The organism is Mycobacterium sp. (assembly GCF_052143115.1).
Classification (GTDB): domain Bacteria; phylum Actinomycetota; class Actinomycetes; order Mycobacteriales; family Mycobacteriaceae; genus Mycobacterium.
Genome location: NZ_JBKQTQ010000006.1, coordinates 1 through 57,671 on the forward strand (window position 1 = coordinate 1; position 57,671 = coordinate 57,671).

General features: G+C 64.9%; 42 protein-coding genes and 3 pseudogenes. 22 read left to right on the forward strand and 23 right to left on the reverse strand.

All coding sequences use genetic code 11. The features are described from left to right. Positions 1-480 precede the first annotated feature (480 nt). The 3 genes from ACLQI9_RS00375 to ACLQI9_RS00385 all read left to right on the forward strand — a co-directional run bounded on the left by ACLQI9_RS00375 (position 481) and on the right by ACLQI9_RS00385 (position 3,491). Positions 481-1,320 carry a slipin family protein gene (locus ACLQI9_RS00375; protein ID WP_442377996.1) on the forward strand — a complete coding sequence of 280 codons (840 nt, stop codon included), beginning with the start codon at positions 481-483 and terminating at the stop codon, positions 1,318-1,320. Positions 1,321-1,366: 46 nt separating this feature from the next. Beyond that, positions 1,367-2,857, forward strand: coding sequence for a bifunctional lysylphosphatidylglycerol flippase/synthetase MprF (locus ACLQI9_RS00380; protein WP_442377998.1), 1,491 nt, complete (start codon positions 1,367-1,369; stop codon positions 2,855-2,857). Between the two features lie 187 nt (positions 2,858-3,044). After that, on the forward strand, positions 3,045-3,491 hold the full coding sequence (locus ACLQI9_RS00385) for an SRPBCC family protein (RefSeq protein WP_442378000.1): 447 nt from the start codon (positions 3,045-3,047) through the stop codon (positions 3,489-3,491). 3 nt (positions 3,492-3,494) lie between these two features. On the opposite strand, the gene ACLQI9_RS00390 is transcribed toward ACLQI9_RS00385, so the two are convergent. The 3 genes from ACLQI9_RS00390 to ACLQI9_RS00400 all read right to left on the reverse strand — a co-directional run bounded on the left by ACLQI9_RS00390 (position 3,495) and on the right by ACLQI9_RS00400 (position 7,164). Beyond that, positions 3,495-4,199: an SRPBCC family protein gene (locus tag ACLQI9_RS00390; RefSeq protein WP_442378001.1), complete on the reverse strand. Its 705-nt coding sequence runs from the start codon at positions 4,197-4,199 to the stop codon at positions 3,495-3,497. Between the two features lie 23 nt (positions 4,200-4,222). After that, positions 4,223-5,071 (reverse strand): universal stress protein, encoded by an 849-nt coding sequence (locus ACLQI9_RS00395; protein ID WP_442378003.1) that lies wholly within the window; start codon positions 5,069-5,071, stop codon positions 4,223-4,225. Between the two features lie 275 nt (positions 5,072-5,346). Continuing rightward, the gene (locus ACLQI9_RS00400; protein WP_442378005.1) at positions 5,347-7,164 is read right to left on the reverse strand and encodes an AMP-dependent synthetase/ligase; all 1,818 of its coding nucleotides are present in this window, start codon (positions 7,162-7,164) and stop codon (positions 5,347-5,349) included. Positions 7,165-7,611: 447 nt separating this feature from the next. Between ACLQI9_RS00400 and ACLQI9_RS00405 the strand changes: the two genes are divergently transcribed. The 3 genes and pseudogenes from ACLQI9_RS00405 to ACLQI9_RS00415 all read left to right on the forward strand — a co-directional run bounded on the left by ACLQI9_RS00405 (position 7,612) and on the right by ACLQI9_RS00415 (position 11,979). Beyond that, on the forward strand, positions 7,612-9,261 hold the full coding sequence (locus ACLQI9_RS00405; RefSeq protein WP_442390734.1) for a GAF domain-containing protein: 1,650 nt from the start codon (positions 7,612-7,614) through the stop codon (positions 9,259-9,261). A gap of 624 nt (positions 9,262-9,885) precedes the next feature. Then, positions 9,886-10,767, forward strand: coding sequence for a universal stress protein (locus ACLQI9_RS00410; RefSeq protein WP_442378007.1), 882 nt, complete (start codon positions 9,886-9,888; stop codon positions 10,765-10,767). Between the two features lie 65 nt (positions 10,768-10,832). After that, a pseudogene (locus tag ACLQI9_RS00415) lies at positions 10,833-11,979 on the forward strand (site-2 protease family protein). Between the two features lie 77 nt (positions 11,980-12,056). Here the strand turns inward: ACLQI9_RS00415 and ACLQI9_RS00420 are convergent. Together ACLQI9_RS00420 and ACLQI9_RS00425 are read right to left on the reverse strand one after the other, a co-directional pair. Continuing rightward, positions 12,057-14,414 (reverse strand): CaiB/BaiF CoA transferase family protein, encoded by a 2,358-nt coding sequence (locus ACLQI9_RS00420; RefSeq protein ID WP_442390715.1) that lies wholly within the window; start codon positions 14,412-14,414, stop codon positions 12,057-12,059. A 164-nt stretch (positions 14,415-14,578) separates the two neighbouring features. Continuing rightward, positions 14,579-16,042 (reverse strand): aldehyde dehydrogenase family protein, encoded by a 1,464-nt coding sequence (locus ACLQI9_RS00425; protein ID WP_442378011.1) that lies wholly within the window; start codon positions 16,040-16,042, stop codon positions 14,579-14,581. Positions 16,043-16,271: 229 nt separating this feature from the next. On the opposite strand from ACLQI9_RS00425, the gene ACLQI9_RS00430 reads away from it, so the two are divergent. The 9 genes from ACLQI9_RS00430 (at position 16,272) to ACLQI9_RS00470 (ending at position 23,420) form a co-directional block, all read left to right on the forward strand. Next, positions 16,272-17,429 carry a cytochrome P450 gene (locus tag ACLQI9_RS00430; RefSeq protein WP_442378040.1) on the forward strand — a complete coding sequence of 386 codons (1,158 nt, stop codon included), beginning with the start codon at positions 16,272-16,274 and terminating at the stop codon, positions 17,427-17,429. Between the two features lie 3 nt (positions 17,430-17,432). Next, on the forward strand, positions 17,433-18,650 hold the full coding sequence (locus ACLQI9_RS00435) for an acyl-CoA dehydrogenase family protein (RefSeq protein WP_442390717.1): 1,218 nt from the start codon (positions 17,433-17,435) through the stop codon (positions 18,648-18,650). Beyond that, positions 18,647-19,195, forward strand: coding sequence for an FAS1-like dehydratase domain-containing protein (locus ACLQI9_RS00440; protein ID WP_442378015.1), 549 nt, complete (start codon positions 18,647-18,649; stop codon positions 19,193-19,195). Before ACLQI9_RS00435 ends, ACLQI9_RS00440 begins: the two co-directional genes overlap by 4 nt. Then, positions 19,195-19,596 (forward strand): Zn-ribbon domain-containing OB-fold protein, encoded by a 402-nt coding sequence (locus tag ACLQI9_RS00445; RefSeq protein WP_442378017.1) that lies wholly within the window; start codon positions 19,195-19,197, stop codon positions 19,594-19,596. Before ACLQI9_RS00440 ends, ACLQI9_RS00445 begins: the two co-directional genes overlap by 1 nt. A gap of 13 nt (positions 19,597-19,609) precedes the next feature. Next, positions 19,610-20,734 carry an acyl-CoA dehydrogenase family protein gene (locus tag ACLQI9_RS00450; RefSeq protein ID WP_442378019.1) on the forward strand — a complete coding sequence of 375 codons (1,125 nt, stop codon included), beginning with the start codon at positions 19,610-19,612 and terminating at the stop codon, positions 20,732-20,734. Then, on the forward strand, positions 20,731-21,198 hold the full coding sequence (locus tag ACLQI9_RS00455) for a MaoC family dehydratase (protein ID WP_442378021.1): 468 nt from the start codon (positions 20,731-20,733) through the stop codon (positions 21,196-21,198). Before ACLQI9_RS00450 ends, ACLQI9_RS00455 begins: the two co-directional genes overlap by 4 nt. Beyond that, complete coding sequence (locus tag ACLQI9_RS00460) at positions 21,195-22,364, forward strand: lipid-transfer protein (protein WP_442378023.1); 1,170 nt, start codon at positions 21,195-21,197, stop codon at positions 22,362-22,364. The genes ACLQI9_RS00455 and ACLQI9_RS00460 overlap by 4 nt, the downstream gene beginning before the upstream one ends. Before the next feature lie 15 nt (positions 22,365-22,379). After that, positions 22,380-22,997, forward strand: coding sequence for a TetR/AcrR family transcriptional regulator (locus ACLQI9_RS00465; protein WP_442378025.1), 618 nt, complete (start codon positions 22,380-22,382; stop codon positions 22,995-22,997). A gap of 189 nt (positions 22,998-23,186) precedes the next feature. Beyond that, a complete protein-coding gene (locus ACLQI9_RS00470) occupies positions 23,187-23,420 on the forward strand; it encodes a hypothetical protein (RefSeq protein ID WP_442378026.1) in 234 nt (77 codons plus the stop codon). 23 nt (positions 23,421-23,443) lie between these two features. On the opposite strand, the gene ACLQI9_RS00475 is transcribed toward ACLQI9_RS00470, so the two are convergent. Beyond that, positions 23,444-24,412 (reverse strand): proline dehydrogenase family protein, encoded by a 969-nt coding sequence (locus ACLQI9_RS00475; protein ID WP_442378028.1) that lies wholly within the window; start codon positions 24,410-24,412, stop codon positions 23,444-23,446. Then, positions 24,412-26,043: an L-glutamate gamma-semialdehyde dehydrogenase gene (gene pruA / locus ACLQI9_RS00480; protein WP_442390719.1), complete on the reverse strand. Its 1,632-nt coding sequence runs from the start codon at positions 26,041-26,043 to the stop codon at positions 24,412-24,414. The genes ACLQI9_RS00475 and pruA overlap by 1 nt, the downstream gene beginning before the upstream one ends. 83 nt (positions 26,044-26,126) lie before the next feature. On the opposite strand from pruA, the gene ACLQI9_RS00485 reads away from it, so the two are divergent. Beyond that, a complete protein-coding gene (locus ACLQI9_RS00485; protein WP_442390721.1) occupies positions 26,127-27,725 on the forward strand; it encodes a PucR family transcriptional regulator in 1,599 nt (532 codons plus the stop codon). A gap of 47 nt (positions 27,726-27,772) precedes the next feature. Here ACLQI9_RS00485 and ACLQI9_RS00490 read toward each other — a convergent pair whose 3' ends face one another. Then, positions 27,773-29,020, reverse strand: a complete 1,248-nt coding sequence (locus ACLQI9_RS00490; protein ID WP_442378034.1) for an alpha/beta hydrolase fold domain-containing protein — start codon at positions 29,018-29,020, stop codon at positions 27,773-27,775. Between the two features lie 156 nt (positions 29,021-29,176). Between ACLQI9_RS00490 and ACLQI9_RS00495 the strand changes: the two genes are divergently transcribed. Both ACLQI9_RS00495 and ACLQI9_RS00500 read left to right on the forward strand, forming a co-directional pair. Continuing rightward, positions 29,177-30,541 (forward strand): HNH endonuclease signature motif containing protein, encoded by a 1,365-nt coding sequence (locus ACLQI9_RS00495; RefSeq protein WP_442390723.1) that lies wholly within the window; start codon positions 29,177-29,179, stop codon positions 30,539-30,541. A 67-nt stretch (positions 30,542-30,608) separates the two neighbouring features. Continuing rightward, the gene (locus ACLQI9_RS00500; protein ID WP_442390736.1) at positions 30,609-32,063 is read left to right on the forward strand and encodes a flavin-containing monooxygenase; all 1,455 of its coding nucleotides are present in this window, start codon (positions 30,609-30,611) and stop codon (positions 32,061-32,063) included. Here ACLQI9_RS00500 and ACLQI9_RS00505 read toward each other — a convergent pair. The 7 genes and pseudogenes from ACLQI9_RS00505 to fdxA all read right to left on the reverse strand — a co-directional run bounded on the left by ACLQI9_RS00505 (position 32,053) and on the right by fdxA (position 43,087). Beyond that, on the reverse strand, positions 32,053-32,952 hold the full coding sequence (locus ACLQI9_RS00505) for a pseudouridine-5'-phosphate glycosidase (RefSeq protein ID WP_442375834.1): 900 nt from the start codon (positions 32,950-32,952) through the stop codon (positions 32,053-32,055). The genes ACLQI9_RS00500 and ACLQI9_RS00505 overlap by 11 nt on opposite strands. 84 nt (positions 32,953-33,036) lie before the next feature. Then, positions 33,037-35,359: pseudogene (locus ACLQI9_RS00510) on the reverse strand (amino acid permease). 113 nt (positions 35,360-35,472) lie between these two features. Then, positions 35,473-37,467, reverse strand: a complete 1,995-nt coding sequence (locus ACLQI9_RS00515) for an APC family permease (protein WP_442375833.1) — start codon at positions 37,465-37,467, stop codon at positions 35,473-35,475. 131 nt (positions 37,468-37,598) lie between these two features. Next, positions 37,599-39,527: pseudogene (locus tag ACLQI9_RS00520) on the reverse strand (APC family permease); the annotation flags it as partial. Between the two features lie 240 nt (positions 39,528-39,767). Continuing rightward, on the reverse strand, positions 39,768-41,552 hold the full coding sequence (locus tag ACLQI9_RS00525) for an acyl-CoA dehydrogenase family protein (RefSeq protein ID WP_442382415.1): 1,785 nt from the start codon (positions 41,550-41,552) through the stop codon (positions 39,768-39,770). Positions 41,553-41,624: 72 nt separating this feature from the next. After that, entirely contained in the window at positions 41,625-42,713 is a 1,089-nt protein-coding gene (gene dapC, locus ACLQI9_RS00530) for a succinyldiaminopimelate transaminase (protein WP_442390738.1), read from the reverse strand. A gap of 47 nt (positions 42,714-42,760) precedes the next feature. Continuing rightward, on the reverse strand, positions 42,761-43,087 hold the full coding sequence (gene fdxA, locus ACLQI9_RS00535; RefSeq protein WP_325675794.1) for a ferredoxin: 327 nt from the start codon (positions 43,085-43,087) through the stop codon (positions 42,761-42,763). A 274-nt stretch (positions 43,088-43,361) separates the two neighbouring features. On the opposite strand from fdxA, the gene ACLQI9_RS00540 reads away from it, so the two are divergent. Further along, positions 43,362-43,928 (forward strand): PadR family transcriptional regulator, encoded by a 567-nt coding sequence (locus ACLQI9_RS00540; protein WP_442390726.1) that lies wholly within the window; start codon positions 43,362-43,364, stop codon positions 43,926-43,928. After that, a complete protein-coding gene (locus ACLQI9_RS00545; protein ID WP_442390728.1) occupies positions 43,928-45,955 on the forward strand; it encodes an FAD-dependent oxidoreductase in 2,028 nt (675 codons plus the stop codon). The genes ACLQI9_RS00540 and ACLQI9_RS00545 overlap by 1 nt, the downstream gene beginning before the upstream one ends. Positions 45,956-45,966: 11 nt before the next feature. Here the strand turns inward: ACLQI9_RS00545 and ACLQI9_RS00550 are convergent, their stop codons facing one another. From ACLQI9_RS00550 to mshB, 4 genes are all read right to left on the reverse strand, one after another. Next, positions 45,967-46,731: a maleylpyruvate isomerase N-terminal domain-containing protein gene (locus ACLQI9_RS00550; RefSeq protein ID WP_442390730.1), complete on the reverse strand. Its 765-nt coding sequence runs from the start codon at positions 46,729-46,731 to the stop codon at positions 45,967-45,969. A 30-nt stretch (positions 46,732-46,761) separates the two neighbouring features. Next, positions 46,762-49,332: a bifunctional FO biosynthesis protein CofGH gene (locus tag ACLQI9_RS00555; RefSeq protein WP_442380909.1), complete on the reverse strand. Its 2,571-nt coding sequence runs from the start codon at positions 49,330-49,332 to the stop codon at positions 46,762-46,764. 147 nt (positions 49,333-49,479) lie between these two features. Continuing rightward, complete coding sequence (locus ACLQI9_RS00560; protein WP_442380907.1) at positions 49,480-49,896, reverse strand: hypothetical protein; 417 nt, start codon at positions 49,894-49,896, stop codon at positions 49,480-49,482. Positions 49,897-50,043: 147 nt separating this feature from the next. Next, entirely contained in the window at positions 50,044-50,958 is a 915-nt protein-coding gene (mshB, locus tag ACLQI9_RS00565; protein WP_442390732.1) for an N-acetyl-1-D-myo-inositol-2-amino-2-deoxy-alpha-D-glucopyranoside deacetylase, read from the reverse strand. A gap of 136 nt (positions 50,959-51,094) precedes the next feature. On the opposite strand from mshB, the gene ACLQI9_RS00570 reads away from it, so the two are divergent. Further along, the gene (locus ACLQI9_RS00570; RefSeq protein WP_442380891.1) at positions 51,095-51,706 is read left to right on the forward strand and encodes a TetR/AcrR family transcriptional regulator; all 612 of its coding nucleotides are present in this window, start codon (positions 51,095-51,097) and stop codon (positions 51,704-51,706) included. Positions 51,707-51,708: 2 nt separating this feature from the next. Here the strand turns inward: ACLQI9_RS00570 and ACLQI9_RS00575 are convergent, their stop codons facing one another. The 4 genes from ACLQI9_RS00575 to ACLQI9_RS00590 all read right to left on the reverse strand — a co-directional run bounded on the left by ACLQI9_RS00575 (position 51,709) and on the right by ACLQI9_RS00590 (position 57,102). After that, entirely contained in the window at positions 51,709-52,446 is a 738-nt protein-coding gene (locus ACLQI9_RS00575; protein WP_442380889.1) for a class I SAM-dependent methyltransferase, read from the reverse strand. A gap of 378 nt (positions 52,447-52,824) precedes the next feature. After that, a complete protein-coding gene (locus ACLQI9_RS00580) occupies positions 52,825-54,723 on the reverse strand; it encodes an ABC transporter family substrate-binding protein (RefSeq protein WP_442380887.1) in 1,899 nt (632 codons plus the stop codon). Between the two features lie 52 nt (positions 54,724-54,775). Next, entirely contained in the window at positions 54,776-56,662 is a 1,887-nt protein-coding gene (gene typA / locus ACLQI9_RS00585) for a translational GTPase TypA (RefSeq protein WP_442380885.1), read from the reverse strand. A 47-nt stretch (positions 56,663-56,709) separates the two neighbouring features. Further along, entirely contained in the window at positions 56,710-57,102 is a 393-nt protein-coding gene (locus ACLQI9_RS00590; RefSeq protein WP_442380883.1) for a (deoxy)nucleoside triphosphate pyrophosphohydrolase, read from the reverse strand. Positions 57,103-57,127: 25 nt separating this feature from the next. On the opposite strand from ACLQI9_RS00590, the gene ACLQI9_RS00595 reads away from it, so the two are divergent. Further along, positions 57,128-57,412 carry a 4a-hydroxytetrahydrobiopterin dehydratase gene (locus tag ACLQI9_RS00595; RefSeq protein ID WP_442380881.1) on the forward strand — a complete coding sequence of 95 codons (285 nt, stop codon included), beginning with the start codon at positions 57,128-57,130 and terminating at the stop codon, positions 57,410-57,412. Positions 57,413-57,671 lie beyond the last annotated feature (259 nt).

Here is a 57,671-nt window from a genome sequence, read left to right on the forward strand (position 1 = left end):
AGGACGAACGACACTGCTCATGGGCGCGCTCACAGCGGACAGTGGCGCAATGGAGCATTGACAGTGAGTGATGGCCGCCGTGGCATCAAAGCCGGATCCGACGGGCTGTTTACCGACCTTTACGAGGTCCTATCTGGCGGACGATTCGGGCCGACTTCAGAATTCCACAGCGACTCACGTTGAGAAATGGGTTGATACTGCCGGCAAGCCGCCTCCGTTCTGAAGTAGCGAGTGCTCCAGACCTAGCGCTGACCGCGACGTGCGGCTTCGACAAATGCATCGCCGCAGGGCGCCCGGCGACTACCGGTCGTGAAGGATGGGGTGCGCGCGATTTATAGAAAGGGCCTTTCGGCCAGGCGGGCGGGGACTTCTTGCCGCTGACCCACAGCGGTAGAACTTCTAGCGTCATTGACGTACCCGGTTGCCGACGTTGCTACTGCAACGGTTCGGCAGCCGGACGAGGAGATTGGAGTGGTCGTGATGGGCCAAAGCGCAACAGTTCTAGCGGCTTTCGTGGGGATCCTGGTGGTGCTGTTGATGACCGCCTCGATTCGGGTGGTGCAGCAATATCAGCGTGGTGTGCACTTTCGCCTCGGCAGGGTCATCGCGGTTCGTGAACCCGGGCTGCGGTTGATCATTCCGGTCATCGACCGCCTGTGGCGGGTATCGATGCGCATCGTGACCATGCCGATTCAGTCGCAGGGCATCATCACCCGCGACAACGTCAGCGTGGACATCGCCGCCGTCGCCTACTTCCGCGTCATCGATGCCCGCAAATCGGTCGTCGTCATCGAAAACGTCCATGCCGCCATTGATCAAATTGCACAAACCACTTTGCGCAACGTCGTCGGGCAACATTCCCTCGACGACGTGCTCGCCAAGACAGAAGTGATCAACGCCAGCATCCGGCAGATCCTCGACACCACCACCGTGGAATGGGGTGTGGAGGTCACCCTGGTAGAGCTCAAGGACATCCAACTTCCGGACAGCATGAAACGCGCGATGGCCCGCGAGGCCGAAGCCGAGCGCGAGAAGCGAGCCAAAATCATTGCCGCCGAGGGCGAAGCACGCGCCGCCGCGGCGCTCGGCGATGCATCCGACACCATGATGAAGCACCCGCTGGCCTTGCAGCTGCGAAATCTACAGACCCTAGCCGAACTCGGCGTGGAGAAAAACACGACTGTCGTCTTTCCTGCCCCAATAATGAGCGCGATCGGAGAACTCACCAGTTTCCTGACGCGCAAGTCGACCGCATCCAGGTCCACCCCGCCCAACGGTCGGCCCGACGAGGCGCTCAGCCATGCCGCGACGGCGCACTGAACGAGGCCCTGGAAACACGCCTTCACCTACGCGAGTGGGAGTTGCGATGGAGGCAGCGAGCCTAGCTAAGGTCGGCGTGCGCGATCGCGTGATGGTCAGCGTTGAGCCGCGACAGGTCCGCTGGATCGGCAGGCTGGCGATAGCCGGCACGTTGGGGTGGCTGATCCTGTTGGTGGCCCGCGACCATCACGCTGCCGATTGGCACACCCCGGGCCGGCTGACATGGTCGCTATCACTGTTGATAGCGGTGATACTGGCTGCGCGCGGCAGCCTGCTGGGTCGGCCCGTGACTGTTTCTCACGCCGCCATCGCAGTGGTGATGTTTTTGACCGGCCTGGGTGCGCACTCGGTTTCGCTCGACCTGCTCGGCGACGGGCTGGTCGCGGGCGCCGGCGCAGTACTGATGTGGCCGACGGCGTCGCGGCGGGACCCCAGTGCGCTGCAGCGAGTGTGGGCACTCATCGAGGCGACCCACGGCGATCCTCTTGCCCCGTTCGCGATGCAATCAACAAAGAGCTACTACTTTGAAGCCGATGGCACCGCGGCGATCGCCTATCGCACGCGGCTGGGCTTTGCGGTAGTCAGCGGCGACCCCATCGGTCAATGTGACCGGTTCCCGAAGTTAGTGGGCGAGTTCGCCGTGATGTGTCACAGCCGCGGCTGGCGCATCATCGTCCTCGGCTGCGGTGAGCAGTGGCTTGGACTATGGCGTAATGCCGATGTGATCGGTCAATCGCTGCGCCCCATACCGATTGGGCGCGACGTGGTAATCGATGTGTGTCGCTTCAACATGGCTGGGCGGAAATACCGTAACCTGCGCCAGGCAGTACAGCGCACGCATAACGTCGGGATCACCACTGAGGTAGTGGCCGAACAGGAACTCGACGATGCGCTGACGGGCGAATTGGCAAAGGTGCTGCATGCGTCACACCGTGGGGCCCATGTCGAGCGCGGATTTTCGATGATTCTCAACCATGTGCTCGAGGGCCGCTACCCAGGTATCAAGCTGATTGTCGGGCGGGACCGGTCTGGCCGGGTTCAAGGATTCCACCGGTACGCAACGTCGGGCGAGGGCAGCGACGTGACTCTTGACGTGCCGTGGCGCCGTCCCGGGGCACCAAACGGGATCGACGAGCGACTGAGCGTCGACATGATCAATGACTGCAGACAGCAGGGCGGCCAACGGCTTTCATTGGCGTTCGCCGCGTTTCCTGAACTCTTCGACAACAAAAACCGCGGACTGATTGAAAGCACCTACTACATGCTTGTTCACCTGGGTGATTCACTGATCAGACTTGAGTCTCTATACCGCTATCTCCGCAAGTTCCACTCATTCGGCCAACACCGCTACGTGCTCCTGTCGATGCGACACATACCGGCCGCGTTAGTAATTCTGCTGTCGCTGGAATTCATGCCGCACCGACGTGCTTTGCGGCCGGAAGGTCGAGCCGACACAGGGCGGGCCGGCCCGGTCGCTGACGGTGGTCCGCTGAAAGGTTCAGACCGAGGTATTACGTCTGACCGTCCCCCTCGGTGACTTCCGGCCCTATCCGCAAACTATGCATCGCCGAATGATGACATCACGGCAAAATCTCTCGGACGCAAAGGAACCGTTATGGCAACTAGCGGCGGCGATCCACCGTTGTTGTCTCCCTGGCGACTTTGCTCTGCGCTGCAGCGATTTTTCCTTGCTCGTCGTCAGGTGATCTTGGCGAAGTCGCGGCATGGCTGTCACCCAGACTCGTGAGGTCCTCATCGAGGCAACGCCCGACGAGATCATGGATGTATTGCTCGACCTTGAGTCGTTGACCGAGTGGTCCTCGGCCCATAAGAAGGTCGAAATCCTCGAGCGGGACGACCAAGGCCGCCCAAGCAGATCTCGGCAGGTCGTCAAAGTTGTTGGCGTCAGCGATGAGCAGGTGCTCGCCTACTCTGTGCACGACGACGGCGTGAGCTGGACTCTAGTCAGCGCCAAACAACAACGCGCGCAGGAAGCCCGCTACAGGTTGACTCCCGAGGACGATTGCACCAGGGTCCGCTTCGAGCTCACCGTTGACCCTCTGGTGCCGCTTCCGGGATTTCTGATCAAAAAAGGGGCCAAAGGTCTAATGGAAACGGCCACCGAAAGCCTGCGCAAGCGCGTGCTCGAAGTCAAGAACACTCCGAAGTAAGTTCTACCTCGGGCTTGGGGTTCGCCGCGAAAGCGCATGGCCACGCCGCACGCGGCGCTTGATACCAAGCAACACACTCCGCGTGATCAGGGCGATCGCCGGTCTCGCGAGCTCCATGGCAAACACTTCACCGGGGTGCCGCAAGCCAACCCGTGCCCGTGCAATTAGCCGGCTACGGTCGTCCCAATGCGGCTGAAGATGGAATGACCACACCGCCCGCGGCAGATTCGGTGACGTGGCTCGCAGCACGATGCTCCTTTCGGGCGTGATCGCGTCAACGCTCAACGTCAGCCCATTGCGCAGCCCCATCCAGCCTTGCGGGGCCAGTCGCACGACATCACCCACTGCGAGTTGCTGCCATCCCGGATCCACTCGATCGGCGTTGTGGAAGCGGAGGCCGATCAGGTTCGCCAGCGCCTCAGAGTAGAGACTGCCGCGGTCCTGGCCCATCTGTAGTAGCCATGGCCAGACGGCGGACGGCGAAGCGTCGATCCACACCGCCTCAGTCGCCTGGATGACAGGGTCGCCAACCAACTGGTCGCCTGGCAACCGCATCTGGCACTCCTCCTTGGTAGCGCCCCAATTCCGGTAGTACCGTCGCGCCGCGTAGAGCGCTGCAATGCCAGCTGCGATCTGGGCGATTCGTTTCGCGGGAGGTGCCAGGAACTGAAGTCCCGCCCCGTTGAGGACGTTGGTCGTGAATCCCATGTCACGGCAATGGTTCTCTGTGCTCACGGGTGTTGACCACGGACGACGAGCACCGAAGGATTCGCATCGAGCGGCGCCCTCGACCTGGTTAGTTCAACCAATTGCGCGACTTCCTCGTGGTGCTCGGCGCCTAAAACCACCGATCGAATAGACGTTTCGTGCGCTGCCACATACCGGAGGAGCTGGTCGGTGTGCTCGACGCGCATGTCGATGCCGGGATAGCGTCGAGCCCAGTTGACAAGTGACTCGTCGACCGCGGAATCCGTCTGAACATCTCCGGCGTCTGCGTGGCTACCCCGCAGATCGGTCGCGTTGGGGTGGCTCGTCCTCACCACACGCAGGGGAAGCTCGCGTAGCTGCGCTTCTTCCATGGATTGCTGAAGGACGTCGTAGTCGGCAGTCGACGAGTTCAGAAAAGCGGCCACCCAACCGGTTCGCGTCATCGCCGGGTACTGCGCGGCGGGGACGACAGCCACCGAGCAGTGCGCCGCGGCAGCCATGTTGGCGGCCAATGAATCACATGGCCCGTGGGGAACCGCCTTCGGGGCACCGACGCACAGGAGTGCCGCTGACCGTGACTCCTCAATTAGAGTTGTACCCGGATCCCCACTGACGGTTTCCAATTCGAGTTTGACTGGCTTCTGCGTTGCTTCGACCGCGGCGTGCGCGTCCTGCAAGGCGGCCTCCGCCACGAAGTGCTGGGCTTTGACAACGCCCGGTGTGAAGGCCCGATTACGGTCAATCACGTGGAGCAACTTCAAGACGACATCGCGGTGGAGCGCCTCGCCAGCGCCCCACACGGCCGCTGCTACTGCCGCCTGGGAGCCATCAATACCCACTACAACCGACTTTGCAGAGTACTCAGCAATCACGTTGTCTCCCTTGAATTCTTTCGCTTAGTTCTCGCGCATCGCCACAACCGCCGCGGCGAACGACCGTCCAGTTCTTGGCCTTAGGCGTCGACTTGTCCTGTTCCATCTATCGACCTCCGGTCTGGATCGGCCTCGCCGATTCACTTTCCAATGATCCGTTCCCCGGTCGCGGCCGGTCAGGGGAGCAAGTCACCGCGGATATGGCCCAAAGTCACAACATCGCTGAAAGCGCGGATGGCCAGGCTCGCTTGGAACCGTGCGATCGCATCAAGTCGTCACACATAGAAGGAGTCGAGGAGTTCCTTATTCCGCTCGGCCACCACCGCCCGCTTGACCTTCAGCGACGGTGTGAGTTCGCCGCCCTCGACGGTCAGGTCGCGCTCCAGCAAGGCCCACTTCTTGATCGTTTCCCACCGGTTGAGTTCGGTATTGAGTCTGCCGACATACTCAGCGATCATGTCACGCACTGCCTGCAACTCGACCAATTCCTCGTACGTCGCGCCGGTCAAGCCCTGATCGGCGGCCCAACTGGCCGTCACGTCGGCGTCTAGCGCGATCAGCGCGACACAGAAGTTACGAGCCTCCCCGAAGACCAGGAACTGGCTGGCGTATGGGCACAAAGCGATGAACTTCTCCTCGATCGCCGGCGGCACGATGTATTTGCCACCCGAGGTTTTGAACATGTCCTTGATGCGGCCGATGATGCTGAGGAAGCCCTCGTCATCCAAACGGCCCTCGTCTCCAGTGCGCAGCCACCCATCTTCGGTGAAGGCTGCTGCGGTGGCTTCGGCCATGTTGTGGTAGCCCGCCATGACGTCGGGGCCGCGAATCTGGACTTCCCCGTCGGCGCCGATGCGTACCTCGGTCCCTTCGAATGGGAGACCGACGGTGCCGAGCTTGTAGTGATCCGGGCGGTTGATGAACCCCGCTCCCGCGGTTTCAGTGAGCCCGTAACCCTCCAGGATTAGCAGCCCTGCGGCGTGAAACCACTCGGCGATCTCGCGGTTCAACGGCGCTGAGCCGGACACAAAGAAGCGGATACGTCCACCGAAAACCTGACGTACCTTGCTGAACACCAGGCGGTCGAACAGCTTGTGCTGAAGGCTCTTTGCGAGTCCGACCTGTTGACCGGATCGGCGGCTCCTGTCTACGTCGAGTCCCACGGCGACGGCCTTTTCGAACAGCTTGGCCCTAGGTCCGCCCTGTCGCTGTGCAGCGGTGACGATACGTGCGTGCGCCTTTTCGAAGATTCGCGGCGCGGCAGCCATGAAAGTCGGCTTAACCGCCGCGGTGTTCTCCACGATCTTGTCCACCCGGCCGTCCACCGCGCTAACGAAACCGCAGGCCAGCTGGGCAGCTAGTAACACCTTTCCGAACGCATGCGCCAATGGCAACCACAGCAGCTGCAGATCGTCTTCGCCGACCACATCAAGTGCGGCCACGGCCAGCCCTTGATACACCCAAGCCTGATGGCTTAGCCGGACGCCTTTCGGTCGGCCGGTGGTTCCCGACGTATAGATCAACGTCGCCAACCGATCCGGCGTGATAGCTGCGACGGCGTCGCGCACGCACTCTGGATGTTCGGCCAGATACTTGGCACCGAGATCGGTCAAATCCTCCAGTGTTATTACCCAATCCTCGTCGGCCGAGCCATCGAACAACACCACCTTGTCAAGGGTGGGTAACCTGCCGCGACTCTCGGTCAGCTTCGCCACCTGGTCGGCGTTTTCGGCAAAGACGACGCGGGATTCTGAGTCGCCGAGGATGTAGCCGGTGTCCGCCGCATTGGTGTTCGCGTAGACGGTTGTGGTGGCCGCCCCGGCGGACATGATCGCCAGGTCGGCCAAGATCCACTCATATCTCGTGTTGGAGGAGATCCCTACCCGCTGTTCCGGCTCGATGCCCAGTGCGAGCAGCCCGGCCGCCAACGACTCCACCCGGGCGGCAGAGTCTCGCCAGGTCACCGAGACCCACCGTCCGTGATCCAGGTACCGAAATGCTTCCTTATCCGGTGTGGCCTCGACCCGGTCGAGGAAAAGTGCAGCCAGGCTCGGCGCACCAGCTAGAAGGCGAGAATTGTTGGTGGAGGTCATTGGCATCTCACCTAGCCCGATTTAAAGCTTCTCGCGGGTAATCATCGATACCGGCTAGCCGGCCCTGCGTCGTCACCTCGACCGCGGGAGCAGCCAGCAAATCAGGTCTGGGTCGCATAATGTTGGTGTTACGCCGCTGCTGACTCCAACCGTAGGGCCGAAGGTTACCGCGAACGCGGCCGACGGTCAAAACCCGTTTAAACCGCGGGTGTACCCGACCGCCGAATGCCGCATCGTTCCGTTGGGCCAGGTCGCGGCCAGCGAAGGCGGCGTGGGCTGCTCGAATGCAGTACAGCGGTCAAAATTCACTCATGGTTAGCAATGTTCGCTTCGTTCGGGCGTACGCTTGCACCGGGCAACGGCGGTTGCGGAGGTTTCGCGCCTTTGACTAGCGATGACAGCGAATCGACATTTGCGGAATTGGGCCAGCGGGCACCGATCGGCCAGATGCACGAAGGGCTCGACAAAATGCTGGCGGCTCGCGACCAGATGGAACGATTGTTGCGCGCCATCGTCAAGATCGGCTCCGATCTCGACCTGGACGAGACGCTGCATCACGTCGTCACCGCAGCGCTGGAATTGACCGGGAGCCGCTACGGCGCGTTGGCCACCTGCGACCCGGACGGCAACTTGACCTCGTTCGTGCACGCCGGAATGGATGCTGACACGGTGCAGCGGATCGGCAGTTCGCCGGTGGGCAAAGGCATCCTCGGCGTGGTGTTGGACCAGGCATCCGCGCTACGCCTCGATGATCTCACCGCGCACCCGGCGGCGGTTGGGTTTCCCGAGAACTACCCTGCGATGCGAGCCTTCCTGGGCGTGCCGATCATGGTCCGGGGGAGCATGTTTGGCGGCCTCTATCTGACCGACGACCGCCAAGCATGGACATTCGCCGAATCCGATGAGGTCGCCGTTCAGGCGTTGGCGTCTGCTGCGGCGGTGGCCATCGACAAATCACAACTGTTCGAACGCAGTGAGCGGCGGGCAAACTGGATGAAAGCCAGCCGCGAGATCATCACCGAACTGGTGACGGGTATCGACTCGCCGCTGCGGCCCCTGCAGTTGATCGCCGAGCAGGTACAGAAGCTGACGGACGCCGAGCAGGCGATCGTCCTCACTCCTACTGATGCGGACTTGCCGGCCGAGGAAATCGACACGCTGATCGTGTCCGCCGCGGTTGGCGTGCACGCCAACGAGGTAGTCGGGCAAGAGGTTCCCGTCGAAGGTTCGACGACGGGCCATGTCTTTCGCTCCGGGGCACCGCTGATCACCGAATCGTTCCGATACCCGATCCAGGCATTCACCGATGCAGGTGAGCGCTCCGCGATCGCGATGCCGCTGCGCTACGAGCGCACAGTTATCGGAGTGATTGCCGTCGCCCGCAGCAGGGACCAGACACCATTCGATGCCGGCTATCTCGAGCTGGTAGGTGACTTCGCCAGCCAGGCCGCTCTTTCGCTAGCCCTCGCCGCAAACCGTGAAAACGCCCGCGAGCTCTCGGTCCTGGCCGACCGTGAACGCATCGCGCACGACCTCCATGACTACGTCATCCAACGGCTATTCGCCATCGGCATGGATCTACAGGGGACCATCGCGCGCGCACGTTCACCGGAAGTCGCCGACCGGCTCAACCGCACAATCGATGATCTGCAGACCACGATCGAGGACATCCGCACGACGATCTTCGAACTGCAGTCCCCGACCGCTCGTGGTGGCGGGTTCCGTCGGCGGATACAGAAGGTGGTCGCCGATCTCACGGAGAACCGAGGCATTATCACGACGCTGCACATGTCCGGTCCGATGACCGCTGTGGGTTCCGATCTGGCTCAGAACGCCGAAGCTGCCGTCGTGGAGGCGGTCAGTAACGCTGTCCGGCACTCCGGCGCGGCCCACTTGAGCATCGACGTGACGGTCGCCGACGCGCTCAGCATCGACATCATCGATGACGGCTGCGGCATTCCCGCCGACAACCAGCGGCGAAGCGGTCTGGCCAATCTGCGTCGACGTGCCGAGCAGGTGGGCGGCACCTGCGGCATCGCTTCACCGCCAGCGGGCGGAACCCTGGTTCACTGGACGGCACCGCTGGTGGATTTCTGAGTCAGATCAACGGCAATCACTGGCACGTTGCCGACCCCATCTCCACTAGGATCAGTTCGGTATTCCCTTGCGCTCAAGGGTATCTCATTCATTAACCATCTCGTCGCCCACATAATTACCCACCTGCTGACCCCAATAGCTATGCCGAGCCTCGGTCATCCTGGCTATCCCGACGAACCGAGATCACGGATCCATCGAAAAGTTCGACGGCAGTGCCTCACTCACCCAATCATTGCCACACCACACTGCTCGCGAACAATGAGCACGGAACGGCCGACGTCTGCTTGATGATCATCTTGCGGGCCACCAGGTTTGTTGTGACGAATGACCCTTAAAACGGGGGCTTGAGTCCCTAGCACGGGCACCCGCCAAATTGTCAGACGCCATTCGTAAGGTCCGCGGTCACCCGACGAGCCGGGGTCCTGACCCCGCCCCCCGCCGACGTTGTGCTCAGCGACGGCTGTGCGGCCCATACGGTCGACTTCCGACCGACGTGAAAGGCCGTAAGGCCACCTGCGCTAGGGACCAATGCCTCCTTCCCGACGGCCGCTTCCCCTCCTAGCGTCAAAAGCTAACGGGCGCCACATCGTGTCCGGGACTTGGTCGTTAAGGAGGGACAGCCAAATGGCCGACTTGGAAAAGCATTTCGGCATCGTAGTCGGGGTCGACGGGTCCGGGTATTCCGATGAGGCGGTGCGGTGGGCTGCACGTGAGGCCGCAATGCGCGAGCTGCCGCTCACGCTCGTGCAGGCTGTCGCCATTCCGGCCCCCGCCTGGCCCGCGGCGCCCATATCCGCGGAGTTGCACGACCTTTACGAAGCCGATGCGCAGGCCATCCTCGACGATGCGGTCGAGATCGTCGAAGACACCATCAAGGAGGGCGGACCGGCTGACATCAAGCGCCAATTGTTCTTTTCCGGGCCGGTACCGACGTTGGTCGACATGTCGAAAGACGCAGACATGGTCGTCGTCGGCGCTCGCGGGCTGGGAACCGTGCGCCGGGTGTTGCTGGGATCAGTCAGCACCGGGCTGATCCATCATGCCCACTGCCCTGTAGCGGTGATACATGACGAGGCTTCCCTACCGTCGCGGACCGGCCGGGCACCGGTGCTCCTCGGCATCGACGGATCACCGGCATCAGAGCTGGCCACCGCGATCGCGTTCGAAGAAGCGTCGTTGCGAGGCACGGGATTGGTGGCCCTACACGCCGTCAGCGACACCGAAGTGGCGCATATCCCGAGCAAGGGAGCGAGGCTATCTCTTGCCGGAGAAATCCTGGTCGAGCGCTTGGCTGGCTGGCAGAAGCATTATCCCGACGTCAGCGTCCACCGCGTCGTGGTGGACGACCGGCCAGCCGCTCAACTTCTCGACCACGCCGAGGCAGCCCAGCTGGTTGTCGTCGGCAGCCACGGCCGGGGCGGGTTCGCCGGAATGGTGCTCGGATCGGTCAGCAGCGCGGTAGCGCACGCATCCCGCACACCGGTGATTGTTGGCCGCAGTCACTAGCGCCGAAAGGATTCCAGCGCTGCGGCGCGAATTTTACTGGGTTGCACAAGATCTGGAGGTTGATTGTGAGCGAGCACATACGTCTCGGGACGGTGGCGGGTTTCCGCCTAGGTGTCCACTGGAGCGTTTTGGTGATCCTGTGGTTGTTCACCTGGAGTCTAGCCAGCACCCTACCCAGCAGTGCGCCCGGTCGTTCGGCACTGACGTATTGGGTGGCCGGGGCTATCGGCGCGGTGGTGCTGCTGGCGTCCCTATTGGCACACGAGCTGATGCATGCCGTCGTCGCCCGCCGCGCCGGCATACCGGTGTCGGATGTGACGCTGTGGCTGTTCGGGGGCGTGACTCGCTTGGGCGGCGAAGCACAAACCGCAGGAACGGAGTTTCGCATCGCGATATCCGGTCCGGTGACAAGCCTGGCACTGGCGGGAGTCTTTACGGCGCTGGGTGCGGTACTCCGGAACTTGGGCGCGGCGAATGTCGCTGTGGGCGTGGCATGGTGGCTGTCAGGCATCAACCTGCTACTGGGTCTGTTCAACCTGTTGCCCGGCGCGCCGTTGGACGGCGGCCGCGTTCTCAGCGCTTACTTGTGGCGCCGCCATGGAGACAAGGTCCGCGGCGAAGTCGGTGCAACGCACGGCGGGCGCATCGTCGGATACGTGCTCATCGCGCTGGGCCTGTTCGAGTTCATGGTTGCATCGATCGTGACGGGGCGTGTGGACCGTGTTCATCGGTTGGTTCCTGCTCACCGCCGCGCATGGCGAGGAACGCAGGATTCTGACCCGCCAGTCTCTTGCCGGGGTACGCGTCGCAGATGCAATGACCGCTCAGCCGCGTACGGCTCCCGGCTGGATCACCGTGGAGGACTTCATCCACTCCTATGTGCTCGGCGACCGACACTCGGCCTATCCCGTAGAAGGCCCGGGCGGCACCATCGTGGGACTGATCACGCTGGCACAATTGCGGCTGGTAGCCCCCGAGGAACGCGGAACCACCCTGGTGCGCGATGCCGCAATGCCAATGGATCGAGTCGTCACTGCCGCCCCACACGAGCCGCTTACCGTTTTGCTTGAGCGGCTGGCTTCAAGCGACGGCAATCGAGCGCTTGTGGTGCACCACGGTGGGGTGGTGGGCATCGTCACCGCATGCGACATCAGCAGATTGATCGACGTCCGCGCGCTCGACGTACCGAGACGTGCTGATCGGGTGTTGTGATACGCAATCGATTTCTCGGCCGGCCTCACAGCGCCATCCGACACCCCGACTCGCGGCGCCGACACAGCGCATCAGCGCTACACGCCGGCCACTCGTTCGCCGATGACGCGGTCACGGCGCAGGGCATCCAGCTCATCGCGGGACAGTCCCAGGCCACTCAGGATCTCGTCGTTGTGTTGGCCGAGCGTCGGCGGGGCGAAGCGGTGGTGGCGAACAGGACCGGGGGTGATGCGGAACGGCCAGCCGGGATAGCGGTGCCGGCCGGTGATGGCATGCTCGAAATCCTCGTAGTATCCGCGCGCATCGAGCTGCGGCACGTCATACATCCGCTCAGGCGCGATCACCTCCGCGACCGGGATATCGCGATCCTGAAGAACCGCAACGATATTGGCGGGCGACTGTGTCCGCGTCCAGGCGGCGACGACATGATCGAATACGTCATGGTGGGCCGCGCGGCGATCGGCCGTCGCCAAGCGATCATCCTCGAGCTGCCCCGGCCGACCCATCGCGTCGACCAGCCGAGACCAGTCGTCGTCGTCGCGTACCGACAGCGCCACCCACGCGTCGTCGCTGTCGGTCGGGTAGACACCTTGGCAGAATCCGCGCTGCCGGTTACCCTCGCGCGGCCGGACGATCCCGTTCATCGAATACTCGATCACCGGTTCGGCAGTGACGGCGGCGCCGACTTCGATCTGCGCGACCTCGATCAGCTGGCCCTCGCCGGTGCGGCGGCGGTGCTCGAGCGCGGCGAGCAGTGCCACGCCCGCGTGCACGCCGACGATGGGATCGGCTGGACCCTGCACGTTGCACGGCGGACCGTCGGCGTAGCCGGTGACCGCCGACATACCGGAAACCTGTTCGATGTTCAACGCCCAGCCCACGTAGTCCCGCCACGGGCCGTCGAGGCCGAATCCCGGCATGCGGACCATGATTACGTCTGGGCGCAGCGCTGCTAGCGACTGGTAATCCAGCCCGAATTGCTCTACCACCCGCGGCGAGAAGTTCTCCACGACGACATCGGCCTGCGCGGCAAGCCGGCGTGCGAGTTCGCGGCCGGCCTGTGAGGTCAAGTCCAGGGTGATATCTCGCTTGTTGAGATTGGTGGCCTGCCACAGTGCACTGCGCTCGTACCAGTCATCGCCCTCGTGCGGAAACGCGGCTGTATAGCGAAAACCGTCGGGCCGTTGGATCGACTCGACTTTGACCACGTCGGCACCGAAGGCGCCGAGGTAACAGGTGAGGTATCCGCCCGCCCAGAAGGTAGTCAGGTCAAGGACTTTCGTTCCGGCGAAAGGCATAGATGGATCCGCGATCTCGCCGACCGGCCGGGGTCCGCGGGATCGTTCACTGCACGTCCCGGGTCGCGACGTCGCCGGTGTCCTCGAGAAGCGAAACGGCGGCCCCGGACGCCGAAAAGGCCAACCCTGTCCCCCGGCGTCGACGAAGGATCCCCGCTTGACGTACTGAGGACATTCCAGCGCGGTGGCGCCGTCTGCCACCGGCGCCGCCGGAATACGCAGTGCCTGACCCAGTTCGACGATTTCGGCGACGGTTCGCTCGCTCAACCAGGGCTGGGCCGCCGCGAAGAATTCGGCACGTTCCGGACCGCCAATTTGGATGGCGAACTGGTGCTCACCGAACTCCGGCAGTTCGAGCATGGCGCACACGTCGAGCCAGTGCTGCCCGGTCAGGCAGTTGATCCCGACCCAGCCGTCACCCGCCCGGACGACACCCAGCATGGGGGCCGAGCGCGTATTGGATGGCAGGCCAAGTGTGCGCATCCGTTCGGCCATCAGCATCGGGTAGGGCAGCGTGGACAGCAGTGCCTGGAACACCGAGACGTCGACCTCGGTGACCCGACTTCTGGATGCGATCCGCAGCGCCGTCAACGCGCCCAGGGCGGCGTAGCCGCTCGCGACGTATTCGGCGATCCGGGCGCCTGCCTGGACGGGAGGGCGGTCGGGATCGCGTGCTGTGATCCAGCCTGATGCCGCCTGCAGCGTCAGCGACGTGGCCACAGCAGCGCGAAACGGGCCGTGCTGTCCGAAGTTTGAGATGCGCACCGCGACAAGGCCTGGATTGATGTCTTGCAATACGTCGACTCCGAGTCCGGACTTGTCCAGGATTCCGGGAGCCAGCGCGTCGATGAGGACGTCGGCGTCGCCGATGAGCTGACGAGCGACGGCTGCGTCGCTTTCACACGTAAGGTCCAGAACCGTGTCGTGCTTGCCGGCGTTGAGGTACTCGAACAGACCGCAGCGATCGGGGTCAGGCTCGCCACCGGGAAACGGGCCCCATCGGCGCAGCGAATCACCAGATGGCGCTTCGATTTTCGTGACGTCGGCACCGAGATCGACCAACAGTTTGCCGCAGTAAGGACCTGAGATCTCATTGGCGATCTCGACCACGCGAAGCCCGTGGAGGGCCCCTGTCACGTGCGCCACTCCTCGATCCCGGCTGCGCCGGCATCTTCGTCATCGGCTCCGCTCATGTGCGCCACTCCTCGATCCCGGCTGCACCGGCATCTTCGTCGTCGGCTCCGCTCATGTGCGCCACTCCTCGATCCCGGCTGCACCGGCATCTTCGTCGTCGGCGCGCGTCACGCGGGCAGTCCCATGGCCTTCGGCTCCATGTACTGACGAATTCCCATGATTCCGCCGCTTTCCCGGCCGAACCCGCTCTGGTTGAAGCCGCCGAACGGTGCCCCGCCGGGACCGAAGCCGTTGACCGCGATCTGCCCGGTGCGAACCCGTCGAGCGACGGCGACCGCGCGGGCCACGTCGGCGCCCCACACCGCACCGGAAAGCCCGTACTGGGAGTTGTTTGCGATCCTTACCGCGTCGTCGTCGTCGCCATAGCGCAGCACCGACAGCACCGGACCGAACACTTCTTCCTGGGCGATGGTCGCATCCGGCGTCACCTCGGTCAGGATCGTCGGTTCGAAGTAAAAACCGGTATCCAGGCCGGCCGGCCGACCGCCGCCGGTCACCAACTTGGCGCCGTCGTCGAGAGCCTGGTTGACGTGTGCCTGAACACGTTTCAGCTGTGCGGCACTGATCAACGGGCCCATCTGAACCTCGGGATCGGTGGGGTCGCCGACCTTCACACCGCGGGCCGCCTCGACCAGCCGATCGACGACGTCGTCGTGGATCGAGTCGGGAAGCAGCAGCCGGCTGTGCAAAATGCAGGCCTGTCCGGCGTGGAACGAGCAGGACTCGAACAGCATCCGCTCCAAGATCTCGTCGCTGAGCGCAATGTCGTCGAGCACGATGCTGGCCGACTTGCCTCCGCACTCGAGCAGCAACCGCTTCATCGTGCCGCCGGCCGCGGCCATCACCTCCCGGCCGACCGCCGAGCTCCCGGTGAAGCTGACCATGTCGATCCGCGGGTCGACGGTCAGCATCTTGCTGGATTCGATGCCGGAGGGGGTGACCACGTTGACCACACCCGGCGGAATGTCGGTGTGCTCGTCAATGATTCGGGCCAGCGCCAGACCCGCGAGCGGGGCCAGTGGCGAAGGCTTGAGCACGACGGTGTTGCCGGCGGCCAGCGCGGCGCACAGTTTCATGACATTGAGCGTGTGCGGAAAGTTCCATGGCGTCAGAATCGACACCACACCGAGTGGCTCGTAGCACAGCAGGGTTTTACCCGCGGCCCCGTAGGCGTCGATCTGCTCCGCGACCGGATGGGTGGCGAGTTCTGCGGTGTTCAACGCCGCGAATGCCGGTCCTTCGACGTGGATAACTCGCTCGTTGCCGGTGCAGCCCCATTCGAGCTGCGCCAGCGCGAAAAACTCGTCGGCATGCTCGAGCAACGCCGCCCCGAGCTGGTTGAGCCAACCCGCCCGCTGCTGGGGTCCGGCGTCGGCCCCCGGTCCCGCGTCGAACGCGGCGCGGGCGGCCGCGATCGCACTGTCGACTTGAGCGGGACTCGGGTCGGGCGCCGAGGCGATCACCGCCTCGGTGGCGGGACTGATGTCGTCGTAGCGGCCGTTCTCGGGTTCGACCCACTGCCCGTCGATGTAGACCGCGTAGGTGTCGATGAGCGAGCGTGGGTCAGCCATGTTCATTCCTTTGGACGGTCCGGCGGCTCAACGTTTGGTGTACACCTGCCGGAGCACTGTCGTCAATGCTCAGCGTGGCCGAGCGCGTATTTCACCTTGACAGCACGCATATTGACATTGGCGGTATCGCCAGAGTAAACAGGGTGCACCGGACAGATCGTATCGAAATGTACGATCACCGTGGTGTCGAGGGAGGCCAGTGGTCGCTAAGTTCTGTTCGGCGGTCCCTCTGCATTCTCCCGACTTCTACGCCGGCGATCCCTATCCGGCATACCGCGAGCTGCGCGCGACGGCGCCGGTGTGCTGGAACGATGTCACCAAGTTCTGGGCGCTGCTCCGATACGATGACATCCGCTTCGTGTCGAGCAGCCCGGCGACGTTCACCTCGACCAAGGGCATCACTATCCCGGACCCGGCGATGCCGAGCCCGGTGCAACCGGGAAACCTCATCTTCAGCGACCCGCCACGGCACCGGCAGCTGCGCAAGCTGATCAACTCGGGGTTCACCCGGCGACGCGTTGCCGTGCTCGAGCCGAAAATCCGCGAAATCGTCCGCGGAATCCTCGACGGCATGCAACCAGACTCCGTGCACGACTTCGCCGAGGAGATCGCCGCTCCGCTGCCCACCCGGATGATCGCCGAGCTGATCGGCGCCCCGCCGGACGACTGGGAGCAGTTCCGGGCCTGGTCGGACGCCGCCACCGGAACCGCTGACCCCGAGATCGAACTGGACCCGTTTGTGGCCATCGGCCAGCTCTTCGAGTATTTCCAAAAGGTGATCGGGGCCAGACGCGTCGAAGCGCGCGACGACTTGCTCTCGATTCTGGCCGGCGCCGAGATCGACGGAGACCGGCTCACCGACGAAGACCTGCTCAACTTCGCGTTCCTGCTGCTGGTGGCCGGCAACGAGACCACCCGCAATCTGATCGCACTGGGCACCCTCGCGTTGATCGCCCACCCCGACCAATGCCGGCTGCTGGTAGAGAATCCTGCACTGATCCCGGGCGCCGTCGAGGAAATGCTGCGGTGGAACAGCCCGGTGGTCCACATGGCGCGGACCGCGACGGTCGACGTGGAGATTCGCGGTCAGCGCATCGCCGAGGGCGACGTGGTGGTGATGCTGTACGGGTCGGCAAACCGTGACGAGGATACATTCGGTTGTGACTCAGAAGAATTCAAGGTGACTCGCCACCCGAACCCGCATATCGCATTCGGGTGCGGTGAACATTCATGCGTCGGCGCGCAACTGGCGCGTCTGGAGGCGACGGTGATGTTCGAAGAGCTGCTGCGCCGCTTCCCCAGGCTCGAGCTGGTCGGTGAGGTCGACCGGATGCGGGCCACCATGGTGCCCGGGGTCAAGCGGATGCCGGTCCGGCTAGGAGCCTAAGCGATGCAACTCGAGTACACCGCCGAGCAAGAGCAGCTGCGCGCCGAGATCCGCGCGACGCTGGAACAGGTGATGACGCCTGACCGCAGCGCCGCCATCCGCGAACGCATAGAGGGCGGTCCCGAGGTGCGGGAATGCGTTCGCGCCCTGGCCGCCGCCAACCTGCTCGGCGTCGGTTGGCCGAAAGAATTTGGTGGGCAGGGTTTCTCGGCGATCGAACAATTCATCTTCGCCGAAGAGGCGCGACGGGTCAACGCGCCAATTCCGCTGGTGACCCTGAACACCGTCGGGCCTACCCTGATGCAGTTCGGCACCGAAGAACAAAAGCAGACTTTTCTGCCGGCGATCCTCGATGGCACCGTGGAGTTTGCGATCGGCTACTCCGAGCCGGAGGCGGGCAGCGACCTGGCCTCGCTGCGCAGCACCGCGGTCCGCGACGGCTCAGGACCGGACGCAGACTACGTGATCAACGGTCAGAAGATGTTCACCAGCGGTGCCGCGTACGCCGACTACATCTGGCTGGCCGCGCGCACCGATCCAAACGCGAAGAAGCACAAGGGCATTTCCATCTTCATCGTGCCCACCTCTTCGCCCGGATTCTCCTGGCAGCCGCTGCACACCATGCCGGGCATCTCCACCTTCTATACCTTTTACGACAATGTGCGGGTACCGGCGAGCGCGATCGTTGCCGGTGAAAACCACGGCTGGCAGCTGATCACCACCCAGTTGAACTTCGAACGAGCAGCTCTGAGCAATCTCGCCGCGCTCGAGCCGTTGTTCGAGCAGACGCTGCAGTGGGCCACCAACACCGAGCTCGACGACGGCCGTGTCATCGACCAGCCCTGGGTGCAGCTCGCACTGGCCCGGGTCGAGGCGCAGGTCGCCGCGTACAAACTCGTCAACGCGCGGGTGAATGCGGCAATGACGAAGGGCGCGCTCAACATGGGGGAAGCGTCTGCCGCGAAAGTTTTCGGCACCGAGCTGACCCAGCAGGTCGCCCGCCAGCTGCTGGAAGTGCTCGACCACAACGGGTTACGGCGTGGCGCCGACGCGCCGCTACGCGGTGCGCTGGAATCCGCCTATCGGATAGCCGTGATCAACACATTCGGCGGTGGCGCCAATGAGATCCAACGAGACATCATCGCGATGGCCGGGTTGGGTATGCCGCGAGCACCACGTGACCTTCGCCCGACGGACAAGTCAGGAGGACCAACTCAGTGACCAATTCAGATACCGAGTTCCGCAACAAGCTCGAGGCGCTTGTCGGCCAACCCACCGGCGGTGCCGGAAAGCCGTCGGTGGCGCCGGATCCGGTCAATCAGCCGATGATCCGGCACTGGGCGTACGCGCTCGACGACATGAACCCCGTCTACCTCGACCCGGAGTTCGCGGCCAAGTCCCGGTTCGGCGGCATCGTGTCCCCACCGGTCATGCTGCAGACCTGGATAATGCCGTCACCCAAACTCGAAGGAATCGGGGACCGCGGAGGCTCTCCCATCGACATCACCGGTAATCCAACGGCTTTCCTCGATGAGGCCGGATACACCAGCATCGTGGCGACCAACTCGGAATTCGAGATCGAGCGCTATCCCCGGCTGGGTGATGTCATCAGCGCGACGTCGGTGTACGAGGATGTCTCCGACGAAAAGAAGACCGCGCTGGGCACCGGCTACTTCCTCACCTGGGTGATCACCTACACCGATCAGAACGGTGAGGTGCTCGGCCGCCAGCGATTCCGGGTGCTGCGATTCAGGCCGGAACGCTGATGGCGTCCCGACTGGCACCCGCGATCAGCCCGGACACCGAGTTCTTCTGGAACGGGTTGCGCGACCACAAGCTACTGATCCAGCGCTGCAATGGTTGTGGAACGCTGCGCAACCCGCCCCAGCCGATGTGCCCCAAATGCCGCTCCCTGGACTGGGAGGCGATCGAGGCGTCGGGTCGGGGCACTGTCTACAGCTACGTGATGCCGCATCAACCCCGGTTCCCGTTCTTCGACTATCCCTACATCGTCGTCCTGGTGCAGCTGGCCGAAGGCGTACGGTTGGTTTCGAACTTGTGTGATATCGACCCGGCCGACGTCACAGTTGGGATGCCGGTCGAAGTCTGCTACCAGACTTTCGACAACGATCTTGTGCTTCACCAATTTCGGCCCCCTGCCGAATGACCGGGTGACGCCCATGGACTTCACGTTCACCGAAGAGCAAGAGACCATCAGCAACCTGGCCCGGGAAGTCTTCGAGCGCCGAGCCACCCCGGAACGACTGACCGAACTCGAAGCCGACGAATCTTGCTACGACGCCGCGCTGTGGAAAGAACTGGCCTCGGTCGACCTGCTGGGCACCGCGTTACCGGAATCGGTCGGCGGCAACGGCGGTGGCTTCGTTGAACTCGGGGTGTTGCTGGCCGAAGTCGGGTGGAGCGTGGCACCGGTGCCTGCTTACCCGACGCTGCTGCTGGGCGCCGACCCGATCGCCCGGCACGGAACCCCGGAGCAACAGCGGCGCTTTCTGCCCGGCGTCATCGACGGAACCCGCATCCTGAGCGCGGGTCTGCAGGAGCCCGGCCGCTCTGACCCGGTCAAGCCCGCCACCACCGCACGTCGCGACGGCCCGAATTGGCGGCTGGACGGCACCAAGGAGTTGGTGCCGGCAGCCCAACTCGCCGACACCGTGCTGATCCCCGCCTCTATCGATGACGGCACAGACGGCGCCGTGGGCCTGTTCCTGCTGGCGACCGACGCCGACGGTGTCGGCATCCGGCCGGCGGCGACCACTACTCGCATACCACACGCCGATGTATTCATCGACGGCGCAACCGTTTCCGCCGCGGACCTGCTGCAAGGCCCCGGTACCCTGGTCCGTGCGCTCTATACCCGCGCGCTGGTCGGTTTGTGCGCTATCCAGCTCGGGGTCTCTGACCGCGCCTTGCGGATGGCCGCCGAATACACCACCGGGCGTGAACAATTCGGCCGCCCGATCGGCAGCTTCCAGGCGGTGCAGCAGCGGATGGCCGACGGATTCATCGACGTCGAGGCGATCCGGTGGACCACCTGGCACGCCGCCTGGCTGATCGCGGAGGGCCGGCCCGCAGACCGCGCGGCACGAATCGCGAAGTTCTGGGCTGCCGAGGCCGGCGCCCGAGTCGCCGCCACCACCCAACACGTGCACGGCGGGATTGGGATCGACATCACCTATCCCCTGCACCGCTACTTTCTGTGGGCCAAACAGAACGAACTCACCTTGGGCTCGGCTTCCCAGCAGCTGGCTCACCTGGGCAGCACATACCCGGAAGGACGGCGATGACGACAGCCAAAACCCGCGGCACGACTTCTAAAAAGACCCTGCAGTGGGGCGACATCGAGGTCGGTGACGAGGTGACCCCGCTGGAGATTCCGATCACCACCACGATGATCGTCGCCGGCGCGATCGCATCGCGTGACTTCATGCCGGTGCACCACGACCGCGACTACGCCAACAAGCAGGGCTCGCCCAACTTGTTCATGAACATCTTGACCTCCAACGGATATTGCGTGCGTTTCCTCACCGACTGGGCAGGGCCCGAAGCGATGGTCACGAAGCTGTCGATTCGCCTGGGCGTGCCGTGTTTTCCCGACGATCCGCTGCGTTTTACTGGCAGCGTAACCGGCAAGACCGAGGGATCAGACGGTGAGAACTTCGTCGAGGTGACCTTCAGAGCATCCAACAGCCTGGGCGATCACGTCTCCGGCACCGCCGTTCTCAGCCTGCTCGACGGGGCTGGCGCATGAGCGGCGCGCTGCCTGGCAGCTGCGCGATAGTGGGCATCGGGCAGACCGAGTTCTCCAAGGAATCCGGGCGCAGCGAGCTGCAATTGGCGTGCGAGTCGGTCAGTGCCGCTCTTGACGATGCCGGCTTGGCGCCCAGTGACGTCGACGGCATGGTCACCTTCACGATGGACTCCAGCGACGAGATCGACGTCGCACGCAACGTCGGTATCGGCGACCTCAGCTTCTTCAGCCGGGTGCCGCACGGCGGCGGCGCGGCGGCGGGCACCGTGGTACACGCGGCGATGGCCGTCGCCAGCGGTGTCGCCGATGTGGTGGTGTGCTGGCGCGCCTTCAACGAGCGTTCCGGCTTTCGCTTCGGTGGCAGCGGACGCACCAACGCCGAGACCCCGCTGTTCATGGCGCACTACGCCCCCTTCGGATTGCTCACTCCCGCAGCGTGGGTCGCGCTGCATGCCCAGCGCTACATGTCGGCCTATGGAGTGACCAATGAAGACTTCGGCCGCATCGCCGTCGTCGACCGCGCACATGCGGCCAACAATCCCGACGCGTGGTTTTACCAGCGCCCAATTACGCTGGAAGACCACCAGAATTCGCGCTGGATCATCGAACCCGTTCTGCGTCTGCTTGATTGCTGCCAGGAAAGCGATGGCGGGGTCGCGCTGGTGGTCACCAGCGCCGAACGCGCCCGGGATCTCCGGCAGCCGCCGGCGGTGCTCACCGCCGCCGCGCAGGGGGCGGCTTACAACGGCGAGATGATGACCAGCTACTACCGCGACGACATCACCGGGCTCCCAGAGATGGGCGTGGTCGCGGACAGGCTATGGCGCGATTCGGGCTTGAAGCCGCAAGACATCCAAACCGCGTTCATCTACGATCATTTCACGCCGTTCGTATTCACCCAGTTCGAGGAACTCGGACTCTGCGGCCGGGGCGAAGCCAAAGATTTCGCCACCGTCGAGCGGCTGTCGCTGGGTGGGGAACTGCCGATCAACACCAATGGCGGACTGCTCGGTGAGGCCTACATCCACGGGATGAACGGCATCACCGAGGGCGTCCGGCAGATCCGCGGAACCTCGTACAACCAAGTCGACAACGTCGAGCACGTACTCGTCACGTCGGGCACCGGCGTGCCCACCAGCGGCCTGATTCTGGCAACGGACAGGTAGGGAACTGCATCTGCGATGACTCGAGCCTCTGCGTTGACCCACGCGACGGATACCCGCGCGCTCATCGTGGAATCAGCCTATGCCTGTTTTGGCAAGCAAGGACTGCAGAAGGCCACCATCGTCGACATCGCCAAGATGGCGGGTGTCTCCCGCAGCACGATCTATGAGTACTTTCGCGACAAGGCCGCCATCGTCGAAGCGTGCGCCGAGCACGCTTCCGAGCAGTTCTATCGCCGGATGTCTACGGCGATGGACCGGGGCAGCTCGCTGGAGGACAAGCTCAGCCGCGCAGCAGTATTCGTCACCCAGGCACGGCGTGTCATCGCCTCCGAGAAGTACTTCGACGAAGACGCGATCAGCCTGCTGCTGACCAAAGACGCCGCCGTCCTGCTGCGCGAATGCGTGGACTTCCTGGCGCCCCACCTCGCTGCGGCCAAGCTCACCGGCGAGGTTCGCAAGGACCTCGACATTCAGTGCGCCGGCGAATGGTTCGCGCGCATACTGTTCTCGTTGTTCAGCACACCGTCATCGACACTGGACATGGACAACCCCGATGTGGTCGAAGACTTTGTGCGTGCACACCTGGTCCGAGGGTTCGCCAACGAACGTCCGCGGCCGCGGCGCGGTCAGTGACCGCGCTCCGCCAGCGCCCGCATGAAGGGCGCGCCGCTATCAGCTCCGCCATTGCTGTACGGTGGCGAAGTAGACGTCACTGCGCTGCAATATTGCTTCAGCGATACCCAAGGCGGCACGTGCTGCCCATTCGGCAAGGGAAGCAGATCGCGGGTAGCGAGACGGCAAACAGAGTGAGGATGGGGTGGCGTGGCCATGCAAAACGGGGGAGATGCACCCGAGATTCACCCGTCACAAATCCGGGTCGGCGACGTCATCGGCACGATGCGCCCGACGCACGTGCGCTACACGGTCAAGATGATCAGCGGGCCGCAGACAAGTCCACGGCGGTGGACCTTTTTCGGCTCCGACGCAGAGGGGCGGCAGCAAAACGACACGTTCGGGGAGGACGACCTAGTTCGCAGGTACGCCAAAGCGTCCTGACAACGTCCGCGGCCGCGGCGCGGTCAGTGACCGCGCTCCGCCAGCGCCCGCATGAAAAACGTCAGATTGGCCGGTCGCTCGGCTAGCCGACGCATGAAGTACCCGTACCACTGAGTGCCGAACGGTACATACACCCGCATCCGGTTGCCGGCGCCGGCCAGCCTCAACTGCTCGCCGTCGCGGATTCCGTACAGCATCTGGTACTCAAAATCGCCCGCACCACGCCCGGATTCACTCGCCAGTACGGGCACCGCGGCGATGACTACGGGGTCGTGAGAGGCCACCATCGGGTACCCCGAGCCTGCCATCAGCACCCGAAGGCAGCGCAGGTACGAGTCGGTGACGGCCGCGGCGTCCCGGTAGGCCACCGATGCCGGTTCGTCATAGGCGCCTTTACACAGCCGCACCCTGATCCCGGATCTGGCGAACTGTGCACAGTCGCCGAGTGTGCGACGAAGATAGGCCTGCAAAACCACGCCCAGCCAAGGGAAATCAGTCTGCAGATCGGCCGCGATCGACAGTGTGGAGTCCGTGGTGGTGTGGTCTTCGGCGTCCACGGTCACCCACACACCGATCTGCTCGGCCCACTCGCAGATGGTGTGCGCGTTCGCAAAAGCGATCTTCTCGCCGTCGCGTTCCAGTGCCTGACCCAACGCCGAAAGCTTGCACGATACCTCCAGCGGGCGCACACCGTCATGACTGGCATCCGGCCGTCGGCCCAGTGCGGTCAGGAGCTGAAGGTAGGCACGCATAGTCGCATTCGCGCCGTCGATGTCGGTGACATCCTCGCCCAGGTAGTCGATGCTGACGAGTCGGCCCGAATCTCGCAGGGCCGCAACACTGTCCAACACGCGATCGAGCGTCGCCCCCGGTACGAACCGGTGCACCACCTTGCTGGTGACCGGCAACCGTTCCGCGGTGCGCCGTAGCCCGTCGGATCGGCCGGCGGCGAGAATCGCCGGGCGCAGCGTTTTGGCGAACAGGCTCGACATCACTGCTCCGCCATGTGCGGATAGTTGTGATCGGTGGCCGGGACGAAGGTCTCCTTGATGGAGCGCGCCGACGTCCAGCGCAACAGATTCAATGCGGAACCGGCCTTATCGTTGGTTCCCGATCCGCGGGAGCCACCGAACGGCTGGCGGCCCACCACCGCCCCGGTCGGCTTGTCGTTGACGTAGAAGTTGCCGGCCGCGAACCGCAAACGGTTCTGCGCGGCCAGCACCGCGTCGCGGTCGTCGGCGATCACCGCACCGGTCAACGCGTAACGCGAACCGGTGTCGACCACGTTGAGGATGCGCTCGTATTGGTCATCGGGATAGACGTACACCGACAGCACTGGACCGAAGTACTCGGTGGTGAACGCCTCGTCGGTCGGGTCGTCGGACAGCAGCACCGTGGGGCGCACGAAATAGCCTTCGCTGTCGTCGTATTCGCCGCCGACCGCGATCGTCACACCGGCCGCACCCTTCGCGCGTTCAATCGCGTCGACGTTCTTGGTGAAGGCACGCTCGTCGATCAGCGCGCCACCGAAGTTGGAGAAGTCGGTGATGTCGCCGAATCGCAGCTCCGCGGCGGCGGCCAGGAAGTCGTCACCCATCTGCTGCCAGATAGAGTGGGCGATGAATGCTCGCGAGGCCGCCGAGCACTTCTGCCCCTGGTAGTCGAACGCGCCGCGGATCAGCGCGGTCCGCAACACGTCCGGTTGCGCCGAATTGTGGGCGAGCACGAAGTCTTTGCCGCCGGTCTCTCCGACGAGGCGCGGGTAGCTGTGGTAACGCTTGATATTGCCGCCGACCTCGCGCCACAACCGCTGGAACGTCGCCGTCGATCCGGTGAAGTGGATCCCGGCCAGCCGCGGATCCGCCAGCGCCACATCGGAAACCGCGTAGCCATCACCGGCGACCAGGTTGATCACACCGGGCGGCAATCCGGCCGCCTCGAGCAGTTGCATGGTCAGATATGCGGCGAATGTCTGCGTGATTGATGGCTTCCACACCACCGTGTTACCCATCAGCGCCGGCGCGGTGGGCAAATTCCCGGCGATCGCGGAAAAGTTGAACGGCGTGATCGCATAGACGAAGCCGTCCAACGGGCGGTAGTCGGTGCGATTCCACTCCCCGCGTACGCTCAGCGGCTGCTGCGCCAGAATCTGGTGTGCGAAGGCGGCATTGAACCGCCAGAAATCGACCAGCTCACAGGGAGCGTCGATTTCGGCCTGATAGGCGGTTTTCGATTGACCCAGCATGGTCGCGGCCGCGATTGTCTCGCGCCACGGCCCGGCGAGCAGATCGGCCGCGCGCAGAAAGATCGCGGCGCGTTCGTCGAACGGGGTCGCCGCCCAGTGTGCTCGGGCGGCCATCGCCGCTTCGATGGCAGCGGCGGCATCGGCATGGTCGGCGTTGGTCAGCGTGCCCAACGTCGCCGCATGCCGGTGCGGCTGCACGACGTCGATCCGCTCACCGTCACCCATGCGATGCGCGCCGCCAATGACGTGCGGCAGGTCGATCGGCTCATCGGCCAGCGCGGTCAGCGCGCATTGCAGCCGAGTGCGTTCGGGCGAATTCGGGGCGTACTCGTGGACCGGCTCGTTGGCGGGCAGGGGAACATCGGTGATCGCGTCCATGTCTTCAGGATGACCGCCGGCGACCCGCCCATGCTTGGCTGATCGGACAAGGTAACGGTGAAGTTCCAGTAGGATCGGACAATATGCGGAAGGCGGGTGTCGGACTGGGGCAGCTGCTATTGGCCCTGGACACGACGGTGGTGAGCCTGGTCGAGGCTCCCCGCGGACTGGACCTGCCGGTAGCCTCGGCGGCATTGATCGACTCCGACGACGTGCGGTTGGGCCTGGGCCGTGGCGCGGACTCGGCGGACGTGTTCTTTCTGCTTGGCGTCGCCGACCAAGAGGGCCAGCACTGGCTGGACAAGCTTGCCTCCGGCCCGGCCGATCGCGCGCCAGTGGCCATCTTCGCCAAGAACCCCTCCGACGCCCTGGTGGCCCGGGCCGTCGCAGCCGGAACGGCGGTGGTGGCCGTGGATCCGCAGGCCCGCTGGGAGCGGTTGTACCGACTGGTCGATCATGTCCTCGAGCACCACGGCGATCGGGCCGATCCGCGCAACGACTCGGGCACCGACTTGTTCGGCCTGGCACAGTCGCTGGCCGACCGTATCCACGGCATGGTCAGCATCGAGGATGAGCAGTCGCATGTGTTGGCCTATTCGGCATCCAACGACGAGGCAGACGAGTTGCGGCGGCTCTCGATCCTCGGTCGGGCCGGACCGCCGGAGCATCTGGAGTGGATCGGCCAATGGGGAATCTTCAATGCCCTGCGGGCCGGCGGCGATGTGGTCCGGGTCGCCGAGCGCCCAGAGTTGGGCCTGCGGCCCCGCCTCGCGGTTGGTATTCGCCAGCCAGGGCTTGACGCTCGCCGGGCGCCGGTCTTCGCCGGCACCATCTGGGTGCAGCAAGGCTCCCAACCGCTGGCGGAGGACGCCGAGGAAGTGTTGCGCGGAGCCGCCGTGCTGGCCGCCCGCGTCATGTCGCGGCTGGCCGCCAGGCCGTCGACGCACGCGCTCCGGGCCCAGGAGCTACTGGGCCTGTCCGACAGCGGATCGGTCGATGTGGACACCATTGCACGAGAACTTGGGATCGTGGCCGACGGCAACGCCGCTCTGATCGGTTTCCACGCCCCAAACCGCCACGCCAGGCTGGCCGACGTGCTGGCATTGAGCGCCAACGCTTTTCGGGCTGATGCACAGGTCGCATCGCGCGGTTCGCGGGTATATGTGCTACTTCCACATACGGCGAAGCGGTCCTCGCTCACCTCCTGGATTCGCGGCACCATCAGCGCGTTGCGCGCTGAACTGGGACTGCAGTTGCGGGCCGTCGTCGCTGCGCCGGTTACCGGACTGGCCGGCTTGGCCGCAGTGCGCGTAGAGGTCGATCGGGTGCTGGATAGCGCTGAACGTCACCCGGATTCGTTCGGTGAGGTGACATCGCTGGCCGAGGCGCGCACTACCGTGCTGCTCGACGAGATCGTCACGATGGTCGCGGCCGACGAGCGGCTCGTCGACCCCCGGGTGCGCGACCTGCAAGCCCGCGACCCGGCGTTGGTCCAGACACTGTGGGTCTATTTGGACAGTTTCGGTGACGTCGCTGCCGCGGCGGAGCAGCTGCACGTCCATCCCAACACCGTGCGGTATCGGGTCCGCCGGATCGAGAAGCTGCTGTCGACATCGCTGGCCAATCCCGATGTGCGGCTGCTTCTTTCGCTGGGACTACGCGCTACTGAGCGATCCGGCTAAGCGGCGACGATGCGGGCCGCGGGGCGGCCCGGGGAGGAGCCGCGCGATCAAACCAGAGGGCTCACGGTCGTGCGTTCATAGATCTCGGCGAGGAACTGCTCGACGGCCACCGCGGCGTGGGCGGCGCGTGCCGACCCGAAAATGTCGAAGGCATGTTGCGCGAACGGCATTTCCGCGTAGACAACCGGCTGGCGGCTGGCTTCGCGGAGCCGTTTGGTGAAGGCGCGGGCCTGTTCGACCGGGATCAACGAGTCGTTGCGTCCGTGCAGCACGAAAAACGGTGGTGCATCCGCGGAGACACGCGTGATCGGCGAGGCGGTGCGAAGCGCTTCAGATACATCGGCTCGCCCCAGTTTGAACACGTACTTCGCCACCGTCGGCACCATCAGCGGGTGGATCGCATCGTCGGTCCGGGTGAAGTCGTAGACACCGTAGAACGGGACCGCTGCGCGCACGCTGGTGTCGGCCTCCTCGAAGCCGGGCTGAAGCTGCGGATCGTTCACGGTGAGGGCGGCCAATGCCGACAGGTGCCCGCCAGCCGAGCCGCCGGTGATCGCGATCCAGTTGGGGTCGCCGCCGTACTCAGCGATGTGCTCCTTCGTCCAGGCCAGCGCGCGCTTGACGTCAACGATGTGGTCGGGCCAGGTGGAGCGAGGGCTGAGCCGGTAGTTGATCGCCACGCACACCCAGCCGAGCTCAGCCAGATGGCTCATCAACGGATAGGCCTGTTGACGTTTGCTTCCGACCATCCAGGCACCGCCGGGGACCTGCAACAGCACCGGCGCCCGTCCGTCACGGTCCAGGTCCGGTCGTCGCCAGATATCGAGGTGATTCCGCGAACCGTAATCGCCGTAACTGATGTCGGTGTCGTGTGCGTAGTCGCGGTAGATCCGGAGCATGCGAGCCACACCGGGGTTCTTAGCCGTGCCCGCGCCCGCCGGCCGCATCCAGAGATCGGCCGACTGGGTGCGACGGTCGATGCCCAACCCGGCGTCGAGCGCTGCAGTGAGCGGCAGGTTGGCCTGGTGGCCGAGGCGGTTGAGACCCAGCAGTCCCAACCACGACAGCGCGGACACCAGCCAGCTGAACCACCGCAGCCGTGGCGAGAGTCTGCGGGTTATCGCGGCCAGCGCCGCAAACTGGCCGGCGATCAGCTGCAAGGGCAGCTCCGATGCGAACACCCCGAAGCTGAATGCGTACACCGAGAGATAGCCGCGCTTGCCCAGCGGCTGGTACCCATTGGCGGTGACCGCGAGCCCGGCCAGCGAACCCAGCACGGCTGCCAGTTTCTTCACGACTGTCCTTCCGTCGTCAACTTCGACCACTTAATCACCTGCCGGTCCAGGCACCGGTGCGTGGGGTGCCGCCCGTCCTGAAACCACTTGTGTCACTTTAGTTTTACCTGTGCATACTCGCGGCAGTTTGTCGGTCCGCTCCGTTACTATTCGAATATGCGTTCGAGTTGTCGGAAGGACATCGTCGATGCCTTCGACGCGCTCGAGGCCGATCTCGACCGCGCCTTGGAGTTGTCGTTCGACGCGCTGACGACCCCGGAACGGTTGGCAATGTTGCAGCGCTGCGAGCGGATTCGCCGCAGGCTGCCATCCGTCGAGCACCCGTTGATCAACCAGATCGGCGAGCAAGCCGACGCGACCGAGTTGGGCGGCAAGCTGCCCTCCGCGTTAGCCGACCGGCTGCGCATCACCCGCGGAGAAGCATCGCGGCGCATTCACGAGGCCGCTGATCTCGGACCACGCCGCGCAATCACCGGCGAACCCTTGGCGCCCGCGCTGCCTGCCACGGCCGAGGCGCAGCGAGCCGGCCGCATCGGAGCCGGCCACGTCGTGGTGATCCGCAGTTTTTGGCACCGGCTGCCGGACTTCGTCGACGTCGAGACTCGCCAGAAGACCGAGACGCAGCTGGCCCGGCTGGGCAGTGAGCATCGCCCCGACGAGTTGAGCAAGCTGGCCGACAAACTCACCGACTGCCTCAACCCCGACGGCAATTTCACCGATGACGACCGGGCCCGGCGGCGCGGTATCACCATCGGCAAACAAGACATCGACGGCATGTCTCCGATCACGGGATATTTGACCCCGGACGCCCGCGCCACCCTCGACGCCGTCCTCGCAAAACTGGCCGCCCCCGGCATGTGCAACCCCGCCGACCTCGCTCCATGCATCAGCGGCACCCCATCGCAGGCAGCCATCGACAATGACACCCGCAGCGCCGGCCAGCGCAGCCATGACGCGCTTAACGCGGCACTCCGATCCCTGCTGTCCAGTGGAAAGCTCGGCCAGCACAACGGCTTACCGACCTCAATCATCGTCACCACGACGCTTAAAGAACTGGAAGCCGGCGCTGGCACAGCACTCACCGGAGGGGGCAGCCTGCTGCCGATGTCGGATGTGATCCGACTGGCCTCCCAAGCGCATCACTATCTGGCCATCTTCGACAAGGGCCGTGCCCTTGCGCTGTATCACACCAAACGGCTCGCATCACCGGCCCAGCGAATTGTGCTCTACGCCAAGGATCGTGGCTGCACGGCGCCGGGCTGCAACATACCGGGCTACCTCACCGAAGTCCACCACGTCACGGCTTGGTCGAAAACCCACACCACCGACGTCAACGGGTTGGCCCTGGCTTGCGGCCCGCACCACAAGCTCGCCGAACAAGGCTGGACCACCCGCAAGCGCCACGATCGCACCACCGAATGGATCCCACCACCGCATCTCGACCACGGCCAACCCCGCACCAACACCTACCACCACCCCGAGAAGCTCCTGCAGGACGACGAAGACGGGGACGGACCGTAACTCTTGCCGCGCTGGTTTCGGCAGGCATAGGGTCACCACAGAAATGACCCAAACCCACCAACCCGCCATGCCCGGAAAGCGGGATCCCCGGATCGTCATTGTCGGCGCCGGCATGGCGGGGATCGCCGTGGCTCATGCCCTCCGGCAAGCCGGTTTCACCAACTTCACCATTCTGGAGAAGGGTTCCGACGTTGGTGGTGTCTGGCATTGGAACCGCTACCCCGGCCTGCGGTGCGACGTGCCTTCGCACGGTTACCAATTCGCGTTCGCACCCAAACCAGACTGGAAGCACGTCTGGGCCACCGGTGAGGAGATCCAGCAATATCACCATGACCTCGTCGAAGCTTTGCAACTCAGCTCGCATCTGAAGCTGAGCTGCGAAGTCACCTCGGCGGCGTTCGCGAAGAACCAGTGGCGGGTATCCACGGCCGGCGGAGAAGAGATCGACGCGGACTTCGTCGTCGCCGCAACCGGTGTGCTGCACCACCCGTTCATCCCGGATCTTCCCGGCCTTGACTCGTTCACCGGGCCGGTGGTACACACCGCGCGCTGGACTGACATCGATACACGGGGCAAACGGCTTGCGGTCATCGGCACTGGATCGACTGGGACACAGGTGTTTTCAGCGCTGCAACCCGAGGCGGCCCACATCACGCATTTTGCCCGAACGCCGCAGTGGGTGATGTGGATGCCCACGGGGATGAGGCAGCCCCGCGTTGTCGGCCGCATGCTGCGTGCATTGCCGTTTCTCGACAAGACGGTGGAATGGTCGCAGCTGCTCGGTTCGGACTTCCTGGTCGACGTGGCCACCCGACCGACCTGGCGACGGCGGCTGGCCCAGCGCTACGCGTGGATATGCTTGCGAACCCTGGTGCGGGACAGGGATCTTCGCGCCAGGTTGACCCCTGACTACCAGCCGTTCTGCAAACGGCAAGTGATCTCGGGCAACTACTACCGGCGGATCTCCCAGCCGAACGCCAACTTCGTCAACGAACCGATCGCCGAGGTCACCGAAACCGGTCTCCGAACAACCGACGGCGTGCACCGCGACCTCGACGCGATTGTGATCGCCACCGGCTTCCAGGCCCACAACTACATGCGACCGATGACGCTACGTGGCCGCGACGGGCTGTCGATCGATGACGCCTGGGCAAAGGGTCCTCGCGCCTGGGGAATGACCGCCATCCCCGGATTCCCCAACCTGTTCACGGTTCTCGGGCCCAACTCGCCCACCGGATCGATGTCGCTGCAACACGTTGCCGACTTGACCGCCGGCTATATCACCGAATGGCTGCGGCGATTCCGCGAGGGCGAGATCACCACCGTCGAAGTCACCGAGGAGGCCACTAGCCGCTTCGCCGACGACGTCGCGGAGGCGATGGGCCCAACCGTATGGAACACCGGTTGCAACTCGTGGTACTTCGCCGACGATAACCACATCGATCTGTGGCCATTCGACCGCAAGCACTTGACCCGCATGCTGACCCGGCCGCAGGACGACGACTACATCCTCACCCGGTGAAGGCCACCGCAACTTCTGCCGCCAACCGGGCATTAGACAGCACCAGGGAGATGTTGGCGGCAATCGACGCGCCGTGCGTCTCGCGGTGAAAGAAGTCGAGCAGGAACGGCGTGACGTCTTTGCCCCGCACACCGGTCGTTTCGGCGGCAGCCAGGCCGGCGGCCAGCACCCGGTCGTGTAGCGCGCGGTCCATCTCGTCGGCCGGCGCGATGGGGTTGGCCAGCACCAGCCCGTACCCGTCGGTGCCCAGCCGACGTCTGGCCCGCAGCACGTCGGCTGCCTGTGCCGGCGTGTCGACCCGCCAATCCACCGGGTGGCCGGAATCGGCGAGGTAGAAGCCGGGGAATCGGTCGGTGCGGTAGCCGATGACTCCGACGTTGAGGGTCTCCAGTCGCTCCAGAGTGGCCGCCACATCGAGGATCGACTTCACGCCGGCGCAGATCACGAGCACGCCGGTGCGCGAGAGGGTTGTCAGATCCGCGGACTCGTCCCAGCTGTCGCGCGCGCCGCGATGCACGCCGCCCAGCCCGCCGGTGGCGAACACGGTGATGCCCGCGGCCGCCGCCAGGTGCGCGGTCGAGGCGACCGTCGTCGCGCCGTCCCCGGCCCGCGCCGCGAGCACCGCGACGTCGCGGACACTGACCTTGAACACCTCGGTGCCCTCCGCGATGCGCCGCATCGCGTCGTCGTCCAAACCGACGTGCGGCTCGCCGCCGATGATCGCAATCGTGGCCGGCACCGCCCCGCCGGAGCGCACCGCCTCCTCGATCTCGCGCGCGACGCGCAGGTTGTCCGGACGTGGCAGGCCATGACTGATGATCGTGCTCTCCAGCGCGACGACTGGCCGTCCGGCGGCCAGCGCGTCCGAGACTTCGGGGCGGATACGCACGGCTTGCACCCTACGTCGCCCGGTAGGAGAAATTCAGCCGTCGGAGGTGCTGGACCCAGTGGACCCCAGCAGGGCGCCGCGGGTCTAGGTCTCCTCGGGAGTTTCGATGATCTGATATGTCGGGTCGAGCATCGATACCTCGTGGATGCCGCTCTGGTTTGCCTTTCCAGTGAGCCGCAGGACCTGGCCCGGCTGGATGTCGTCGCCCTGCCCGGGCCGAAACGTGACGCGGATCTCGCCGCTGTCGTCCCCGACCAGGATCCAGCGGAACGTTCGTCCGCGTTTGGCGATGTCTTCCACCTGGCTGACTCGGCCTTCGACCGTGCCACGGCGTCCGGGAATCACCCTGTCCACCGGGATCACCGTCCCTGACCGTTCCGGGTGTTCGTAGTCTTCCACGGTCCGGTTTTCGCTCTGCCAAATCCGGTTCTCGACCTTCTCGACCCGGCGCGCGATACGCATTTCCAAAATGTCGGGGAACGCTTCGCGGATCCGGGACTGCACGTCGTAAGGGACGATCGTGGCGGCGGCGTCGGGTATCCGGCTGACAGCCCGGGAGATTTTGTCCGCGGTGCGGTCATGGAGCAGTCGTCCCAGCACCGGCGCATACGTTCGGCGTGGCAGCAGCACCGTCACGTTGGTGTTCGGATGTTCGCTTTGTGCCTTCACCACCAGCGCATGGAGGGCTCGGATGATCTGTCGGTCCGGGCAGTCCACCACCCGAAGCCGCGTGTCGAGATCGAAATGATCCCAACGGTCCCGCAATTCCGCAGCATGTTGAGCGTCGATCATGAAATGCACCGCGATCAGCTCGTCGGCGCGCAGGCCCCTTCCGTAGCGCAGGGCAGCGATCACTGCGAGGTCAAGCGAATTGACCAAGACGAATACGCGATGTCGGGCATACTTCACCAACTCCGGGCGGTCGGTGCGGAAGGCCTCGAGGATCGCGGCCTCGGCCCGGTATTCGCGGTTGAGGCGTATCAGGGCGATGACCAGCACGGGGAAGACGACGACGACCAGCCAGGCGCCCTCGGTGAACTTCGCGATCGCGAAAATGCCCACCACGACCGTCGACAAGATGCCCGCGGACAGGTTGATCGCCAACTTGCGTCGCCAGCCCGGTTCACGATGGGTGAGGTGGTATTTGGTCATCCCGTAACCGGCCATCGAGAAGCCGGTGAACACCCCGATGGCGTAGAAGGGCACCAGCGCGTTGACCGATCCGCCGGTCAGCACCAGCAGCGCCACCGACAGCGCCGTGAGCGCAATGATGCCGTTGGAGAACACCAGGCGGTAACCGCGTGTCATCAGCTGACGCGGCAGGAAGCGGTCGTCGGCAACGAAACTGGCCAGCGCGGGGAATCCGTTGAAACTGGTATTGGCGCCGGTGTACAAGATCGCCGCGGTCGATACCTGGACCAGGGTAAACATCGCGTTGCCGATTAACCCCTTGCCGAAGACGGCGTGGGCCACCTGCGAGAGCACCGACGGGTATTCGTCGAGATACGGCGCGGCGTGCGTCGCATAGGTGAGGTAGCCGACGCCGGCCAGCAACAAGCCGAGAATGCAGGCCATTGCGGTGAGGACGCGTCGCGCGTTGGTGCTCTGCGGCTTGCGGAAGACGTTGACGGTGTTGGAGATGGCCTCCACACCGGTCAGCGACGAGCCGCCGTTGGCGAACGCCCGCAGTATCACCAGGATCGTCGCGCCCATCACCAAACCGCTGCCCTGATGGACTGGCACCGAGCCGGCGGCGTGGCCGGGATCGTATTGCGGCAAGCCCCAGACGATATGGCGGACGACGCCGACGATGATCATCAGCCCGACCATGATCACAAAGCCATACGTTGCAATCGCGAAGGGTCGACCGGCTTCCTTCAACCCACGCAGGTTCGCGTAGCAGATCAGGAGCACGACAGCGACCGTGATCTCCAGGCTGTATGGCCCTAGCGCAGGCAGCGCCGACGCCACCGCCACGGTGCCCGCGGCCGACTGCACCGCTACGGTCACGACGTAATCGATCAACAGTGCCGCCGCGGCCACCTGCGCTATCCGCGGCCCGAAGTTGTCTCGCGCCACGATGTAGGAGCCGCCGGCTTTGGTGTAGACCATCACCACCTGCCGGTACGACGCGGCCACCAGCGCCAGGATCAACAGGATGACGCCCATGATGGGAAGCAACAGGACGAATGCTGCCTAGCCCGGCCTGCGGCAGCAACTCGGTCAGAATCTGCTCGGGGCCGTAGGCTGTCGATGAGATCGCATCCGGTGAAAGTGCTCCCAGCGCAACGGGATTCGACAATCTCTCAGAGGACAATTCCTCGGTGATCAACGGTTTCCCGAGAAAGATTCGCTTGCACAGATCCGAAAAAGAAAACGGTATGTCTTCCTCAGCTGATGCTGTCACACCCACATTCCCTATCCGAATTCATCGTTCCCCGAAGTCTAAGCTGCATTCCGCAGCCGTTGTTCGATGATCTCCGAATCTGAACCGTGGCTGTCGGGTGCCCGACCGGCAAGCTAGTTGGCTTCGGCCCCCGACATCTGTGCTTCTCGCGCGACCCGTGCGGCTAACCCGTCCGGGTCCACCCGCGCTATCCGGGACTCGACGTCGTAGGGCACAATGATCGCGGTTGCACCCTGGATCCGGCTGACAGCGCGGGCCATCTTGTCAGCTGTGCGGTCATGCAGCAGCCGACCCAGCAGTGCCGAATATGTTCGACGCGGCAAAAGCACCGTCACCTTGCTGTCCGGATGTTCCTTCTTCACCTGCAGGACCAACTCTTGTGCGGCTCGACTCAAATGGCGATCGGGGCAGTCGATAATCCGCAGCCGGGTATCGTGCTCGAAGTGCCGCCAGCGCTCCTGCAATTCTGCGGCGTGATCGCCGTCGATCACGAAGTGCACCGCGGTCAGCTCATCGGCGTGCAGCCCCTTTCCGTAGCGCAGCGCCTCGACCTCGGCGAGGTCGACCGAATCCACGAAAACGAACACCCGCAGTCGGGCGTACTTGGCCAACTCGGGACGCTCGGTGCGCGACATCTCCAGCACCGAAGCCTCGGCGCTGTATTGCTGGTTCAGCCGTATCAGGCCGTACACCAGGATCGGGAAGACAACAACGACCAGCCAGGCTCCTTCGGTGAACTTGGCCACCACAAAGATCCCCACCACGATCGCCGACATGACCCCCGCGGACATGTTGACCAGCACCTTGCCACGCCAGCCGTGCCCACGATGGGTGAAATGGTGTCGACTCATGCCGAAGCCGGCCATCGCGAACGCCGTGAACACGCCAATCGCGAAGAAGGGCACCAATGCATTGACCGAGGCGCGGGTCACCAACAGCAGCGCTACCGCCAGCACGGTCAGCGTGATGATGCCGTTGGAGAACACCAAGCGATGACCACGCTTAGTCAGTGGCCGCGGCAGAAAACGGTCCTCGGCAACAAAACTCGCCAATGCGGGAAACCCGTTGAAGCCGGTGTTGGCACCGGTGAACAGGATCGCCGCGCTGGACGCCTGGACCAAGAAGTAGAGGACATTCCCGATCAGCCCCTGGCCGAAAACCGCTCTTGTGATCTCCGACAGCATCGACGGGTATTCAGCCACATATGGGGTGGCGTGCGTGACGTAGGCCAGCCAGGCCACACCAGCCAACAAAAACCCAAGAATGAAGGCCATGATGGTCAGCACCCGACGGGCGTTGTAGCCCTGCGGCGCGCGAAAGACGTTGACCGTGTTGGAAATCGCCTCGACCCCGGTCAGCGACGTGCCGCCGTTGGCAAACGCGCGCAGCACCACCAGAACCGTGGCACCCATCACCAGGCCGCCGCCCTGATGGACGGGAACGGCTCCAACAATGTGTGCCGGGTTGTATTTCGGCAAACCCCAGAAGATTTCACGAACCAGGCCGACCACGATCGTCAACGCGATCATGACGACAAAGGAGTACGTCGTGATCGCAAAGATCCGGCCCGACTGCCGCAATCCGCGCAGGTTGGCAGCGCAGATGAGGACCAGCACCCCGATGGTGATTTCCAAGTGGTAAGGGTGCAACGCGGGTATCGCCGAGCACAACGCCACCGTCCCGGCGGCCGGTTGCACCGCGGCGGTGACCACATAGTCGATCAACAAAGCCGCGGCGGCGATCTGCGCCCACCGCGGCCCGAAGTTATCCCGCGCCACCATGTAGGAGCCGCCGGCCCGGGCGTAGGTCATCACAACCCCGCGATACGACGCCGACACCAACAACAAGATGAACAAGATGACGCCGATGATCGGAAGCAACAACACGAACGAGGCCATCCCGGCGCGCGGCAGCAGTTCGACCATGACCTGCTCCGGGCCATAGGCGGTCGAGGAGATCGCGTCAGGCGAAAGCGCGCCCAGTGCAACAGGATTCGACAATCTCTCCGATTCCAGCTGCTCGCTGGTAAGCGGCTTGCCAAGAACGATGCGCTTCCACCCGTCGACGAAGGTCGGCGAGATGCTCGAGCTACGCTCCGATGTTGTCACCACGTATCACTTCCTCGGGTTACTCGACGACATGTCGGCGCAAATCATTTCGCGTAGGCCCCTTGCGATTCGGGCACGTCTGTCCGGCTATCCGCAACGTCCGGCCGAGCTGGAGGTGGTGCTGCCCGGGTGGCTTGCGAGATTCGAGACTCTATGTCGTAGGCCACGATTTGCGCGCTGACACCAGGGATCCGGCTGATCACCCCGGCGATCTTATCGGCAGTGCGATCATGCAGCAGCCGGCCCAGCAACGCCGAATACGTTCGGCGTGGCAACAGCACCCTCACCTTGGTGTCCGGATGATCCCGCATCACCTGCAAAACCAGCTCTTGCGCGGCCCGGAGCACGTTGCGATCCACACACTCGACCAACCGCAACTCGGTGAGGTGCCCGAAGTGCTGCCAGCGCCGCTGCAACCGCGCGGCATGAGCCGTGTCTAACACGAAGTGCACCGCGACCATCTCGTCGGCGTGCAGCCCTTTCGCGTAGCGCATCGCCTCGACCTCTGCGAGGTCGACGCTGTCGACGAAGACGAACACCCGATGCCGGTCATGCTTAACCAAATCGGGAGGCTCGGTGAGTGACATCTCCAACACCGAGGCCTCGGCGCGATACTGCCGGTTGAGCCGCATCAGAGCCACCACCAGAAGCGGGAAGACCACCACGATCAGCCAGGCGCCCTCGGTGAACTTCGCGATCGCGAAGATCCCCACCACGATCGTCGACAAGATGCCCGCCGACAGGTTGATCACCAGCTTGGATCGCCAGCCGGGCCCACGATGGGTCAGCCAGTGTTTGGTCATGCCGTAGCCAGCCATCGAGAATCCGGTGAACACCCCGATCGCGTAGAACGGCACCAATGCGTTGAGCGATCCCCCGGTGATGATCAACAGTGCCACCGCCACCACGGTCAGCGTGATGATGCCGTTGGAGAACACCAGCCGATGACCGCGTTTCATCAACGGCCGCGGCAAAAAGCTGTCCTCGGCAACAAAACTCGCCAACGCGGGGAACCCGTTGAAGCTGGTATTACCACCGGTGTACAGGATCGTCGCAGTGGCTGCTTGCATCAGTAAGTAGAGAAGGTTCCGGATCGCCCCGTGGCCGAAGACCGCCCGGCCGACCTCGGACAGCATCGACGGATATCCATCGACGTAGGGCGTGGCGTGGGTGATGTGCGCAAGCCAAGCAACACCTGCCAACAAGAACCCAAGTACGCACGCCATGACGGTCAACACGCGACGGGCGTTGATACCTTCGGGCTTACGGAACGCGTTGACCGTGTTGGAAATCGCCTCGACTCCGGTCAGCGACGAGCCGCCGTTGGCGAACGCGCGTAACACGATCAGGACAGTGGCACCCATCACGATGCCGCTCCCGTGGTGGATCGTCACCACGCCGGCAATGTGTTCCGGATCGTATACCGGGAGACCCCAGAAAATTTCACGAACAATGCCGACCACGATCGTCAGTGAAACCATGGCCACGAAGAAGTACGTCGGCAGGGCGAACGGAAGACCGGCTTCCCGCAATCCGCGCAGGTTAGCAAAGCACATCACCAACACCACACCGACAGTGATTTCCAGGCTGTAGGGGCCCAGTGCAGGTATTGCCGAGGCCACCGCCACCGTGCCCGCCGCACACTGGACCGCGACGGTGACGACATAGTCAATCAGTAAGGCCGCGGCGGCGACTTGGGCCACCCGGGGTCCGAAGTTGTCTCGCGCAACCACGTACGAGCCACCGGATCGGGTATAGACCATCACGACCTGGCGATACGACGCAGCGACCAACACCAGAATCAACAAGATCACACCGGTGATCGGGAGTAGTAACGCAAACGCGGCCATTCCCGCTGCCGGCAGCAACTCGATCATCACCTGTTCGGAACCGTAGGCGGTCGAGGAGATGGCATCCGGGGAAAGCACCCCGAGGGCAACAGGATTAGATAATCTTTCGTGCTCCAGCTGATCGGTGATCATGGGCCTTCCGAGAAAGGCCTTCTTACACACGTCAACGAAAGACGGCGTGATCCTCTGTCCGTCAGTCAGCCGTGCCATTAACAGATTCCTTACGCAGTGTTGAGGATTTCTTACGCAGTCTTGACGTACCCCGGCGCAAGCCTACGATGCGCTGCATCGATCGGCGCGCCGAGAACGCGGCCCAACCGGCCTCCAGGAGCGTCTTTACGGAATCTTGACGCTCCCGCGATGCGTATCGCCTTTACGAAATGTCGACATCGCCCGGAAGCCTACGGGGCGCTCTGCCGATCGCGCCCCGCCTGCCCACAGCCCTGGGCATCAGCCGACCACCAGCGCGCCCTCGACCAGGTCGTCGAATCGTTCGATCGCCTCGTCGGCCTCGACGTCGATTCCGCGAAGACGTCCCTGGTCAGAGAGGTGACGCAACGCGTACAACCGGGCGACGAGGGCCTTGCGGTCGGTCTGACGGGTGGCCCGCTCCCAGGCGGCCTGCTCGGTCAACAACGCTCCGGCGTACACGTCACCGATGAACCGCGTGAGCGGGAACAGCCGAGCCTCGGCAACCGCGCCGTCAAGCTTGCTCCAGGCCCTGATCGCCGCTTCGAGATCGTCGACGCGGCAGCGTATCAGGCGCGTCGTCTCGTCATCGTCGGACACCGTTACCGCGTCGTGGAGGCGCTCCAGCAAAGGCTGATGAGCGTGGGCGCGCTCGATGCCCCGCCGTACGTCAAGACACAGGATATTATCAGGACCTTCCCAGATAGTGTTGACCTGCGCGTCGCGAAGTAACCGGGCTACCGGCCAGGCTTCGATATATCCGTTGCCGCCGTGCAACTCGATAGCGTCCGACGCCATGGTGATGCCCAGCCGGCACACTTTGAGCTTCGTCACAGGCACGGCGATGCGTTGACGCACCGCGCGAGGCTGACGGTGATTGGCGAATCCGGTGCCGTCGAAAACCATCGCCTGGGCGGCTTCGACGTCCACGATCATCTCAGCGAGCTTGCGCCGCACCAGCGGCTTGTCCAGCAACGCGTCGCCGAACGCGCGGCGCTGCCGAGCGTAGCAGAGCGATTCGACCAGGGCACGGCGCGCGTTGCCGACGGCGAACAGTGCGATACCCAGCCGGGCCGCGTTGGTCAGTTCCATCATCCGGCCCAGCCCCTTGCCGTCGGACGGGCCGGCCTCGAGAGCCTCGCCGCTCGGCTCGCCAGAAAGCAGGAAGGCCTCGGCGTCGACGAATTCCACCTCGCCGGAGGCCACCGACCTGGTGCCCAGCTTGTCCTTGAGGCGGCGGATGCGAATGCCGTTGCGCGAGCCGTCCCGGCGGGTCCGCAACACCAGGAAGTTCGCCACGCCGCGGCCGGAATCCGGCGCACCCTCGGGCTTGGCCAGCACGACGAACACCTGCCCGTCGCAGTTGGAGGCGAACCACTTGAATCCGTTGAGCAGCCAGGCATCTCCGTGTCGTGTTGCCGTGGTCTCGAGGGCGCCGAGATCGGAGCCGCCGGCGCGCTCGGTCAACAGCTGAGCGGTCTCGCCCTCCCACTCGCCGGTCTCGAACTCGGCAAGGACGTGGTCCCGAACGTCGGCCGGCGCATAGGCCGCGACCAGCGATTTGACCATTCCGCCGCCGGTTCCAAGCGCGCACCCCATTCCGATGTCGGCCTGGTTGAGCAGATAGTTGGCCGCGTACAACGGCAGCGACGGGTTGACGCCGGCCCGCCGCGCATCGCCTTTCAGTGCCTTTTGCGCGTCCAGAATTGCTCTTTTGGACTCGGTGAACGACGTCGGCTGGACGACCTGGCTGATGTCGTGGCCCCAGCGGTCGTAGCGCTCCAGCCGTGCTGGATTGCGATCGGTCTGCTCGGCCCACCGCGCAACCGGGCCGCCCATCAACTCACCGATACGCCTCAGGTGGGGCTCAGCGACGGCCAACTCGTCTGGCTGCAGGTAATAGGCCATCGTGAGCTGCAGGCTCGGGTCGGTTTCGTACCAGTTGAGGCCGACGGCGCCCCGGTAGTTCTCCGTGCGGTAGCGCTCAGATTTCTCCGGCGTGCTGAAGGGCAGCCGGTCCACCGCCTCGAGGTCGTACTGCGTCATCGGCGCCGCTCCTCCTCATCGCTACGCTCTGCATCGTCACCGGCGCGAGTCATCGGCGCCGCTCCTCCTCAGCTAGGAACTCAGCCGCGTCGCCGCCGCGGCGATCCGCTCGTCGGTCGCGGTCAACGCCACCCGGACATGCTTGGCGCCGCGTGGGCCGTAGAACTCGCCGGGCGCGGCCAGGATGCCGCGCTGCGCCAGCCACGCGACGGTGTCGCGGCAAGCCTCACCGCGGGTGACCCATAGATATAGCCCGGCCTCGGAATGGTCGACGGTGAACCCGGCCGAGCGGAACGCCGGTAGCAAGGTGTCTCGGCGGCGGCGGTAGCGGTCGCGCTGCTCGTGCTCGTGAGCGTCGTCGTCGAGGGCGGCGACCATGGCTGCCTGCACCGGTGTCGGCACCATCATCCCGGCGTGTTTGCGCACCGCCAGCAACTCGGCGACCACGGCTTCGTCGCCGGCCACGAAGCCGGCCCGGTAGCCGGCCAGCGAGGAGCTCTTGGACAGCGAGTGCAGGGCCAGCAGGCCGGTGTGGTCGCCGTCGCACACCGCGGGATGCAATACCGACAGCGGCTCGGCATCCCAGCCCAGGCTCAAGTAGCACTCGTCGGATGCCACCAGCGCGCCGCGTTCACGGGCCCAGCCGACGACCTTGCGCAAATGGTCGACACTGAGCACCTGTCCGGTCGGATTACTCGGCGAGTTCACATACACCAATGCCGGCGACTGCGGACCGAGCTGGCTCAGCGAATCGGCGTAGACCACCCGAGTTCCGGCCAGCCGGGCCCCGACGTCGTAGGTGGGATAGGCCAGCTCGGGCACCACGACCAGGTCATCGGCGCTTAAGGCCAGCAGCGTGGGCAGCCAAGCGATGAGTTCTTTGGTGCCGATCACCGGCAGCACGGCCGCTTCGTTCACTCCGGTGACGCCGTGCCGGCGTTCCAGGGCGGCGACGGCTGACTGGCGAAGTTTCGGGGTGCCCGCGGTCGTGGGGTATCCCGGCGCGGCGCTGGCCGCGGCAAGCGCATCGCGGATCAGCGGCGCCACCGGGTCGACGGGCGTGCCGACGGACAGGTCGACGATGCCGTCCGGGTGCGACTTGGCCAGCGCCGTCACGTCGGCCAGGGTGTCCCAGGGGAACACCGGCAACGACGCCGACAATCCCCCGCAAGCGGGGGGTGCCCCCAGCCGGCGGTTCACCAGGCTGCTCAGTCGTCCTCACCCTGGGGCGGCAGATCCTTGACGACCTGCGGGTCGTTCTCGGTCATGCCGACCTTTGCCGCGCCCCCGGGCGATCCGAGTTCAGCGAAGAAATCCGCGTTGATCTGCGTGTATTGATTCCACTGTTCGGGCACATCGTCTTCGTAGTAGATCGCCTCAACCGGGCAGACCGGCTCGCAGGCACCACAGTCCACGCACTCGTCGGGGTGTATGTACAGCATCCGAGCCCCCTCGTAAATGCAGTCGACCGGACATTCCTCGATGCAGGCCTTGTCCTTGATGTCGACGCAGGGTTCGGCGATCGTGTACGTCACGAAGGTCTCCTCCATGTGCTGTTCAATGTGGCTGTTGCTGTGTGCTTTCTGAGGCCCTTCTCAGGCCCTGAGCAGGACGCCCGGGCTTAGTCGGTGCCGATGAAAGTGGGGTGAAAGCCTGCCTAAGTGTGCCCTATGGTTTCGCTTCCCGGATGGGGATCCGTTGGTTACTGATACTAGACGTTGCATATATAACGCAAGTACCGGGCGGCTATGCACACTGCTGCAGTGCAACTCGTTGCATATGTAGCGCCGCGGCCCTTATGCTGCCCGTGTGGCGCTACCCCACGCGATCTTGGTGTCGTTGTACGAACAGGCCGGCTCCGGCTACGAGCTGGCGCACCGGTTCGACCGTTCGATCGGGTACTTCTGGAGCGCCACACATCAGCAGATCTACCGCACCCTGCGGGCGATGGAAGACGACGGCTGGGTATCCGCCGAGCTGGTCGTCCAGCGCGGCCGGCCGGATAAGAAGGTCTACACCGTCTCCGACACCGGCCGCGCCGAACTGGCCCGATGGATCGCTGCGCCTCTCGGGCAGGGCAGGTCCGGACGCGGCGGCGCACTCAGCGACAACCGCAACCGTGATGTGGCCGTCAAGCTGCGTGGCGCCGCTTACGGCGACCCGGCGGCGCTGCGGGCGCAGATCTCCGCGCTGCGCGCCGAACGCGCCCAGCTGTTGGACACCTACCGCGGATTCGAGAAGAGACAATTTCCCGACCCGTCGGCACTGCGCGGCAGCGCGCTACATCAGTATCTGGTGTTGCGCGGCGGCATCCGCGCCGAGGAAAGCACGATCGATTGGCTCGACGAGGTGACCGCGGCATTACAGGAGACTTGATGACCTATCCAAACCTGTTGTCTCCGTTGGACCTCGGGTTCACGACATTGCGCAACCGGGTGATCATGGGTTCGATGCACACCGGCCTGGAGGACCGTGCTCACCATATCGACCGGCTCGCCGAGTACTTCGCCGAACGCGCCCGCGGCGGCGTCGGACTGATCATCACCGGTGGCTACGCACCCAACCGGACCGGCTGGTTGCTGCCCTTCGCCGCGGAGCTGGTCTCCTCCGCACAGGCCCGCCGGCACCGTCGCATCACCGGCGCGGTGCACGAAGCGGGCGGCAAGATTCTGCTGCAGATGCTGCACGCCGGACGGTATGCCTACCATCCACTTTCGGTCAGTGCATCGTCGATCAAGGCGCCGATCAATCCGTTCCGTCCACGCCGGCTCTCGTCGCGCGGTGTGCAGAGCACGATCGACGACTTCGCGCGCTGCGCGCTGCTTGCCCGCGAGGCCGGTTACGACGGCGTCGAAATCATGGGCAGTGAAGGGTATTTGATCAACCAATTCCTGGCCCCGCGTACTAACAAGCGCAGCGACGCCTGGGGCGGCACACCCGAGAAGCGACGCCGGTTGCCGGTCGAGATTGTGCGTCGCACCCGGGCGGCTGTCGGATCCGATTTCATCATCTGCTACCGGATGTCGATGGCTGACTACGTCGAGGACGGCCAGAGTTGGGATGAAATGCTCTCGCTGGCAACCGATGTCGAGGCCGCGGGCGCGACCATGCTCAACTCCGGCTTCGGCTGGCACGAGGCGAGAGTACCGACGATCGTCACATCGGTGCCCAACAGCGCCTTCGTCGACATCAGCCATGCCGTCGCCGGACACGTCGATATCCCTGTGGTGGCGTCCAACCGAATCAACATGCCGCAGGTGGCCGAACAAATCTTGGCCGACACCCACGTGCAGCTGATCTCGATGGCCCGGCCGCTGCTGGCGGACCCGGAGTGGGTGCTGAAGGCGCAAGCCGCGCGCGACGACGAGATCAACACCTGCATCGCCTGCAATCAGGCCTGCCTGGATCACGCGTTCGTGAAGAAGACGGTGTCCTGTCTGCTCAATCCACGGGCCGGCCACGAGACGCGGCTGGTGTTGTCTCCAACCCGGCGCACTCGATCGGTCGCGGTGGTCGGGGCCGGTCCGGCCGGGCTGGCGACCGCGGTCAACGCTGCTCAGCGCGGTCACGACGTCACGCTGTTCGAGGCCAACGACTTCATCGGCGGCCAGTTCGACATGGCCCGCCGAATCCCGGGCAAAGAGGAATTCAACGAAACCATCCGGTATTTCACGACGATGCTGGAAATACACGGCGTGGCCGTTCGGCTGGGCACCCGGGTGTCGGCGGCCGAGCTGACCGGCTACGACGACGTGGTGTTGGCGACCGGCGTGGCGCCGCGGATTCCGACCATTCCGGGGATCGACCATCCGATGGTGCTCACATATGCCGAGGCCATCACCGGTGTCAAACCGGTCGGGAAGACCGTCGCCGTGATTGGCGCCGGCGGCATCGGTTTCGATGTCAGTGAGCTCCTGGTGACCGACGACTCGCCAAGGCATGAACCGCAAGGCCTAAAAGAGTGGAAGGCGGAGTGGGGTGCCGCCGACCCGTGGGAGCAGCGGGGCGCGCTGACGACTCCGATTCCGACGCCGCCGGCGCGCGAGGTATATCTGCTGCAGCGCACGAACGGTATTCAGGGGAAGCGGCTGGGTAAGACCAGCGGTTGGGTACACCGGGCTTCGTTGAAAGCCAAAGGCGTTCACCAGCTTTCCGGAGTCAACTACGAGCGGGTGAGCGACGACGGGCTGCACATCAGCTTCGGCCCCAACCGGGAGCGACCGCAGCTGCTGGCCGTGGACAACGTGGTGGTCTGCGCGGGCCAAGAGCCGGTGCGCGACCTGGAAGACGATCTGCGAAGCGTCGGCATTGACCCGCACATCATCGGCGGTGCCGCATTCGCGGTCGAACTGGACGCCAAGCGTGCCATCAAGCAGGGCACCGAGCTGGCGGCCCGGCTATAGAGGCGCTCAGGTCAGTAGCCGGCCAGCAGACTGCGTACTCTGCCCAAGGTTTCCGGACCGACACGGCTGCAGATCCGCGATGGGTCGGCGGGCCTGCGGCCCCACAGCAGCAGGACACGCGTTGCGGCGTCGGTTTCCAAGGTGGCCGGACCGTCCGGGTCGGCCAGCCGGATGGTGGTGCGGTTGGCGTCCGCATCGACCACGACGTCGTCGGCGTCGGCAACCCGCAGTCGCGCCTCGATTCGCTCCCCGGGCCGCAGTTGCTTGGCGCCCTTGGCCAACAGCGGCTTTCCCATCGCCAGCACACTGTGGGTGGTCATCCAGGGCTGCGCCATCCAGGCCTGGGCCGCCGCATCGTCGCCGGTGATGTCCCAGCCGTGCAGGACGAGCTCCTCGCGCATGTGCTCGGCGAACCAGGGCACCTTCATGGTCCGCCCAGTCCACGCCACGTCCGTGTCGGCCGGAACGTCATCGGCGGCTTCGGCGACTTCGTTCAGCGTCGCCATGTTTCGGTGCAAGGCTGCCCACAAGTCGGTTTCGTTCATGGCGCGCAACGGCGCCTCACGTTCCTCGAACCCGCGCGTGGCAACCGGCTCGCCGGCCAGGTGCGCGCCCAGCACCCGGGCGAGCTCTTCGGCGTTGCCGGCTTGATGGATGACGATGTCGCGGACCGTCCAGGCTTCACACCAGCTGCCGGCGTCGGGGCGGCGCTGCTGGACGGCGTCTAAGAACGGCTGCCACTCGGGGAATCGATCGTCGTCGATCTGTTGCTTCACGGCATCGGGTATACCCGCCGCCTCTGACAACTAAGCCGCGAGCGGACTATACGTCGTGGTGCGCTGGCGTGCCGGACGACCGATGCCCTCAGCGATCGCAATCAACTCGGAGGCCGTCTTGGCCGATCCGTATTCGGAGCCGGCCATCCGGGAGATCGTCTCTTCCATCAGGGTGCCGCCCAAATCGTTGGCGCCGCCGTTGAGCATCACCTGCGTGCGCTCGACGCCGAGCTTGACCCAGCTGGTCTGGATATGAGAGATACGGCCGTGCAACATGATCCGCGCCAGCGCATGCACTGCGCGGTTGTCCCGGTGGCTTGGCCCAGGCCGTGCCGCACCGGCGAGGTACAGCGGCGAGTTCTGATGCACAAACGGCAGCGGCACGAACTCGGTGAAACCTCCGGTGCGGTCCTGAATGTCACGCAATACGTTGAGGTGACCGACCCAATGCCGCGGGCTGTCGACGTGGCCGTACATCATCGTCGACGATGACCGCAGGCCCACCTCGTGGGCTGTGCTCACGATCTCGATCCACATCGAGGTTGGCAGCTTGCCCTTGGTGAGCACCCAACGGATTTCGTCGTCGAGGATCTCCGCGGCGGTGCCGGGGATGGTGTCCAGGCCCGCCTCACGCAGGCAGGTCAGCCACTCACGAATACTCAAGCCGCTCTTGGTTACACCGTTGGCGATCTCCATCGGTGAAAACGCGTGCACGTGCATCGACGGCACCCGCGCCTTGACCGCCCGCACCAGGTCCGCATATCCGGTGACCGGCAGCTCGGGATCAATGCCGCCCTGCATGCATACCTCGGTGGCGCCGGCGACATGGGCCTCCCACGCACGTTGGGCGACCTCGGCCGTCGACAGCGAGTAAGCATCGGCGTCGCCCTTGCGCTGCGCGAAAGCGCAGAACCGGCACCCTGTGTAACAGATGTTGGTGAAGTTGATGTTGCGGTTGACGACGAACGTGACGTCATCACCGACCACCTCGCGGCGCAACGAATCCGCCAGGGCGGCAACAGCATCCAGCGCAGGACCGTCAGCGGTGGCCAACGCCAGGTACTCCGCGTCGGTGCGGCCGGCAGGGTCACGTTCCGCTGCACTCAAAGCGGCGAGCACATCGGTGTCAATGCGTTCGGGGGCACGGGCGGCCAACTCGTCCACCTTCGATCGGATCGAGTCCCAGTCCCCGAATGCGCTGAGCAGATCGCTGCGGGCTTCGGTGCTACGGCCTTCGGTGTCGATCGCGGCGTTCAAGTCCACCCGGCCGGAGGAGGCGACGTCGTCGGGCTCCTGCCACGGCATGCCCACCGGTTTCACATCGCGAGCCAGTCCGGTGGCCGGGTCGGCCAGCACCGCAACGTGGTTGTGAACTCGCGGATCGATCCAGGCCGCCCCCGCCTGGACGTACTTGGGCTGGGCTGTCAGCCGCTCCACCAAGTCGTATCCCGCCTGTTCGGTGATGGCGGCGAGCTCGTCGAGCGCGGGCCATGGCCGCTCGGGGTTGACGTGGTCAGGCGTCAGCGGTGAAACGCCGCCCCAGTCGTCGACACCCGCGGCGATCAACGCCATGCACTCGTCGCCGGACACCAGGTTCGGCGGCGCCTGGATGCGCATTCCCGGGCCGAGCACCAGTCGCGCCACCGCCACCGTGGCCAGGAAGTCATCGATACCGGCGTCGGGCATCGAGGCCATCGCCGTGTGTTCTTTGGCGCGGAAGTTCTGCACGATGACTTCCTGAACGTGGCCGAACTCCTTGTGCGACTTGCGAATAGCATGCAGTGTCTCGGCACGCTCGGTGAGCGTCTCGCCGATGCCGACCAGTAGACCGGTGGTGAACGGTATCGACAGCCGCCCCGCGTCGGTCAAGGTGCGCAGCCGAACCGCGGGATCCTTGTCGGGACTGCCGTAGTGCGCCAAGCCCTTCGTTTCGAACAGCCGCCGCGACGTCGTCTCCAGCATCATCCCCATCGACGGCGCCACCGGCTTCAACCGCGACAACTCCGACCAGCTCATCACGCCGGGGTTCAAGTGCGGCAGCAGCCCGGTTTCCTCCAGCACCCGGATCGCCATCGCCCGCACGTAGGACAACGTGGAGTCGTAGCCGCGTTCCTCCAGCCACTCGCGCGCCTCCGGCCACCGATCTTCGGGCCGATCACCGAGGGTGAATAGTGCTTCCTTGCAACCGAGTTCGCCGCCGCGACGAGCGATATCGAGAATGTCGTCGGGCTGCAGAAACATCCCGGCGCCCTGGGCACGCAGCTTGCCGGGCACGGTGACGAAGGTGCAGTAATGGCAGCTGTCGCGGCACAGATGCGTCACCGGGATGAACACCTTGCGCGAGTAGCTGACCGGCAGCCGTCCAGCAGTGCCGCGTCGTCCCGCCGATTCCAGACCAGCATCGCGTACCCGCGCCGCGCTGCGGCACAGGTCGGCCAGATCCTCGCCACGGGCAGTCATGGCGACCGCCGCCTCGTCCACATTCAGCGCAACCCCGTCGCGGGCGCGCCGCAACACCCGCCGCATCGCGGACGCGCTCGCCCGCGGCGGCACCGACGGGTTGGGCAGCAGGGTTGATTCTTCGCCCGGAGTCAGTGGCACGTTGGTGTAACTCCCGTCCACCCGGATTTCATCCGCGCGCAGCAACCGTTTGCATCCCCGACGCGTGCCATAGGCGCAACAGTAGCGTCCAGTTGCGCGCTGGCGGGCCCTGCCCTCTTTCTCCAGAGAGCCTGGTCGCGCGACTCGTCAGGATTCGGCTCGGCGCTGCCACAGTACCCACAACGGCGGTGCCGCACCCGCCGCGAGCAGCAGAAATGGGCCGTAAGCGAGCACTCCTCGGCCACCGAAGATGACGTCGCCGCCCGGACCGCCCATCGCCATCGCGGCGACCGTCAACAGCCAGGTCCACAGCGGCAAGGCGGCCAGCCTCGCCGACGTGGTCCATCGGCCGGCGGCCCAGACCAGAGCCGCGTTCACCAGACCGCTGATCAACGCGCTGATGGGAAATGGGATTGAACCGAGGTAGGCCGGGAGCAGCAGCGCGCCGGCGACCGCGGAGAGAATCCCGTCGACGGCGAGTAACGCCAGAATGACGATTCGGATGGAAGGGTCCGTCGCGCCGGCGTCGTCGATCTGGCCGACGCGCGGCTTGGTGGCGGTCAGGTCGGGACGCTGTCCAGCTGCGAAACGATGGACATGAGCTCCCACTGGAAGCTGTCCAGCCGGTCCTGCCGGTGTTGCTGGTTGTAGTCCAGATCCGGATCCATACTTTTCCTTCCTGGTCCTCGCGGCGCTTGCTTGGTCGGAAGCCTACCGCGCGGCGGACCCGGCGAGGTCGAGTCCGGCGAGGAGATCGGTCTCCCAGCCGCGCTGATCGCGATCACCCGCGACGCCGCCAGCCAAAATATAGTGCTCCTGGCCGACGATCGGCAGCGCGAAGTTATTCGACAACGCGAGAGCTCGGCCGGTGGGGCCGACGATCAGCTGGGTGGCGTGCGCCGCCAGCGCCGCCCTCTTGGCCGGCAGCGCGTCCAGGTCCTCGACGACCGCGTCGATCTCTTCGTCGGAGTAGCCGAGGCCGCCGAATTCGCCATCAGCGGGCGGGATCACCCATTCGCGCCGTAAGTCGTCAGGCCCGAGCGCCTCCCAACCTGCGATGAACGCGCTCCGGGCGATGACCGTCCAGTAAAACTTCGGCACCGTCCATGGCGTGCCCGGGTAGTCCTCGGTGCCAGCCGCGGCCACCGCCGCCGTGGTGACGACATGGGCCTGCACGTGATCGGGATGCCCGTATCCGCCGTTGGCGTCGTAGGTCACCACGACGTGCGGCCGCAATGTGCGAATGACGTCGACCAGCGCGCCGACGGCTTCGCGTTCGTCGGCGTCCGTGAACCGCTGAGAACCCCGTCGGCCGCGCGGTTCGGTGCCCGCCATGCCCGAATCCCGCCAGCGCCCCGGCCCGCCGAGGAAGATCGGCGCGTCGACACCCAGGGCGCGCAGCGCCGCGGTGAGTTCGCCGATGCGGTAGCCGCCGAGTTGGTCCGCGTGATCGACGGCAAGTTGCGCCCAACGGTCGCCGATGACCTCGCCTTCTTCGCCGAGAGTGCAGGTGACGACGTGCAGCTCAGCCCCGCGGGCCGCGTAGTGGGCGATGGTGGCGCCATTGGTGATGCTTTCGTCGTCCGGGTGGGCGTGTACGAACAACAGCCGCGGCGTCTCCTGCATGAACGCACCATACCGGTGTGATGCGCGGCGACGGAGTCGGTTAGCGAATACGTAACCCGGTGGGCCGCAGCCACAATCGGTGGCCCGGCAAAGCCGATGTTTCGCCAAAAGAAACGCCGGTGGCTACTATCAACGCATGGCACAGCAGACCATCTCCATGCCGAAGACGATCCGCACTCGCCGCCGGGGCAAGGAACTCGAGGACGCGCTCTACGACGCGACGCTGTCGGAACTGGCCGCAGTCGGCTATGGCGGTCTGACCATGGAAGGGATCGCCGCCCGGGCCCGCACCGGCAAGGCCGCGTTGTATCGGCGCTGGTCCTCCAAGCACGACCTGGTCCAGGCGGCGCTGCGCTACGCGCTGCCGCCACACCCGGAGCCGGGTAGCGACCGATCGGCGCGGGAGAACCTGCTGTCCGTCTTCACCGCGCACTGCGATGTGCTTTCCGGCAAGACTGCATTTCCGAGCCTGGCCATCATGAATCAGCTCATCCACGAGCCGGAATTGCGTTCCATATTCGCCGACGCCGTCGTGGCGCCCCGTCTGCGGATCATCGAATCGATCCTGCAGGCCGGCGTGGCCAACGGCGAGATCAATGCCGCCGTGCTCACGCCCTACACCGCGCGCGTCGGCCCAGCGCTGATCAACCAACAGCTGCTGCTGACCGGGGCCCCACCGAACAAGCGCCAACTGGCGCACATCGTCGACACCGTGGTCGCCCTCGCCGCGCCAGTGCAGGCCGGCTGACGCTAGTCCAGGCGGGTAGCCGCGACCGCCCAGATCGGAAAGTGCACCCGATGGTTATCCAGCAGTGGGCCAATGGTTTTCATCCGATCCTGTATTGGCCCGAACCGCACTGCCATGTCCGGATTGGCGCTCATCATGGTGGTCAAAAAGTCGATGGTCTCGGGTCGGAAAATACCCACGTAGGTGGAGGGGCCTACATAGTCGACACGCCATCCGCTTGAGCCGAAAACCTGCTCGAAGTTGTCGGCCGGCAAGCCGTCGAACTGTAAGCCGTTGACGTTGTGGCGGCCGAACTCGAACATGAACAGTCGCGCGCCGGGCTTGGTGGCGCGGTGCAGCGCTTGGGCGTAACGGGTCTGGGCTTGCCGATCGTCGAGGAATACGTGGTAGAAGGCACTGTCGACGACGGTGTCGAACCGGTCCTCGAACCCGTCCAGCACGGTGGCGTCGGCCACCTGGAAGTCAACCTGCACCCCGGCCCGCCTGGCGTTGGCTTTCGCACGCTCGATCGCCGAAGGCGAGCCGTCGACGCCGGTTGTCGAATAGCCTTGTGACGCAAAGTGGATGGCATGATAGCCCGGACCGGTGCCCGGATCGAGCACCTCGCCGCGCACGGCTCCGTAGGCGACCAGCTGCTGCACCACCGGCTGTGGCGCGCCGATGTCCCAAGGGATCAGGCCCTCGCTGGAGCCCCCGATGCCGTACAACTCCTCGAACACGGGGTCGATGTCGTCTGCCATGCGACCAACCTACGCGCAAGGAACGCCGACGGCCACTAAGGTGCCTTTCGGATGACAGCAAAGCGCGGGCCGCCCCCTAGCGGCCCGTGCTTTGAGTCGAGGGATTAAAACAGGCTCGAGAAAAGCCCCCAGAGGTCCGCCAATGCCGAGTGCATGTCGGCTACATCGAAGAAACCGAAGTCATAGGCCAGGATCTCCACCTCGTTGCCGTTGACCGCGATGAAGACGTCTGCGTCTGCAGGATTGAACGTAATCGGGTCCGTTGATATCTGTCCCAGAGCCGTCTCGACGGCCTTCGCGCCGTACTCCGAGTCAAACTGTTCTTAGATAGTTCGGACCCAGCCCAAAGCATCTGGTTGACCTGCATATATACCTGGCCTACTGCGAGGTTTTGACCCACTGCCCAGCGTCGCCGACGATCCCGACCGGCACCGAACCGGAGAGGCTCACATTGAGCACGCTGGGGCCTGCGGCGACGATCGTGGTGTCCTGCAGGATCGGCAGCACGGTGGACATGTTCCACAGCCGTGGCTCGACCGCGTTGACCACGTCGTTGATGTTCTCGGTCCCGGCCAGCGCGGCATCGATATCCGACTGGATGCTGTGATCGCAGATGCCGGTGAGGTTGGACGGCGCCTGCACCAGTGCTCCGGGTTCCTGTGCCCGGCTGGGCGCAGTCGACGTGGGAGCCGCCGGCGTGGTGGCAGGAGTCGCCCTGGCCGTCGCCGATGGGTCGGGTGAGGCCGTCGGGGCCGCCGCCGTCGAGACCGCGGTCGCCTCCAGCGCCGGGCAGCTGTAGCGGGACGCCAACAGCGTCGCCAAGTTCCCGCCCGCTTCGCGCCAACCGACCAGGGCGTCCACCCGGTTGTTGACCAACGCGTCGCGGTAGAGCGCCACCGGATCGAGCGCCAACACGGTTGCGGCGATACCGACGTTGCGCAACTGATCGGCGGCGGTGTTGGCCACTGCCACCGACGTCGGGTCGTTCGCCGCGACGCCGACGATCAGCGACAGCTGCTTGCCGTCCTTGCTGATCCGCCCCCGGGTGATCTCGGGCGGCCCGGTTTTGGGCGCCGCCGAGGGCGCTGGAGGTGGCGGAGTGACCGACGCCGACGTGTCGTTCTCGATTTGGTATCCGGATGCTTCCAGCAACCCCAACGCCTCCGTTCTGGTCAGCGCGGGCGGTGCGGTCGGCACGTAGCCGGGGTCGCTGGGTGAGCGTATCTGCGCCTGGTCCAGGGTGACGGTGTTGTCGCTGCCGGCGCCCACGGCGGCGAGCAAGTCAACGTCGAGCATGCCCAGAATCGCCTTGCGAACCGCGGAATCGGCCAGCTTAGGCTCGTTGGCGCGCAACGTGAGCTGCATGACCCGCGGCGTCATGATCCGGGCGGTACGCAAATCCGGGATGGCCGACAACTGCGCGAAAGCTGCTGAGCCACCGTGTACTTGGGCGACCTGAGTGTCGCCGTTGCGGACCGAATCGGCCAGTGCGGCCGGTGCCCCGGCCCGCCGGAACAGGATCAAATCCGGCTTGGCCGGCGGCCCCCAATAGCGATCGTTGCGGGCGAGCAGGATTTCGTCGCGCTGCGGGTCGATGTTTTCCACCCGGAACTGTCCGCCGGTGACCGGCAGGGCGCTCGCCAGCCCGGCCGGGAAACCGCCGGGCACATCCTTGACGATGTGCGCAGGCAGAATGTTGCTGAACAGCTCGCGCCACGCCGGGTATGGCCGGGAGAACGTGACGACCGCCTGCTTGCCGCCGTCGATCGACTGCACGCCGGTGATCAGGTCGTAGCCGACCGGATCGACCACACCGGGCTGGCTGACCATCTGCCGCCACAGATACCAGAAGTCGTCGGCGGCGATGGGAGCGTTATCCGTCCACTGCGCCTCCGGCCGGATTTTGTAGGTCACCGTGAACGGGTTGTCGTTGGTGACATCCGCGGACACCAGCAGCGTCGGGTCCATCTCCCATCGGGATCCGGTCGACGTGGCCGGGTCGGCAATCGGACGGAACGCGCTGGGCAGCACCAGCGCACCGATTGCGGCGTTGACCGCGGAAAGGTCGGTCAACAGATGCGGGTTGAACCCGGCACCGATCGAGTCGATGCCCATGATGATCTGCGTCTTCCGCATGGGCGGCGGCGCGGTGCTCCGGGTGGTCTCGGTGCTCTGCGGGGCCGGCGGCGGACTGACGGTGCAGCCTGCCAGCGCCAGCGTCGAAACCAGCACGCCGATGACTAACCAGGCGCGGCGAGCTCGGTTCGGCACGCCCAACAGGGTATCGGGGCCCCGCGGTTGATCAACTGCTGCTTGTGCTTGGCCAGCGCTAACCACGGGCCTTGGCCCGCGCCTTGCTGCGCGCCCGGGTGGTGGCGTCCAGGTCGTTCTTGCGGACCCGGACGATCTCCGGCGTCACCTCGACGCATTCGTCGTTCGCACAGAATTCCATGGCCTGCTCCAGGTCGAGCTCGAGCGGCTTGGCCAACGTCTCGAAGACGTCCGCGGTCGAGGACCGCATGTTGGTCAGCTTCTTCTCGCGGGTGACATTGATGTCGAGATCCTCTGGGCGTGGGTTGATCCCGACGACCATTCCCTCGTAGGTCTCCTGGCCAGGCTCGACGAAGAACTGGCCCCGGTCGGTCAACTGGATCAGGGCAAACGGGGTGATGGTGCCGGTGCGGTCGGACACCAGCGACCCGGTGTGCCGGGCCCGGATCTCGCCGGCCCACGGTCGGTAGCCGTCGAACACGGCGTTGGCAATGCCGGTGCCGCGAGTGAGGGTCAGAAAATCGGTGCGGAAACCGATCAGGCCCCGGCTGGGCACGATGAAGTCCATCCGCACCCAGCCCGCGGCATGGTTGGTCATCTCCTCCATGCGGCCCTTACGGCCGGCCATCAACTGGGTGATCACCCCGACGAACTCCTCGGGACAGTCGATCGTCATCGCCTCGAACGGTTCGTGCAGCTTGCCGTCGATCGTCCTGGTGACCACTTGCGGCTTGCCGACCGTGAGCTCGAACCCCTCCCGGCGCATCTGCTCGACCAGCACCGCCAGCGCGAGCTCGCCGCGGCCCTGCACCTCCCAGGCGTCGGGCCTGTCGATGTCGACGACCCGCATGGAGACGTTGCCGACCAGCTCGGTGCCCAGCCGGTTGCGGACCATGCGCGCGGTCAGCTTGTGCCCCGAAACCTTTCCCGCCAGCGGGGAGGTGTTGGTGCCGATCGTCACCGAGATGGCCGGCTCGTCGACGGTGATGCGCGGCAGCGCGTGGGCATGGTCGGGATCGGCCAGCGTGTCGCCGATCATGATCTCGGGCAGCCCCGCCACGGCCACGATGTCGCCGGCGATCGCCTCGTCGGTGGCGGTGCGCTCGACGCCCTCGGTCGCGAGCAACTCGGTGATCTTGGCGTTGGTGATGACGGGCAACCCGTCCACCTCGCGCATCCACGCCACCTGGTGGCCCTTGCGCAGCTTGCCCTTATAGATCCGGACCAAGGCGAGCCGGCCGAGGAACGCCGACGCGTCCAGGTTGGTCACCAACGCCTGTAGCGGCGCTTCTGGGTCCCCGATCGGCGGCGGGATGTGTTCCATCAGCACGTCGAACAGCGGGTCGAGGTTGTCGCCCGCGGGCACCTCGCCGTCGGCTGGCGCCTCGGTGCTCGCGATGCCGGCGCGCCCGGACGCGTACAGCGTCGGCAGGCCCAGCGCGTGCTCGGCGGCCTTGGCCGCTTCGTCGTCGAGATCGGGCGCGACGTCGAGTAGCAGGTCGTGGCTGTCGCTCACGACTTCGGCAATCCGGGCGTCGGGCCGGTCGGTCTTGTTGACGACGAGGATCACCGGCAGATGCGCGGCCAGTGCCTTGCGCAGCACGAACCGGGTCTGCGGTAGCGGACCTTCGGAGGCGTCGACCAGCAGCAGCACGCCGTCCACCATCGACAGCCCGCGCTCCACCTCGCCGCCGAAATCAGCGTGCCCAGGGGTGTCGATGACGTTGATGATCGTCACGGTCCCGTCCGGGTGATGCCGATGGACGGCGGTGTTCTTGGCCAGGATGGTGATGCCCTTTTCGCGCTCCAGGTCGCCGCTGTCCATCACGCGGTCCTGCAGATCACCGCGTTCATGCAACGCACCGGACTGCCGCAGCATCGCGTCGACCAGCGTGGTCTTGCCATGGTCGACGTGGGCGACGATGGCGACATTGCGAAAATCCACGCCGGTGATTCTGGCAGTGCGGGCTGTCGATAGCGAACTGAGCGCGCTCAGCGCGACCCCAAGACTCGGTTCAGTGCAACCAGAAAGCCCCGATCGGCGGGCACCCAGTCGATTTCTTGCAGTTGCGCGGCCGCCACCCAGCGCAGCGCGCCGTGGTCGTGCGGCTGCGGTTCACCGCGGACCAGGCTGACCTGGTAGGCACGCAGCGTTGTCGACTCGGTGAGCGCAATGTCGTCGCCCAAACGTGCGCCGACCGCGACTTCGACGCCCAGCTCCTCGGCCAGTTCGCGGGCCAACGCCTCGGGCTCGGTCTCACCGGGCGCGACCTTGCCGCCGGGTAATTCCCAGCGGCCGGCCAATTCGGGTGGCCGAAGACGTTGTGCGACCAGCACCGTGGATTCGGCGATGATGGCTGCGGCGACCACGATCTGGTTCGGCATCGCGGTGACGGTATACGGTCGAGAGATGGCTGTGTTAACGGATGAGCAAGTTGATGCCGCACTGCCTGACCTCAACGGATGGGAGCGGTCGCAGGGCGCGCTGCGCCGGGCGGTCAAGTTTCCGGCATTCCTCGCAGGTATCGATGCGGTGCGCCGGGTGGCTGAGCACGCCGAAGCGCAAGATCATCACCCCGACATCGATATCCGTTGGCGGACGGTGACTTTCTCGCTGGTGACACACTCCGAGGGCGGCATCACCGACAAAGATGTGGCCATGGCGCACGACATCGACGGGATCATCGGTTCTTAGCCTCGGCTCGTCGCGCGACCCTTCGTCTAGCGCGGCGAGAGCCTGCGCGCCTGGATCGAACCCAGCCTGTGTTCTACCTGAGAATCCAGCCTCGCGGCATTTACGCGGGAAATCTGGTGCAGTCCTTGCCCTCGGACAGCCGTTGAAGACTGGAAAGTCTTGCACCACAACAACATGGTCAGTCCATAGTGAAGCAATTCGCAAATCTGATCACAGATACGTTCGATACCCCCCTCGGCGACTTCGCCATTCCGACTGC

Bases quoted from the DNA above. Each gene is read 5' to 3' on its own strand.
- ACLQI9_RS00385 (WP_442378000.1), top strand. From the start codon at position 3,045: ATGGCTGTCACCCAGACTCGTGAGGTCCTCATCGAGGCAACGCCCGAC.
- ACLQI9_RS00380 (WP_442377998.1), top strand. From the start codon at position 1,367: ATGGAGGCAGCGAGCCTAGCTAAGGTCGGCGTGCGCGATCGCGTGATG.
- ACLQI9_RS00450 (WP_442378019.1), top strand. From the start codon at position 19,610: ATGGACTTCACGTTCACCGAAGAGCAAGAGACCATCAGCAACCTGGCC.
- ACLQI9_RS00475 (WP_442378028.1), bottom strand. From the start codon at position 24,412: ATGTCGAGCCTGTTCGCCAAAACGCTGCGCCCGGCGATTCTCGCCGCC.
- ACLQI9_RS00410 (WP_442378007.1), top strand. From the start codon at position 9,886: ATGGCCGACTTGGAAAAGCATTTCGGCATCGTAGTCGGGGTCGACGGG.
- ACLQI9_RS00575 (WP_442380889.1), bottom strand. From the start codon at position 52,446: ATGGCAGACGACATCGACCCCGTGTTCGAGGAGTTGTACGGCATCGGG.
- ACLQI9_RS00460 (WP_442378023.1), top strand. From the start codon at position 21,195: ATGAGCGGCGCGCTGCCTGGCAGCTGCGCGATAGTGGGCATCGGGCAG.
- ACLQI9_RS00495 (WP_442390723.1), top strand. From the start codon at position 29,177: ATGCGTTCGAGTTGTCGGAAGGACATCGTCGATGCCTTCGACGCGCTC.
- ACLQI9_RS00375 (WP_442377996.1), top strand. From the start codon at position 481: ATGGGCCAAAGCGCAACAGTTCTAGCGGCTTTCGTGGGGATCCTGGTG.
- ACLQI9_RS00425 (WP_442378011.1), bottom strand. From the start codon at position 16,042: ATGGCTGACCCACGCTCGCTCATCGACACCTACGCGGTCTACATCGAC.
- ACLQI9_RS00445 (WP_442378017.1), top strand. From the start codon at position 19,195: ATGGCGTCCCGACTGGCACCCGCGATCAGCCCGGACACCGAGTTCTTC.
- ACLQI9_RS00545 (WP_442390728.1), top strand. From the start codon at position 43,928: ATGACCTATCCAAACCTGTTGTCTCCGTTGGACCTCGGGTTCACGACA.
- ACLQI9_RS00405 (WP_442390734.1), top strand. From the start codon at position 7,612: ATGCACGAAGGGCTCGACAAAATGCTGGCGGCTCGCGACCAGATGGAA.
- ACLQI9_RS00455 (WP_442378021.1), top strand. From the start codon at position 20,731: ATGACGACAGCCAAAACCCGCGGCACGACTTCTAAAAAGACCCTGCAG.
- pruA (WP_442390719.1), bottom strand. From the start codon at position 26,043: ATGGACGCGATCACCGATGTTCCCCTGCCCGCCAACGAGCCGGTCCAC.
- mshB (WP_442390732.1), bottom strand. From the start codon at position 50,958: ATGCAGGAGACGCCGCGGCTGTTGTTCGTACACGCCCACCCGGACGAC.
- ACLQI9_RS00465 (WP_442378025.1), top strand. From the start codon at position 22,380: ATGACTCGAGCCTCTGCGTTGACCCACGCGACGGATACCCGCGCGCTC.
- ACLQI9_RS00570 (WP_442380891.1), top strand. From the start codon at position 51,095: ATGGCACAGCAGACCATCTCCATGCCGAAGACGATCCGCACTCGCCGC.
- ACLQI9_RS00595 (WP_442380881.1), top strand. From the start codon at position 57,128: ATGGCTGTGTTAACGGATGAGCAAGTTGATGCCGCACTGCCTGACCTC.
- ACLQI9_RS00390 (WP_442378001.1), bottom strand. From the start codon at position 4,199: ATGGGATTCACGACCAACGTCCTCAACGGGGCGGGACTTCAGTTCCTG.
- ACLQI9_RS00590 (WP_442380883.1), bottom strand. From the start codon at position 57,102: ATGCCGAACCAGATCGTGGTCGCCGCAGCCATCATCGCCGAATCCACG.
- ACLQI9_RS00500 (WP_442390736.1), top strand. From the start codon at position 30,609: ATGCCCGGAAAGCGGGATCCCCGGATCGTCATTGTCGGCGCCGGCATG.
- ACLQI9_RS00485 (WP_442390721.1), top strand. From the start codon at position 26,127: ATGCGGAAGGCGGGTGTCGGACTGGGGCAGCTGCTATTGGCCCTGGAC.
- ACLQI9_RS00435 (WP_442390717.1), top strand. From the start codon at position 17,433: ATGCAACTCGAGTACACCGCCGAGCAAGAGCAGCTGCGCGCCGAGATC.
- ACLQI9_RS00525 (WP_442382415.1), bottom strand. From the start codon at position 41,552: ATGACGCAGTACGACCTCGAGGCGGTGGACCGGCTGCCCTTCAGCACG.
- ACLQI9_RS00400 (WP_442378005.1), bottom strand. From the start codon at position 7,164: ATGACCTCCACCAACAATTCTCGCCTTCTAGCTGGTGCGCCGAGCCTG.